55 protein-coding genes (2 of these 55 running past the window's edge) are annotated in these 57,671 nt (G+C 47.4%); all 55 read left to right on the forward strand.

Annotation, left to right across the window (positions count from 1 at the left end; translation table 11 throughout):
* Positions 1-584, forward strand: partial view of a serine hydroxymethyltransferase gene (locus tag ACETK5_RS29740; protein WP_071218864.1) — the 3' end only. The gene continues 667 nt to the left of window position 1, outside the view; the window shows 584 of its 1,251 coding nt (coding positions 668-1,251); its start codon lies off the left edge, out of view; its stop codon occupies positions 582-584.
* A gap of 343 nt (positions 585-927) precedes the next feature.
* The gene (gene upp, locus ACETK5_RS29745; RefSeq protein ID WP_006213103.1) at positions 928-1,557 is read left to right on the forward strand and encodes a uracil phosphoribosyltransferase; all 630 of its coding nucleotides are present in this window, start codon (positions 928-930) and stop codon (positions 1,555-1,557) included.
* A gap of 64 nt (positions 1,558-1,621) precedes the next feature.
* Positions 1,622-2,779: a non-hydrolyzing UDP-N-acetylglucosamine 2-epimerase gene (gene wecB, locus ACETK5_RS29750; RefSeq protein ID WP_100540962.1), complete on the forward strand. Its 1,158-nt coding sequence runs from the start codon at positions 1,622-1,624 to the stop codon at positions 2,777-2,779.
* Between the two features lie 175 nt (positions 2,780-2,954).
* Positions 2,955-3,185 carry an AtpZ/AtpI family protein gene (locus tag ACETK5_RS29755; RefSeq protein WP_076323976.1) on the forward strand — a complete coding sequence of 77 codons (231 nt, stop codon included), beginning with the start codon at positions 2,955-2,957 and terminating at the stop codon, positions 3,183-3,185.
* Positions 3,182-3,559, forward strand: a complete 378-nt coding sequence (locus tag ACETK5_RS29760) for an ATP synthase subunit I (protein WP_100540961.1) — start codon at positions 3,182-3,184, stop codon at positions 3,557-3,559. Before ACETK5_RS29755 ends, ACETK5_RS29760 begins: the two co-directional genes overlap by 4 nt.
* 35 nt (positions 3,560-3,594) lie before the next feature.
* Positions 3,595-4,356: a F0F1 ATP synthase subunit A gene (atpB, locus tag ACETK5_RS29765; protein ID WP_394059495.1), complete on the forward strand. Its 762-nt coding sequence runs from the start codon at positions 3,595-3,597 to the stop codon at positions 4,354-4,356.
* A 105-nt stretch (positions 4,357-4,461) separates the two neighbouring features.
* Positions 4,462-4,674: a F0F1 ATP synthase subunit C gene (gene atpE, locus ACETK5_RS29770; RefSeq protein ID WP_007128780.1), complete on the forward strand. Its 213-nt coding sequence runs from the start codon at positions 4,462-4,464 to the stop codon at positions 4,672-4,674.
* A gap of 95 nt (positions 4,675-4,769) precedes the next feature.
* Positions 4,770-5,258 (forward strand): F0F1 ATP synthase subunit B, encoded by a 489-nt coding sequence (gene atpF / locus ACETK5_RS29775; protein WP_100540959.1) that lies wholly within the window; start codon positions 4,770-4,772, stop codon positions 5,256-5,258.
* Positions 5,255-5,800 (forward strand): F0F1 ATP synthase subunit delta, encoded by a 546-nt coding sequence (locus ACETK5_RS29780; RefSeq protein ID WP_100540958.1) that lies wholly within the window; start codon positions 5,255-5,257, stop codon positions 5,798-5,800. The genes atpF and ACETK5_RS29780 overlap by 4 nt, the downstream gene beginning before the upstream one ends.
* A gap of 18 nt (positions 5,801-5,818) precedes the next feature.
* Positions 5,819-7,333 (forward strand): F0F1 ATP synthase subunit alpha, encoded by a 1,515-nt coding sequence (gene atpA, locus ACETK5_RS29785; protein ID WP_394059497.1) that lies wholly within the window; start codon positions 5,819-5,821, stop codon positions 7,331-7,333.
* A 267-nt stretch (positions 7,334-7,600) separates the two neighbouring features.
* Positions 7,601-8,461: an ATP synthase F1 subunit gamma gene (gene atpG, locus ACETK5_RS29790; protein ID WP_100540956.1), complete on the forward strand. Its 861-nt coding sequence runs from the start codon at positions 7,601-7,603 to the stop codon at positions 8,459-8,461.
* Between the two features lie 118 nt (positions 8,462-8,579).
* Positions 8,580-9,980, forward strand: a complete 1,401-nt coding sequence (gene atpD, locus ACETK5_RS29795; protein WP_100540955.1) for a F0F1 ATP synthase subunit beta — start codon at positions 8,580-8,582, stop codon at positions 9,978-9,980.
* Positions 9,981-10,079: 99 nt separating this feature from the next.
* On the forward strand, positions 10,080-10,484 hold the full coding sequence (locus ACETK5_RS29800; RefSeq protein ID WP_100540954.1) for a F0F1 ATP synthase subunit epsilon: 405 nt from the start codon (positions 10,080-10,082) through the stop codon (positions 10,482-10,484).
* Between the two features lie 365 nt (positions 10,485-10,849).
* Positions 10,850-11,134: a hypothetical protein gene (locus ACETK5_RS29805; protein ID WP_100540953.1), complete on the forward strand. Its 285-nt coding sequence runs from the start codon at positions 10,850-10,852 to the stop codon at positions 11,132-11,134.
* A gap of 333 nt (positions 11,135-11,467) precedes the next feature.
* On the forward strand, positions 11,468-11,722 hold the full coding sequence (locus ACETK5_RS29810; RefSeq protein ID WP_100540952.1) for a DUF1146 family protein: 255 nt from the start codon (positions 11,468-11,470) through the stop codon (positions 11,720-11,722).
* A gap of 498 nt (positions 11,723-12,220) precedes the next feature.
* Positions 12,221-13,567, forward strand: coding sequence for a UDP-N-acetylglucosamine 1-carboxyvinyltransferase (gene murA / locus ACETK5_RS29815; protein WP_326120817.1), 1,347 nt, complete (start codon positions 12,221-12,223; stop codon positions 13,565-13,567).
* 903 nt (positions 13,568-14,470) lie between these two features.
* The gene (gene spoIID, locus ACETK5_RS29820) at positions 14,471-15,463 is read left to right on the forward strand and encodes a stage II sporulation protein D (protein ID WP_207797552.1); all 993 of its coding nucleotides are present in this window, start codon (positions 14,471-14,473) and stop codon (positions 15,461-15,463) included.
* 60 nt (positions 15,464-15,523) lie between these two features.
* Complete coding sequence (locus tag ACETK5_RS29825) at positions 15,524-16,261, forward strand: M23 family metallopeptidase (protein WP_100540950.1); 738 nt, start codon at positions 15,524-15,526, stop codon at positions 16,259-16,261.
* A gap of 262 nt (positions 16,262-16,523) precedes the next feature.
* The gene (spoIIID, locus tag ACETK5_RS29830) at positions 16,524-16,808 is read left to right on the forward strand and encodes a sporulation transcriptional regulator SpoIIID (protein WP_009594246.1); all 285 of its coding nucleotides are present in this window, start codon (positions 16,524-16,526) and stop codon (positions 16,806-16,808) included.
* Positions 16,809-17,004: 196 nt separating this feature from the next.
* Entirely contained in the window at positions 17,005-18,003 is a 999-nt protein-coding gene (gene mreB, locus ACETK5_RS29835; RefSeq protein WP_100541351.1) for a rod shape-determining protein, read from the forward strand.
* Positions 18,004-18,273: 270 nt separating this feature from the next.
* Complete coding sequence (locus tag ACETK5_RS29840; protein ID WP_100540949.1) at positions 18,274-19,155, forward strand: flagellar hook-basal body protein; 882 nt, start codon at positions 18,274-18,276, stop codon at positions 19,153-19,155.
* A 61-nt stretch (positions 19,156-19,216) separates the two neighbouring features.
* Positions 19,217-20,041, forward strand: coding sequence for a flagellar hook-basal body protein (locus tag ACETK5_RS29845; RefSeq protein ID WP_394059501.1), 825 nt, complete (start codon positions 19,217-19,219; stop codon positions 20,039-20,041).
* A 9-nt stretch (positions 20,042-20,050) separates the two neighbouring features.
* Positions 20,051-20,251: a DNA-directed RNA polymerase subunit beta gene (locus ACETK5_RS29850; RefSeq protein WP_009594210.1), complete on the forward strand. Its 201-nt coding sequence runs from the start codon at positions 20,051-20,053 to the stop codon at positions 20,249-20,251.
* Positions 20,252-20,753: 502 nt separating this feature from the next.
* Entirely contained in the window at positions 20,754-21,185 is a 432-nt protein-coding gene (fabZ, locus tag ACETK5_RS29855; protein WP_007133270.1) for a 3-hydroxyacyl-ACP dehydratase FabZ, read from the forward strand.
* A gap of 45 nt (positions 21,186-21,230) precedes the next feature.
* Positions 21,231-22,949, forward strand: a complete 1,719-nt coding sequence (locus ACETK5_RS29860; protein ID WP_394059504.1) for a phospho-sugar mutase — start codon at positions 21,231-21,233, stop codon at positions 22,947-22,949.
* Positions 22,950-23,073: 124 nt separating this feature from the next.
* Positions 23,074-25,092 carry a DUF5693 family protein gene (locus ACETK5_RS29865; protein ID WP_394059506.1) on the forward strand — a complete coding sequence of 673 codons (2,019 nt, stop codon included), beginning with the start codon at positions 23,074-23,076 and terminating at the stop codon, positions 25,090-25,092.
* Positions 25,068-26,312, forward strand: coding sequence for a polysaccharide pyruvyl transferase CsaB (gene csaB, locus ACETK5_RS29870; protein WP_394059548.1), 1,245 nt, complete (start codon positions 25,068-25,070; stop codon positions 26,310-26,312). The genes ACETK5_RS29865 and csaB overlap by 25 nt, the downstream gene beginning before the upstream one ends.
* A gap of 5 nt (positions 26,313-26,317) precedes the next feature.
* A complete protein-coding gene (locus ACETK5_RS29875) occupies positions 26,318-27,076 on the forward strand; it encodes a WecB/TagA/CpsF family glycosyltransferase (protein WP_394059508.1) in 759 nt (252 codons plus the stop codon).
* 113 nt (positions 27,077-27,189) lie between these two features.
* The gene (locus ACETK5_RS29880) at positions 27,190-28,314 is read left to right on the forward strand and encodes a glycosyltransferase family 4 protein (protein WP_071219817.1); all 1,125 of its coding nucleotides are present in this window, start codon (positions 27,190-27,192) and stop codon (positions 28,312-28,314) included.
* 217 nt (positions 28,315-28,531) lie between these two features.
* Positions 28,532-32,170, forward strand: a complete 3,639-nt coding sequence (locus ACETK5_RS29885; protein WP_394059510.1) for an S-layer homology domain-containing protein — start codon at positions 28,532-28,534, stop codon at positions 32,168-32,170.
* 252 nt (positions 32,171-32,422) lie between these two features.
* Positions 32,423-32,767 (forward strand): hypothetical protein, encoded by a 345-nt coding sequence (locus ACETK5_RS29890; RefSeq protein WP_100540942.1) that lies wholly within the window; start codon positions 32,423-32,425, stop codon positions 32,765-32,767.
* 368 nt (positions 32,768-33,135) lie between these two features.
* A complete protein-coding gene (locus tag ACETK5_RS29895) occupies positions 33,136-36,096 on the forward strand; it encodes an Ig-like domain-containing domain (protein ID WP_394059512.1) in 2,961 nt (986 codons plus the stop codon).
* Between the two features lie 78 nt (positions 36,097-36,174).
* Complete coding sequence (locus ACETK5_RS29900; protein WP_100540940.1) at positions 36,175-36,660, forward strand: hypothetical protein; 486 nt, start codon at positions 36,175-36,177, stop codon at positions 36,658-36,660.
* A 187-nt stretch (positions 36,661-36,847) separates the two neighbouring features.
* On the forward strand, positions 36,848-37,135 hold the full coding sequence (locus ACETK5_RS29905; protein WP_100540939.1) for an alpha/beta-type small acid-soluble spore protein: 288 nt from the start codon (positions 36,848-36,850) through the stop codon (positions 37,133-37,135).
* 223 nt (positions 37,136-37,358) lie between these two features.
* On the forward strand, positions 37,359-38,564 hold the full coding sequence (gene metK, locus ACETK5_RS29910) for a methionine adenosyltransferase (protein ID WP_100540938.1): 1,206 nt from the start codon (positions 37,359-37,361) through the stop codon (positions 38,562-38,564).
* Positions 38,565-39,031: 467 nt separating this feature from the next.
* The gene (locus tag ACETK5_RS29915; protein WP_394059551.1) at positions 39,032-41,734 is read left to right on the forward strand and encodes a stalk domain-containing protein; all 2,703 of its coding nucleotides are present in this window, start codon (positions 39,032-39,034) and stop codon (positions 41,732-41,734) included.
* 45 nt (positions 41,735-41,779) lie between these two features.
* The gene (locus tag ACETK5_RS29920; protein WP_009594214.1) at positions 41,780-42,934 is read left to right on the forward strand and encodes a sensor histidine kinase; all 1,155 of its coding nucleotides are present in this window, start codon (positions 41,780-41,782) and stop codon (positions 42,932-42,934) included.
* 4 nt (positions 42,935-42,938) lie between these two features.
* The gene (locus tag ACETK5_RS29925; RefSeq protein ID WP_071219809.1) at positions 42,939-43,661 is read left to right on the forward strand and encodes a response regulator; all 723 of its coding nucleotides are present in this window, start codon (positions 42,939-42,941) and stop codon (positions 43,659-43,661) included.
* Between the two features lie 516 nt (positions 43,662-44,177).
* Entirely contained in the window at positions 44,178-44,597 is a 420-nt protein-coding gene (locus tag ACETK5_RS29930; protein WP_394059515.1) for a hypothetical protein, read from the forward strand.
* Positions 44,598-45,047: 450 nt separating this feature from the next.
* Positions 45,048-46,943 carry a helicase-related protein gene (locus tag ACETK5_RS29935; protein ID WP_394059516.1) on the forward strand — a complete coding sequence of 632 codons (1,896 nt, stop codon included), beginning with the start codon at positions 45,048-45,050 and terminating at the stop codon, positions 46,941-46,943.
* Between the two features lie 305 nt (positions 46,944-47,248).
* On the forward strand, positions 47,249-47,893 hold the full coding sequence (locus ACETK5_RS29940; RefSeq protein ID WP_394059518.1) for a ComF family protein: 645 nt from the start codon (positions 47,249-47,251) through the stop codon (positions 47,891-47,893).
* A gap of 113 nt (positions 47,894-48,006) precedes the next feature.
* Entirely contained in the window at positions 48,007-48,417 is a 411-nt protein-coding gene (locus ACETK5_RS29945) for a TIGR03826 family flagellar region protein (protein ID WP_100540933.1), read from the forward strand.
* Between the two features lie 87 nt (positions 48,418-48,504).
* Entirely contained in the window at positions 48,505-48,801 is a 297-nt protein-coding gene (gene flgM / locus ACETK5_RS29950; protein WP_006213058.1) for a flagellar biosynthesis anti-sigma factor FlgM, read from the forward strand.
* Entirely contained in the window at positions 48,798-49,298 is a 501-nt protein-coding gene (locus ACETK5_RS29955) for a flagellar protein FlgN (RefSeq protein ID WP_100540932.1), read from the forward strand. The genes flgM and ACETK5_RS29955 overlap by 4 nt, the downstream gene beginning before the upstream one ends.
* An 18-nt stretch (positions 49,299-49,316) precedes the next feature.
* Positions 49,317-50,891, forward strand: a complete 1,575-nt coding sequence (gene flgK / locus ACETK5_RS29960) for a flagellar hook-associated protein FlgK (RefSeq protein WP_100540931.1) — start codon at positions 49,317-49,319, stop codon at positions 50,889-50,891.
* A gap of 13 nt (positions 50,892-50,904) precedes the next feature.
* Complete coding sequence (flgL, locus tag ACETK5_RS29965) at positions 50,905-51,798, forward strand: flagellar hook-associated protein FlgL (RefSeq protein ID WP_100540930.1); 894 nt, start codon at positions 50,905-50,907, stop codon at positions 51,796-51,798.
* A 14-nt stretch (positions 51,799-51,812) separates the two neighbouring features.
* Positions 51,813-52,385, forward strand: a complete 573-nt coding sequence (locus tag ACETK5_RS29970) for a DUF6470 family protein (RefSeq protein WP_100540929.1) — start codon at positions 51,813-51,815, stop codon at positions 52,383-52,385.
* A gap of 69 nt (positions 52,386-52,454) precedes the next feature.
* Positions 52,455-52,919 (forward strand): flagellar assembly protein FliW, encoded by a 465-nt coding sequence (gene fliW / locus ACETK5_RS29975; RefSeq protein WP_394059522.1) that lies wholly within the window; start codon positions 52,455-52,457, stop codon positions 52,917-52,919.
* The gene (gene csrA, locus ACETK5_RS29980) at positions 52,897-53,133 is read left to right on the forward strand and encodes a carbon storage regulator CsrA (RefSeq protein WP_100540927.1); all 237 of its coding nucleotides are present in this window, start codon (positions 52,897-52,899) and stop codon (positions 53,131-53,133) included. The genes fliW and csrA overlap by 23 nt, the downstream gene beginning before the upstream one ends.
* A 161-nt stretch (positions 53,134-53,294) precedes the next feature.
* Entirely contained in the window at positions 53,295-54,137 is an 843-nt protein-coding gene (locus ACETK5_RS29985) for a flagellin N-terminal helical domain-containing protein (RefSeq protein ID WP_100540926.1), read from the forward strand.
* Between the two features lie 70 nt (positions 54,138-54,207).
* On the forward strand, positions 54,208-54,555 hold the full coding sequence (locus ACETK5_RS29990; RefSeq protein ID WP_165789776.1) for a flagellar protein FlaG: 348 nt from the start codon (positions 54,208-54,210) through the stop codon (positions 54,553-54,555).
* 14 nt (positions 54,556-54,569) lie between these two features.
* Entirely contained in the window at positions 54,570-56,030 is a 1,461-nt protein-coding gene (gene fliD, locus ACETK5_RS29995) for a flagellar filament capping protein FliD (RefSeq protein WP_100540924.1), read from the forward strand.
* Positions 56,031-56,062: 32 nt separating this feature from the next.
* Positions 56,063-56,449 (forward strand): flagellar export chaperone FliS, encoded by a 387-nt coding sequence (gene fliS / locus ACETK5_RS30000; RefSeq protein WP_243390980.1) that lies wholly within the window; start codon positions 56,063-56,065, stop codon positions 56,447-56,449.
* Positions 56,446-56,769: a hypothetical protein gene (locus ACETK5_RS30005; protein ID WP_100540923.1), complete on the forward strand. Its 324-nt coding sequence runs from the start codon at positions 56,446-56,448 to the stop codon at positions 56,767-56,769. The genes fliS and ACETK5_RS30005 overlap by 4 nt, the downstream gene beginning before the upstream one ends.
* A gap of 28 nt (positions 56,770-56,797) precedes the next feature.
* Positions 56,798-57,671 carry the 5' end (the start) of an IPT/TIG domain-containing protein gene (locus ACETK5_RS30010; RefSeq protein ID WP_394059526.1) on the forward strand. Its footprint extends 2,282 nt past the window's final position, so 874 of the gene's 3,156 nt are visible here — the first part of the coding sequence; it begins with the start codon at positions 56,798-56,800; its stop codon lies beyond the right edge, outside the window.

Raw genomic sequence — 57,671 nt, forward strand, 5'->3', positions numbered from 1 at the left:
CAACGACGCATAAGACGCTTCGCGGACCTCGCGGCGGTATGATTTTGTGCAAAAAAGCTTGGGCGCAAGCGATCGATAAAGCGGTATTCCCCGGCTCCCAAGGCGGCCCGCTCATGCATGTCATTGCTTCCAAAGCCGTTGCGCTTGGCGAAGCATTGGATCCGTCCTTCAAGACGTATGCAGAGAACGTCGTAAAGAACGCGAAAGTGCTGGCTGATACCCTGATCGAGGAAGGTCTGAACATCGTATCCGGCGGAACCGATAACCACCTGATGCTCGTGGATACCCGTAATCTGGACATCACCGGTAAAGACGCTGAGAAAGTTCTGGACTCCATCGGCATTACCGTGAACAAGAATGCCATCCCGTTTGATCCGACCAGCCCGTTCGTCACGAGCGGTATCCGTATCGGTACCCCTGCGGTTACTTCCCGGGGTATGGATGAGCAAGCGATGGTGACCATCGCGAAAATTATAGCCATGACATTGAAGCAGCCGAAAGACGAGGCAACGCTTGAAAAAGCAGGCCGTTTGGTGGCTGAGCTTACAGATCAATATCCTCTCTATGCTGAAATGAAATATTAATCACAGTTTCCTTTGCATAAGAAGCCTATGATAAGAGGACCCCGCCTGATGCAGGTGGGGTCCTTTTAGGAGCTATAAACATTCTGGCCAGATTGCTATGCTCTCATTTTCCCAGTCAGGTTGCTTCCCGGTTAGCATCAATATAGGCGAGAATGGAAAACCTAGGTTCAGGGCAGAAGAAGATCCGGTTCGATTATAAGGTCAAAATCTCATGGAATAAAACATGACCCGTGCAGGTGTCAATTGACTAGAGGGAATGATATAATAGACAGGATTTATGGAGCTCACAAATATTTACGCCCATATTGAAATAACATTTGTACTCAAACCGGAGGGACCAGACATGGGAAAATTGGTGATTTGTGATCACCCGTTGATTCAACACAAACTTACATTTATCCGCGATATGCGGACTAACACAAAAGACTTTCGCGAATTGGTAGACGAAGTCGCGACTTTGATGGCTTATGAAATTACGCGGGAGGTTCCTCTTGAATCGATATCCGTGCAGACGCCGGTAGCTGAAACCCAAGGAAAAGTCATTTCCGGCCGCATGCTCGGCTTGGTACCGATCCTGCGCGCCGGTCTAGGCATGCTGGACGGAGTTGTTAAGCTGCTTCCTGCTGCAAAGGTAGGGCATGTCGGATTGTTCCGTGACCCCGAAACGCTTCAGCCTGTTGAATATTATACGAAGCTTCCAACCGATGTTACGGAACGGGAATTGATCGTCATCGATCCGATGCTCGCGACAGGCGGGTCCGCCATCGCTGCGATCGACGTGCTGAAGAAACGCGGCTGTACCCAGATCAAGATGATGAACCTCGTGGCTGCACCGGAAGGTGTGAAGGCTGTCCATGATGCCCATCCTGACGTGGACATCTATGTTGCTGCTCTCGATGAGGGTCTTAACGACCATGGTTACATCGTACCGGGCCTTGGTGATGCAGGGGATCGGTTGTACGGCACGAAATAGAGCCAAGCCAGTCATTCGTACGTCTTGAATATTTGAAAACAAGCAAAGAGGGGTATTTTCAAACATGTCAAAAGTGAAAGTGATGACTATATTTGGGGTCCGCCCCGAAGCGATCAAGATGGCGCCGCTTATTCTGGAGCTTCAACGTCACCCCGAGCATATTGAATCGGTCGTTTGTGTTACTGCGCAGCATCGGCAAATGCTGGATCAGGTGCTGGATGTATTCAAGATTGTTCCGGACTATGACCTGGATGTCATGAAGGACCGTCAGACGCTCAACGAGATCACCGTCCGCGTTCTGGAGGGTCTTGAGCCTGTTCTGCGTGAAGCCAAGCCGGATATCGTATTGGTGCACGGCGACACGCTGACAACGTTCCTGGCCAGCTATGCAGCCTTTCTGCAGCAGATTCAGGTCGGCCATGTAGAGGCGGGTCTGCGGACATGGAACAAGCTGAATCCTTATCCGGAGGAGATGAACCGTCAGCTGACCGGCGTGCTTGCTGATCTTCACTTTGCGCCGACGAACTGGTCCGCCGAGAATCTCCGCAAGGAGAACAAGCCGGAATCCCGCATTTATGTAACGGGTAATACGGCTACGGACGTGTTCCAGTACACGGTGCGTGAAGGTTATACCCATCCGGTTCTGGATTGGGCTCAGGGCAAACGCTTGATCCTGATGACGGCACATCGCCGCGAATCCCAAGGGGAGCCGCATCGTCAAATATTTGAAGCGGTAAAGCGCATTGCCGATGAATTTGAGGATATCGCCATTGTATATCCTGTGCATCCGAGCCCTGCCGTTAAAGAGCCGGCTCATCGCATTTTGGGAGATCACCCGCGCATCAAGCTGATTGATCCGCTGGATGTCGTGGACATGAACAATATCTACACCCATACGCATTTCATCATTACGGATTCCGGCGGCATGCAAGAGGAAGCTCCGTCGTTCGGTGTGCCGACGCTGGTGCTTCGGGATACGACGGAACGTCCGGAGGGCATTGAGGCCGGTACCCTGGAGCTGGTAGGCACCCAGGAGGAGAACGTGTATGAACGCATTAAGGTTCTGCTGACCGATCAGGAGCTCTACGAAAAGATGAGCAAAGCTGCTAATCCGTATGGCGATGGACAAGCCTCACAGCGAATTGTCAATGCGATTTTGCACCATTTCGGCATCCGAAAAGAGCGTCCTGAAGAATTTCACAGAATGTTCACAAAGGTATAGTTTACCGTATTCTGATGGGCAAGGAGACAGCATACAGTTGAACTGTACGGTTACCGCGGCGTTTTGCGCAATTTAGACTGCTCAAAACGCCGATTTTACACGGTAAATCCATCAAATCGATTCATTGACAAACTCTTGTTATATTCAGTAAAATGAGTTGGGATTAGAGGTTCATATGAAAAATCCGAAAAGTCAAGATAACCCTTGGTTGATAGCGCTATACATTAGCGGGGCTGGCGGTTTGCTAGCCGCTTACATTCTCATCGGTTTTTTTACCGGGCGATGGCTCATGAATCATTTGGACGGGCCCAGAGTGTGGCTTGCCATTGGTACGCTTTCGGGGCTCTTTGTAGGGATTTTGAATATCGCTCTTCTCATTAAAAAGTTTTTGGGGGCGCAGGCGTGAATGATTTGACTTCCATTGTGAACGCTGTATTTAGAGTATCCTTACTCTTATTGTCTGCCTTGTTTCTCGGATGGGCTCTCTATCCGGAATTCCGCCCGGTTTTTATGGGGTTGATCATGGGCATGGCGGCGGGATTGTTTAATGTACGCTTCCTCTCCATGAAAGTGCAGCAGCTGGCGCAATTGGCTGTCGATCCGGAACCGAAAAAGTACAACTTCGGCTTCATTACGAGATTGTGCATCGGGCTTCTGATTGCTATCTTCGCCGTAAAACTCGAGCAGGTATCCTTCGGCGGTGCAATCGCCGGTCTGTTCATACCCCAATTGTTGACCATTCCTGTCAGCATTGTGTTCAGTTTGAGAAACAATCATTGATCAGCGCTAACTTGGAAAGGGGTGAAAACAATTTTATGCATGATTCACCGATTATCAAACTTGGCGGATTGAATATTGATCTTTCAGCGGTATTAATGCTTCTTGTCACCTGTGTGGTGGTGTTCGTATTATGTCGACTGGCTGTACGTAATCTATCTGTCGAAAACCCTTCCAAACTGCAAAACTTCATGGAATGGGTAGTGGAATTTGTGCAAGGCGTCGTAGCGAGTGCGATGGATCTGAAGAAAGGGAAAGCTTACATATCATTGGGGCTTACTCTGATCCTGTTCATCTTTGTAGCGAACTTGCTGGGCCTGCCGTTCTCAATTATCACCGACTTACCGGAGAACTTCGAAGTCTTTGGCCAGCCAATCCTGGTTACGCTCGGACTTGAACATGGCCACTATGCTCACGTATTGTGGTGGAAGTCGCCAACAGCGGACATTTCCGTTACGGCCGGTCTTGCGATCGTTGTGTTCGTGCTCATGAACTACCTGGGCTTGAAGCTGAATCGCAAGCATTACCTGAAGCATTACATCGAACCGTTCCCGATCTTCTTGCCGCTCAATATCATTGAGAACCTGGCAAAACCTATCGCTCTGGCAATCCGGCTTTATGCCAACATTTTTGCCGGTGAGGTACTGATCACGGTGATTCTGAAAACCGGCTATTGGGGCATTCCATTTATGGCCGCATGGCAAGGTTTCAGTATCTTCATTGGTGCATTGCAGGCGTTTATCTTTACGATTTTGACAATGGTATACATCTCGCAAACGACGATTCACGAAGAGCATTGATCAACTCGGACGAATCCGCCGTAACAGCGGTGTTTTTCGAAAGAGATATTTTCTATAGTTTCACCAAATTTCAATTTTGAAACAATTTAAGGAGGATATTTAACAATGGAATTTTTGGCAGCAGCTATTGCAGTAGGTCTGGGCGCCCTTGGCGCAGGTTTGGGTAACGGTATGATCGTAAGCAGAACAGTTGAGTCTATCGCTCGTCAACCAGAAGCACGTGGTCAATTGCAAACAACGATGTTTATCGGTGTTGGTATCGTAGAGGTTATTCCTTTGGCGGCTACTGTTATCGCGTTCTTGATTATGTTCTCTTAATAACAATACAACGGTTTGGCGGGGAGGGCCGATGCCATCCGCGCCTTCGTTTTGTTAGGCACCGCACTTCGTGTTGATGGAAAGGAGTGACCTCAATGACAATTCTATGGGAAAATATGGTAATCACTATTCTTGCGTTTCTTATTCTTTACTTTTTGCTTCAGAAGTTTGCGTTCAGCAAATTGTTCGGCATCATGGAGCAGCGTCGTGAGCTGGTGATGAGCCAGATGAACGAAGCGGCACAGACCCGTCAGCAGGCAACTGCTTATGTAGAAGAGCAGAAGAAGGCACTGGAGCAAGCGCGTCAAGATGCTCACGAAATCATCGAGCGTTCCAGACAAACTAGCAACAAACAAGCAGAGCAAATTATGGAACAAGCTAAGGAAGAGGCGGTTCGCCTGAAATCCGAGGCGGTTCGTGATATCGAGAATGAGAAGAAGAAAGCTGTCGAAGAGCTTCGCAACGAAATCGGCAGTGTATCCGTGAAAATCGCTACCAAGCTGATTGAACGGGAAGTAAAGAATGATAAAGCTCAAGAAGAACTGGTGGATCAATACCTTAAAGAGGTAGGAGGCAGACCATGAGCCAAAATACAGTAGCAGCCAAGCGGTATGCGCGGGCGCTGTTCGAAGTGGCGGCTCAGCAGCAGAAGGGTCTGGAAGTGGAAGAGGAATTGCGCGCTGTTGTGCATGCCATTGAAGGCGATGCCGACATTCAGAAATTCATCTCCACGCCGAATGTTCCCCAGTCCGTGAAGATGAACGTAATCAGCCAGGCGTTGGCAGGGAAGGTATCGCAGCCTGTATTGAACACGATCGAATTGCTTCTCGACAGAGGGCGTGCAGAAATGTTCGCTGAACTGCTGAACAGTTATGTGAAGATACAAGGTGCGAGCTTAGGATTGGCGGACGCCACTGTGTACTCCACCTACCCGCTTAGCGATCAGGAAAAAGAACAGGTAGCTTCGGAATTCGGGCAGTTAGCCCATCAGAAGATCCGAGTGACCAATGTTGTGGACGAGAGTTTGCTCGGCGGCCTGAAAGTCGTCATTGGCGACAAGCTTTATGACGGAAGCCTTGCCGGGAAGCTGGAACGTCTTGAAAAGTCTTTTAATAGACGAGCATAGTAGATAGGGGTGAAAACGTTGAGTATCAGACCTGAAGAAATCAGTACTTTAATCAAAAGTCAAATTGAAGAATATAAATCCGATATCACTGTCTCTGAAGTAGGTACGGTAATTCAAGTAAGTGACGGTATTGCTCGCGTGTACGGCCTGGAGAACGCGATGTCCGGGGAACTTTTGGAGTTCCAGAACGGCGTGTTCGGTCTGGCGCTGAACCTTGAGGAGAGCAATGTCGGTGTCGTTATCCTGGGACCTTACTCCGAAATCAAGGAAGGCGATCAGGTTAAGCGTACAGGACGTATCATGGAGGTTCCTGTAGGTGAAGCTCTGCTTGGACGCGTTGTCAATCCGCTGGGTCAACCGCTTGACGGAAAAGGCCCGATCGAAGCGACAGCCTATCGTCCGGTTGAGAGCAGCGCACCAGGCGTTATCGACCGTAAATCCGTTCATGAGCCTATGCAGACAGGTATTAAAGCGATTGACGCGATGGTACCTATCGGCCGCGGACAGCGCGAGTTGATCATCGGTGACCGCCAAACGGGTAAAACCACCGTTGCGATCGATACGATCCTGAACCAAAAGGGCAGCGGCGTTAAATGTATCTATGTAGCCATTGGCCAAAAGCAATCCACTGTAGCACAGGTTGTTGAAACGCTTCGCCGTCATGGCGCACTGGAGTATACGATTGTTGTTACGGCTTCGGCTTCTGAGCCGGCTCCACTGCAGTACATCGCTCCATACGCAGGCTGCGCAATGGGTGAGTACTTCATGTACAAAGGCGAGCATGCACTCATCATCTATGATGACTTGTCGAAACAAGCGGCAGCATACCGTGAGTTGTCCTTGCTCCTCCGTCGTCCTCCGGGTCGGGAAGCATATCCGGGTGACGTATTCTACCTGCACTCCCGTTTGCTGGAACGTGCAGCGAAGCTCAACGATGAGCTTGGTGGTGGATCATTAACCGCGCTGCCATTTATTGAAACACAGGCTTCTGACGTCTCTGCATACATTCCAACCAACGTAATTTCGATTACGGATGGACAGATCTTCCTGGAGTCTGAGTTGTTCTACTCCGGTCAACGTCCAGCGATTAACGTCGGTATTTCGGTATCCCGTGTCGGTGGTTCCGCGCAGATTAAAGCGATGAAGAAGGTTGCGGGCGGCATGAAGCTGGATCTTGCGCAATATCGTGAGCTCCAGGCGTTCTCCCAGTTCGGATCCGATCTGGACAAATCAACCTTGGCTCGTTTGAACCGTGGTGCAAGATTGATGGAAATCCTGAAACAGGGTGTAAACCAGCCGTTGTCCGTTGAACAACAAGTGGTTAGCTTGTACGCAGCCGTTAAAGGATATATCGATGATATCGAGGTTGCTGACGTGCGTCGTTTCGAGAGCGAGTTCCTCGCGTTTATTGAAAGCAATAAACCGGAAATTCTTCAATCCATTACGGATACGAAGGATCTGACGTCCGACAACGAAAACGCATTGAAAGCGGCAATCGATCAATTTAAGAAGGGCTTTGCCGCTTCGGTTTAAGCTCCTCAGGTAAGTAATAGGAGGGGAGCCGGGGTAAGCCCGGCATCCTCTTTCATCATATGGAATGTAGCTTTGGCTGTGACCAAAGTGGTTTTTACAAAAGGTACGGCTTTGGTCCTAGCCAAAGCTTAGTCTACGCGTACGAAGTTGGCTTTGGCTTCGCCAAAGCTAGGCTTATGCTTACGAAGTAACTTTGGCTCCGCCAAAGTTAGGTGGTTGCTTACGAAGTTAGCTTTGGCTTCGCCAAAGCTTTAAGGTGGTGAAAACATGGCAAGAGGATTACGTGATATTAAGCGGCAGATCAAGAGTGTTCAGAACACGAGGCAGATCACCAAGGCGATGGAAATGGTTGCTGCCGCCAAGCTGAGAAGAGCTCAAGAGAAGGCAACCTCCGCGCTTCCATACTCCGAGAAGCTGAAAGAAGTGGTTGGCAGCATTGCTGCTGGAACCAAGGGAATCAGCCACCCGATGCTGGAGAAGCGTGAAGTGAAGAAAACCGGTTATCTGGTGATCACTTCAGACCGCGGTCTTGCTGGTGCATCAAACTCCAACATTTTGCGAAAAGTATCGAATTTTATCGCAGAACGCCATCAGTCCAAGGACGAGTATTGCCTGTTTGTGATCGGACGTAAAGGTCGGGATTATTTCCGCCGTCGTGGACTTCCGGTTGTTGAGGAGCTCACCGATTTATCCGATAGTCCGACCTATGCAGATATTAAGACCATCGCTAACGCGGCGGTTCATCAATATGAGCTGGGTCAGATTGATGAGTTATACGTGTGTTATAACCAATTCGTGAATGCCTTGACTCAGCTCCAGGAGATCTCCAAGCTTCTGCCGATGGAGAACATTGGTAGCGCCGAGAACCTGACGGGTTATGAGTATGAACCGTCTCCTGAAGGCGTGCTTGAGGTTTTGCTTCCGAAATATGCGGAAACATTGATTTTCAGTGCGATGCTGAATGCGAAGGCAAGTGAGCTGGGTGCGAAGATGACTGCAATGGGAGCTGCAACGAAGAATGCAAGCAAGATGATCAATGAGTTGAACCTTACTTACAACCGTGCTCGTCAGGCTGCCATTACGCAGGAAATTTCCGAGATTGTGGGCGGAGCCAACGCTCAGCAATAATGCACGCTTCGAATTCTTAACTTAGTATTTTAACGGATATGCGGCCATGTCATGAATAGCCGCTTTTACGATCATCGTTCACCGTTAGAGGTGAGCGGGTAGGAGGGAAAACGAATCAATGAAAAAAGGACGCGTTGTCAGCATTACAGGTGCTGTAGTTGACATTGAATTTGAGCGCGGTCATCTTCCCGAGATTTTTAATGCTGTCAAGATTGAAGCAACGCTGGAAGGCGGCCGCTCGGTTGATTTGACTTTGGAAGTATCCAATCATTTGGGTGATAATCTGGTTCGTTGTATCGCAATGTCGTCCACGGACGGTCTCATTCGCGGTATCGAAGCTGTGGATTTGGGCAGACCGATCACGGTTCCTGTAGGTTCCGCTACACTCGGCCGCGTATTTAACGTATTGGGTGAGCCGATCGATAATGCAGGTGCCGTAGTATCCGAAATTAATAACCCGATCCACCGTGAAGCTCCTGCATACGATGAGCTTTCCACACAAGCAGAAATGCTTGAAACGGGTATTAAAGTCATCGACTTGCTTGCTCCATACCAAAAAGGCGGTAAGATCGGTCTCTTTGGTGGTGCCGGCGTAGGTAAAACCGTTGCGATCCAGGAATTGATCAACAACATTGCCCAAGAACACGGTGGTATTTCCGTATTCGCCGGCGTAGGTGAGCGTACTCGTGAAGGTAATGACCTTTACCACGAGATGAGCGATTCCGGTGTTATCAACAAAACCGCAATGGTATTCGGTCAAATGAACGAGCCTCCGGGTGCCCGTCTTCGCGTAGCGTTGACCGGTTTGACGATGGCGGAGTATTTCCGCGATCAAGAAGGCAAAGACGTTCTTCTCTTTATCGATAACATCTTCCGCTTTACTCAAGCGGGTTCCGAAGTATCCGCCCTTCTGGGCCGTATGCCTTCCGCGGTAGGTTACCAGCCAACGCTGGCATCCGAAATGGGACGCTTGCAAGAGCGGATTACCTCTACCAAAAAAGGTTCTGTTACATCCATCCAGGCTATCTATGTACCAGCAGATGACTATACGGATCCGGCTCCGGCTACAACGTTTGCTCACTTGGATGCAACGACGAACCTGGAGCGTAAAATTTCCGAGATGGGTATCTATCCTGCGGTAGATCCGCTGGCATCCAGTTCCCGTATCTTGGCTCCGGAAATCGTTGGTGAAGAGCACTATAATGTTGCTCAAGGCGTTAAGAAAATTTTAGCTCGTTATAACGAGCTTCAAGATATCATTGCGATTCTCGGTATGGATGAGCTGAGCGAGGAAGATAAAGCGATTGTTGGACGTGCCCGTCGTGTTCAACGTTTCCTTTCCCAAGCTTTCCACGTTGCCGAGCAGTTCAACGGCATCCCGGGTAAATATGTACCGGTTAAAGAAACCGTACGCAGCTTTAAAGAGATCTTGGAAGGCAAGCACGACCACCTTCCGGAAGCGGCTTTCCTGTTCGTAGGTACGATTGAAGAGGCAGTTGAAAAAGCAAAAACATTGTAAGCTGACGCTCCGTGATCGGCAGACCGGCACAGTACACTGTGTGAAACTGTGAGGTCTGCTGCGCGAGTTTTCTGCGGAAAACGGTGAGGAGGGATGGAAGTGAGCACCATTTTGTTGGAAATCGTGACGCCGGACCGCCTGGTCTATTCAGAGCAGGTGAACAGTGTTACGGTGCGTGGGGTCGAGGGAGAACTGGGCATTTTGCCTGGTCATATTTCCTTTGTTACGCCGCTTCAGATAGCGCCAGTTTATGTGAAGATCGGCAACCAGAGAACCCCGTTTGCGGTACAAGGCGGTTTCGTCGAAGTCCGCAAAGATAAAATTGTCATCCTGGCGGAAAGCGCAGAGAAAGCGGAAGAAATCGATCTGGAGCGTGCGGAAGCCGCGAAGGAAAGAGCTGAAACTCGCCTCAATGCGAAGGGAAGACAAGATGAAGTTGACCATCGTCGCGCGGAAATGGCTCTGCAAAGAGCGATGAACCGGATTAAAGTGACGCGGAACTAATTGTTTGAACCAAGACAGCTTGCTGCAATCTTGCAGCCAAGCTGTCTTTTTTCGTTTAGAGCATACGGGGATTTCTGCAAAACTGAACCATTTTGCTGCTCAATTGGAAGAAAAACTTCCTATAAATACATAAACATGTTCTGTTTTCCGGTAAATTGTGTTAATTATTATGATTCTTTCATCTCGTTTTAGGGTCAGAATGGTAGAATCTTCTCTCTGTGATAGCTCTCTACATTGAGGTCTACGAAGCATTTTAGCAGGTCGCTACTCTATTAAATGTACGTTTATCGTATATCATCTAACTAGAACTTTAATAGATTCGCAGCATAACATATAGCATCTAAGAGAGAAGGGAGGTCATCCCTATGGCTATTCTACTCCCGGAACAAATCTTCACGCTGGCACCGGATGTCGGTAAATCGTATTACGAGAATCTGGCTGGCGGCGTGAATGCGTCCGTTACCGTTAATAACCTCTCGAATGCGCCTGTATCCTTGGTTATTACCCGTGTGAATGCACCTGTCGTAACTTATCTCATTCCAGCGGAAAACAGTCTTACGCTGTCTGTGGAGCGTTTGTTGGTTGCTGCTCTCCTGTCGGGTGCATTGCCGGTTTTTGGAACGATTCAAATAGTAACCTCGGACTTCTAAAATGAGGGGTTATAACGACCTGAATATGTTCAAAGCTTTACCCGGACCCTAACTTAGGGTCCGGTAATTTTTTGTAATATAATAAGTATAATAGGAGCATGGGAATGAAACTATAACCATTCCTGGCTTTTTATTGGTTCATAATTGTGCTAGGAACGGCAATTTAGACTTCTGCTAATGGCGTATTATTAATCATTTTCGAGCGATGTCGATAAATTTTATTATTTCCGAGGAAATGTCGTATAGAAAGTGCTGGATTCTTAGCCTCCAGCCAAGTATTATAGAAGAGTCGGTCCTGAACAGGACAGGATAATTTATGAAGGAGGAGGGAGTATGAACCAGGATTTATCTAATTCAATCAGTGCCGTCGGTGTTAACGGATTGTTGTCCATTGTCGTTTCGCTGATCTGTATCGCACTGGCTTGGTGGGCATTACAACAAGTAAAGCTGGATTTGGTTGTCCGTCATCCAAAAGGGCCGCAGGGAAAGCTGTTGCATTTGCTGCTGGCGGTGGTGCTTGGACGATTCGTGGCTGAATTCCTAATTGACTATATTACATGGAGTCAAATGATCCGATATATGTTTTAACGCGGGAATGAGCGTCATACATAACACACGGTGCTGCAGCTAGTAATAAAACATTTGTTGCATGATGGTTATGTGCTTGGCGATATTTTACTCGTCTGTTTTAATTGCAGCATGAATGGTTATATCTCTGTTAGGTTGCTTCAGAAGAAGATGTCGAATAAACGCATTTTATTATGTTAACACTTAAAATAAGAATTTGATCGGGCGGACGGTATGACTTCCGGACTATAATGTTCACCCGGTAATTGTTATGCATTGACAAGTGCTGGTCGGTCATGGTACCTTTCGTAGGTCCATACTGCGGATAACAGATGCTTCCTAAGGTGGCATCATGGATTTCTGACACCTGATGTAGACACCGAATCAGATGTCATAAATAGTTCGAAAATCGCTTGTTGAGCGGAAATCACTAATGTTAAGATGAAAGTTAGGGAATTAGCAACAACTAATCACTAACACACGCAATCAGGAAAATTATGGACGCGGAGGGAAACCATGATGAGCAAATTTATCGTCCGCGGTGGCAAAAGACTGACCGGAAGCGTCAAAGTCAGCGGAGCAAAAAATTCAGTTCTTCCGATCATCGCTGCCTCTCTACTAGGGGAAGTTGGGGAAAGTGTTATTATTGATGCGCCTCCTCTTGACGATGTAATTACAATCAGTAAAGTATTGGAGTCGCTTGGTGCAGGCATTACATATCAAGATGAAGTGATACGTGTGAATGCAGAGCACATAACGACATGTGAAGCGCCTTATGAATGGGTGCGGAAGATGCGGGCGTCTTTTCTGGTCATGGGACCTTTATTGGCACGTTGTGGACGAACCCGGATTTCGCTTCCCGGAGGATGTGCTATCGGCACAAGACCCATTGATCAACACCTAAAAGGATTTGAAGCTCTTGGGGCTGAGATTAGCCTCGGACAAGGATATATTGAAGCTAAAAGCAATGGCAGATTGCGTGGGGCGAAGGTCTATTTGGACGTTGCCAGCGTCGGTGCTACTGAAAATATTATGATGGCTGCTACTTTGGCTGAAGGGATTACGGTAATCGAAAATGCGGCGAAAGAGCCGGAAATTGTCGATTTAGCGAATTACCTGAATGCGATGGGTGCCAAAGTTCGCGGTGCGGGCACGGGTGTGATTCGTATCGAGGGCGTTGAGCAGATGCATGGCGTCAAGCATAACGTGATACCTGACCGGATTGAAGCAGGCACCTTTATGGCTGCGGCTGCGATCACGGGTGGGGATGTGTATGTGGAAGGAGCCATTGCAGATCACCTTGGACCGGTTATTTCCAAGATGGAAGAGATGGGGATTACCATTGAACCGGACGAGAATGGGATTCGCGTTATCGCTGACAAACCATTAAAGTCGGTTGATGTGAAAACTTTGCCTTATCCTGGATTCCCAACCGATATGCAGTCTCAAATGATGGCGCTTTTGCTGGTTTCCGAAGGTACAAGTGTTGTTACCGAAACGGTATTTGAAAACCGCTTTATGCATGTAGATGAATTCCAGCTCATGAATGCGGAGATCAAAGTTGAGGGACGTTCTGCTATCGTTACGGGCGGAGCTAAGCTTAAAGGCGCCAAAGTAACGGCAACGGATCTGCGTGCAGGTGCAGCCTTGATATTAGCCGGGCTCGTATCCGAGGGGACTACCGAAGTGGGCGGCGTACAGCATATTGATCGCGGCTATGTTCATTTAGCGGAAAAGCTATCTGGACTGGGCGCGGATATCTGGCGTATTTCAACGGAGGACCAGAGTTCGGAGAAGGCTTCGAAAAAAGCGGCAAGCGAAACAGAAGACGCAAAAGTTTTCAAAGTTCAACCTACCTGGGTGTAAACAGTACGATGAATCATGATGATTCAGGATAGACCACAATAGAATGTAGAGGAAGGGGCTTTGCCGATAAGGGCGAAGCTCCTTTTTTTGTATGTCATCATCATGGCGGCTATCCCTCATTCTCTCAAGTTGAGATTCCGGATGACTAGGAGACTCTTTGCTAGCTTGCTTGCATTCAGCGTCAGCGTTTCTTCATCCATGTGACTATTTCCTTTCTCTTAGAATAGTTCTATCAAATGCCCGTATCTCATAAGTATAAGTAGAGCGTGATGGAGCATGAACAAGAGGCATATACCAGGGGAAAAGGCACAGGAGGGAAATGCAATGAAAGATTCGAAGGTTCGGGTGAATGTGAGTACTGCAGGGAAAAAACGAGCGGTCGATGCAAAAGATGTTCTGAATGAGGGAAATACTCAATCATACCAGGTGCCATCCGAAGGATCGGCCGCTCCCGTATTGAAGTGGGATTTTCCCGGTGAACTTGAGAAGAAAGCCGGATCGACTGAAGAACATAACCATGATTCGAAACCGGATAAAAAGGATATTCAGGAAGGGCCGCGCGGGCACCGCGGCCCGGGGAGAGCGCCGGACGCCTTCGGCGAGTCCGGCCACGGCCCGCGGGCGGCGCATACGCCACCGCCCGAACGCCCTGCTGGCGCGCCTGTGCATGGCGCCGCGCCAGCCCCCGGCGGGCCAGCGGCGATGCCGCAGGGCCCGCATCCCGCGGCCGAGCCGCAGCGCTTCGCGCAAGCGGCAACGGGCCGCGTGCCGCGCGGCGGCCGCACGTTCCGTGTGCGGCCTGCGCGCTGGGGGCGCCGCGGCTTTGCCGCGCGGCGCCCGGCCGCCGGCAGGCGGCGGGTGCGGGTGCACCCCGCCGTCTGGGCGGTGGCGGTGCTGCTGGCCTTGGCGCTCGCGCTGCCTCTGCTGGTGGTTGCCCCCGGCAACAACGCACCAGAGCCGCTGCCGCCCGGGCCGGCCCCGCTGCCTTCCGCCGAGCCGCAGGCGGCGGAAGAGCCCACGGTATCCGTCTATGTAACCAAGACGGACACCGTGGAGGAGCTGCCACTGGAACAATACCTCGTCGGCGTCCTGGCCGCCGAGATGCCGGCCGAGTTCCAGCTGGAGGCGCTCAAGGCCCAGGCCATTGCGGCACGGACCTATATCGTGCAGCGGCTCGCGTCCGGGGACCGCAGCGGCGTGCCGGACGGCAAGGCCGTGGTGACCGACACGGTCAGTCACCAGGCATATATCGCCCAAGACGAACTGACGAAGGAATGGCAGCGGCTGGGGAAGGAAGCCGAGCTGGCGAAGCTTCAGCGGGCGGTAAAGGAAACGGCAGGTTTGGTAATGACGTATGAGGGTAAGCCGATTACGGCTTCTTTTTTCTCCACCAGTAACGGGTATACCGAAAATTCAGAGGATTATTGGAGGAACGAGATTCCCTACCTGCGCAGTGTGGAGAGTCCATGGGATAAACAAATTTCACCAAAGTACAAGACAACGATCACGATGCCCCGTTCGGAGTTCATAGGAAAACTGGCGCTGGCGGATGGAGCTGTACCGGTATCGGCAGGCGGGGATGGGGGGGCCTCTTTTTTGAAAGTACTCTCGTATACCCAAGGCCATCGCATTGAGAGCGTACGGGTCGGCGGCAAGAAGTTTACCGGTCGCGAGGTGAGAGAGAAGCTGGGGCTTCGATCCAGCCAATTCACCCTTCATATGAAAGACGGCGAGATTGAGATAACGACCTACGGCAACGGCCACGGCGTGGGCATGAGCCAATACGGAGCAGAAGGCATGGCCCGCGAAGGATATGAAGCGAAAGAGATTTTGGAGCACTATTATACGAATATTTCTTTTGACAAAACTTCAAATCTTCTCTCTTCAAAAAAATAATAGTGAGATAACGTATAAAAGAGTTGACCCCGGTAACAATGGTTACTGAGGTGATTGCAAATGAATGAACAGAACAAAAATAGTAAACCCCACGAAGAAACTCCTAAAACTGTGCAAGGAGATTCGGCGGTAACGTCATCTTCGTGGAAGAAAGCATTATCCAAACGGTGGGTGTTCCCGGCAGCATACTTAGCAGCAGCGGCAATTATACTAACCCTCGTGTGGGTCTACCAGGACGCCAGCCAAAAAACGCTGGAGCCACAAGGGGAAACAACGGTATCGGAATCGGTTCAAGGCTCTGAGAAGCCTGCTGCAACCGAAGGCAATGACGGAGAGGCTGTAGAAGTGACGGCCAATGCGCAATCGATGATCTGGCCGGTGGCGGACGACGTGGCAGTGAGCATCGTCAAACCTTACTTTGACGAGACGAACCCGGAAACGCATCAAGAGGCGATGGTGCAATATAACGACACCTTTACGCCGAATTTGGGAATCGACTTGGCCGCTGCGGATGACACGATGTTTGAAGTTCGTGCCGCACTGACAGGTAAAGTGACCCGTGTCGAGAATCATCCGGTTAACGGCAACGTTGTGGAAATTACATCGGGTGACACGAAAACCGTGTACCAAAGCTTGAACGAAGTGAAAGTGAAGGAAGGCGCTGAAGTGAAGCAGGGCGATTCCATCGCGACTGCAGGACGCAGTGAGCTTGAGAAGGATCTCGGCAACCACGTGCACTTCGAAGTGTACGAGGGCGGGAAACTGGTCAACCCTGTGAGCGTGCTTCCGCAAAAATAATTTCATTTCTTCGTAGTCATGCGCCCACCGCGCACTTGAAGAGGGCAGGATCTTATGATCCTGTCTTTTTTTATTGCGGGTTTGGACGGCAAGTCCAACCCTTGCTGCGCCTTGTTTTTTGGACATTTTACACATATCCCTCACCGGCATGTCCAGAAAATAAATGGGTCCAAGTAAGCTTGTCAGCCCTTGAAACCGCGAATATCCCGTCACGCTCCTCATATAATGTACCAAACTATCCACACAGTAGGGAGGCGGGAGCGTGCACGATTACATCAAAGAGCGGACCATTAAGATCGGACGCTGTATCGTGGAAACGAGGCATACGGTTCGAACTATAGCCAAAGAATTTGGCGTGTCGAAGAGCACGGTGCATAAGGACTTAACCGAACGTCTGCCGGAGATCAACCCGGACCTGGCGGATCAGGTGAAGCACATTCTCGAATACCACAAATCCATCCGCCATCTGAGAGGCGGGGAAGCTACCAAGATCAAGTACAAAAAAACCGGCAGCAACCGCGAACCGGTGGCCACGGCGAAATCCTGATTTTTTAGGGCTTTGGTCGCTAGATTGACATTGAATCCCTCCCCTAAAGTATGATATGTTAAAAGCTGGTATAGGATCGAAATATGGGACCTGTTTTGCCGAAGATCATCATCGATTGCTAGATTATGTCGAAGAATGGTTCGGTACAGCGAACAGACTCTTTTACCATAAAATAACACTTTGGGGGCTTTTCATGATGTTGAGCAAGGATATTGGAATCGATCTCGGAACGGCGAACGTGCTCATTCACGTAAAGGGGAAGGGGGTAGTGTTAGACGAACCTTCCGTTGTCACTATTGAGACCGACACCAAACGAGTCCTTGCCGTCGGTGAGGAAGCACGGCGCATGGTCGGGCGTACTCCCGGCAACATTACGGCGATCCGCCCGCTGAGGGACGGGGTCATCGCCGACTTCGAAATTACGGAAGCCATGCTGAAGTACTTTATTGATCGCGTGGGCGCGCGCAGTTGGCACAGCCGGCCCCGAATCCTCATCTGTGCACCGACGAACATTACTTCGGTAGAGCAGAAGGCGATCCGGGAAGCGGCTGAGCGCAGCGGCGCAAGGGATGTGTTCCTGGAAGAAGAACCGAAGGCAGCGGCAATTGGCGCAGGGATGGATATTTTCCAACCGAGCGGTAACATGGTTGTGGACATCGGGGGCGGCACCACGGATGTGGCCGTCCTGTCCATGGGCGATGTCGTCACCGCTTCTTCGATTAAAATGGCAGGGGACAAGTTCGACGAAGCGATTACAAAGTACGTGAAGCAAAAATATAAATTACTGATCGGGGAACGGACGGCAGAAGATTTGAAGATGGCGATCGGAACGGTTCGTCCAGGTGGTAGACAAGCTGAGATGGATATTCGCGGACGTGATATGGTATCGGGACTGCCGTTTACCGTAACGGTGTCTTCCGCAGAAGTACAGGAAGCTCTATGGGATCCGGTGTCATCGATCGTACTCGCAGCCAAATCCGTATTGGAGCGGACGCCGCCGGAGCTGTCGGCGGACATTATCGATCGCGGCGTCATCTTGACAGGCGGCGGCGCACTGCTTCATGGTTTGGACGAGCTGTTGACGGACGAGCTGCGGGTGCCGGTGCTTGTTGCGGAGGATCCGATGCACTGTGTGGTTAAGGGAACGGGAATTATGCTGGATAATTTGGACAAGGTCGTAAAGAAAAAGTTCTAACCTTCCGATATAGATGATAGGAACGTGATATTTGATTTTAAATCTGTATCCATACGATGCAGCTACATAAGTCTGCAGTATACAATGGTCAGGCTGAACAGCAGCGAAGAGGACGGAATTGTATTGGAAAAACGGAGTGGTCGCCTTTGATTTCGGATTTCAACATTTTGAGAAGTTCTAACGAGAAATCCGAAAACAACAGCGATTGGAAATACAATCCGTCAGCGAAGCGGCCATTCACAGATCTATTTTGGAAGGGAAGTGCCTTCATTGTTAAGAGGTCTATATACAGCGGCTTCAGGGATGATGACCCAGGAGCAGCGACATAATACGGTGACGCAGAACATTGCTAACGTCAACACGACAGGCTATAAGGCAACGAACAGCGTACAGCGTTCGTTCCCCGAAGTGCTTGTCTCCATGATCGGCGGCAATGATTCGACGAATGCGGGACGGAAGCTGGGCAAGTTCAACACCGGCGTTTACGCTGAGGAGAGTATATCGCTTTATACCGAAGGCGCGCTCCGGGAAACGGGCAAAACAACGGACTTTGCGCTGGTATCCTCTTTTACTGTACAGAATCCGGCAACGGGCCAACCTTATCCGTTTGATGCATCCGGCAGGTACGTGGATGAGAACGGAGAGGTGATTTACCGGCCGGAAGGATTTTTCACCGTTCAGAATGAGAATGGGGATGTTCGGTACACCCGTAACGGCAGCTTCCGGGTTAGCCCCGAAGGCAACCTGTTGAGCGAGAGCGGCTATCAGGTTCTGGATAACAATAACAGACCGATTGTATTGACAGGTCCGGCGAGTGACTTTACAGTGAATGAGCAAGGAGAAATCATGGACGCAGCTGGCAGAGGGACAGGCATCATCCTTGGAGTCAGCATCGTGAGCCAGCCTCATGGACTGATTCGTGAAGGTCATGGCGTATTCCGTATGGCCGATCCGGACGGGGAAGTGCGGTTTATGGCACCCGGTGATAACGGAGTCATCCGTCAGGGATTTATTGAGGGGTCCAACGTGGATCCAACGCAATCGATGGTGGAATTGACCGCTGCGCTGCGCGCGTATGAAACGAACCAAAAAATCGTTCAGTATTACGACAGAACGCTGGAGAAGGCGGTCAATGAGATTGGCCGAGTCTAAGCTGTGTAAGTAAGTAGGCAGCAGCAGCTGTATGAAAATGTGAGCCCACGGGAGGTAAGTGATGAACAACTCGATGATTAGCGCCATGGTGTCGATGAATGCCCTCCAGCAGCGGTTGGATGTCATTGCGGACAATATAGCAAACGCCAATACGGCTGGTTATAAAAAAAAGGAGGCTTCCTTTGAAGATGTGCTGACGCAGGTTCAGCAGCATCACAAGGACTTCGACCGGACGGGCCGTGCGACACCGCTTGGCTATACACTCGGGTATGGCATGAGACTATCCTCCGTTGTGCAGAACATGGAGCAGGGAGCCATGAAGGAAACCGGAAATCCACTCGATCTGATGATTGATGGAGAAGCCATGTTTGCCGTTCAGGGAGATGGCGCGATTGGATATACCCGCGAAGGCGGATTTCATGTATCTCCGGATGCCCGTAATCCAGACAACCTGCTGCTGGTCAATTCACAAGGCTATCCAATACTTGACGTGAACAATAATCCAATCTCGCTTCCGGCCAAAGGGAAAGTTGCCATTAACGAGAAGGGGCAGATTATCGTGGAGACCCCCACGGGTCGTACGGCTCCTTATGCAACTTTGAAGCTGGTCGAGCTTGAGCGTCCGGAGGGCTTGGTCGCTGTCGGCGATAACCTGTTTGTCGTAGGAAACGGCTTGACGGAAGGCGATGTGTTCGATTTGGCACCGGCGGCTCCGGGCGAGCCTCTTAAATCGAAGGTGCTTTCCGGATTTGTGGAACAATCGAATGTCAATTTGACCGATGAAATGACCAAAATGATGGAAGTACAGCGGGCCTACCAGCTGACGGCACGTGCGCTTAGTTCAAGCGATACCATGATGAACCTTGCCAACACAATGCGAGGGTAGGTGGGCATCATGAGTGAATCAAACGCCAAGAAACGTTCCAAGACATCCGGATGGAAAATCGCTGTCCGTATCATGATTCCTGTATTGCTCGTATTGGCATTATTCGGAGGCATGGTCTTCGGATATGTTGTCCTCGGCGATCAGGAGCTCAGTGAAGTGTTTGAATGGGGCACATGGAAGCATGTTTTTGATTTGATTTTCGCACCGTGACGAGAGGTCAGGGTGAACACAATGTCTTGTGATAAGATGCCAAACTCCCTTTAAGGGAGTTTTCTTTTTTTGGGGTTAAACGGTATAATGGGATGGGACTTGCGTATTAACTTTGTCATTTCATGACAATGGACGGATGTATATAAATAACCCCACAAAGTGGAGCCTATGCTGCGATGCTTATTCCAAATACTTTGCGGGGACCCCAAAAAACTTATAAAAGGGCCCTCTCCTCGTACACAAGTGTCCGGTAGGAGAAAGCCCCTTATCTAAAACCTTCACTTCTGCAGCGGTGAAGGATATCCATCATTTTTTCCGCAGATCCTTCTTTTTATGCATAGGATCTGAAATTCGTTAAGAAAACCTCAAGAGAAAGCATGATACAGCCGTAAATAATACCTCCCGCGGCTTGAGAAAGCGGCACAGCGGCAGCAAATGGAATGAACACCCCTTTTCAAACGCTGTGCTTGGCGGGTACGTACATAAGGAGGATTTTAATACTATGTTGAACATCAAACAGATTCAAGAAATTATTCCCCATCGTCCCCCGTTTTTGCTGGTCGATAAGATTGTGGAGATTGAGGACGGCAAACGAGCGGTCGGCATCAAGAACGTGACGATCAATGAACCTTTTTTTGTCGGCCATTTCCCTGAATATGCCGTTATGCCGGGAGTCCTGATTGTAGAAGCTTTGGCGCAAGTCGGTGCTGTCGCGATTCTTAATGTAGAGAGCAACCGGGGAAAGCTCGGCTTTTTGGCGGGCATTGACGGTTTCCGTTTCCGTGGGCAAGTGGTACCGGGAGATACGCTGCGGCTGGAAGTCGAGATCATTCGCTTGAAGGGCATGATTGGAAAAGGGAAAGCAACCGCAACGGTGGATGGACGTGTTGTTGCCGAGGGAGAGATTATGTTTGCTCTCGCGGATAAGGAGTAATGATCAGACTATTCTTGTTTGGATGAGGAAGGGAGACTTTTTTTCATGTCAGAGATGAGTCAGAGAACAATCGATACGGTACAACGTTGGTTGAATGATCCTTATGTAGATGAGGAGACGAAACAGGAACTGCGTTCACTCGAGCACGACACCAAAGAGCTGGAGGAACGGTTTTATCGTGATCTGGAATTTGGAACGGGTGGTCTGCGCGGCGTTATTGGTGCAGGCAGCAACCGGATTAATAAATATACGGTAGGCCGCGCAACGCAAGGCTTTGCACAATATATTCTAGAGGCTCATGGCACCGCAGAGGGGAAGCCTTCTGTCGTTATTGCCCATGATTCCCGGCATTTCTCGCCGGAATTTGCGTTAGAGGCAGCTTTGGTTTTGGCCGGAAACGGGATTGTAGCGAAGCTTTATCCTTCCTTGCGTTCAACGCCGCAATTGTCATTCAGCGTTCGTCACTTGGGTGCTACCGGAGGGATTGTCATCACGGCAAGCCATAATCCGCCGGAATATAACGGTTATAAGGTGTACAACCGTGAAGGCGGCCAGTTGGTACCGGACGAAGCAGAGAATGTAATTGCCCGGATTCAGGAGGTGGATTCCTTCTCCGCGGTCAAGAGGCTGTCTCAGGCTGACGCAGAGGCTCAAGGCCTGCTGGTGTGGCTGGGCGAAGCGGAAGACCAGGCTTTTGCGGATACAGTGGCGAATGTCAGCGTGAATCGGGATCTTATCGCATCCAAGCTTGGCGAGGATATCCAAATCGTATTTACGCCTCTCCATGGGACAGGACAAGAACCCGTAGAGCGCGTGCTTAAGAGCATCGGTTTTAAGCATATTCATGTCGTTCCGGAGCAAGCAGAGCCGGATGGAAACTTCTCCACCGTCAAATCTCCCAATCCGGAGGAGCGGGAAGCTTTCACGCTCGCGATGAAGCTTGGTGAGGAAGTAGGGGCTGACATTTTGATCGGGACGGATCCCGATGCGGATCGCATGGGGGCTGTTGTGAAGAACAGCCAGGGCGAATACGTCGTGCTGACAGGCAATCAATCCGGCGCGATTATGATCCACTATTTGCTGGGTCAATTGAAGGAAGCGGGCAAGCTGCCTAATAACGGTGCTGTCATCAAGACAATCGTCACAAGCGAGATGGGGGCGGCGATTGCCGAGCATTATGGTGCCACCGTGTTGAATACATTGACTGGCTTCAAGTACATTGGCGAGAAAATGACCCAGTTCGAGGAGTCCGGCAGCCATACGTATCTGTTTGGTTATGAGGAGAGCTACGGCTATTTGGCAGGTAATTATGCGCGCGATAAGGATGCCGTGCTGGCCTCGATGCTGATATGTGAAGCCGCCGCCTATTATAAAGGACAAGGCAAGACGCTGTACGATGTGCTCCAAGAGCTGTACGAGCAGTTCGGTTATTTCCTCGAGACGCTGGAGTCCCGGACGCTCAAGGGCAAGGATGGCGTCGCCCAGATTCAAGCCAAGATGTCCGATTGGCGCGACAATCCACCTGGGGAAGTCGGAGGCGTGTCGGTTAAGCGGGTGCTTGATTATGCGGAAGGCCTGGACGGATTGCCAAAGGAAAATGTGTTGAAGTATTTGCTTGAAGACGGATCTTGGTTCTGCCTGAGACCTTCCGGTACCGAACCGAAGATCAAAGTGTATTTTGCCGTACGCGGTGAATCTCTCACCGATGCAAAGGCCAAAATTCAATCGCTCTCGGATCAAGTCATGGCCCGGGTAGACGCTTAAACATAGATACATTTAATGAGAGAAGAGAACGAAGGGAATTTACGATGGTTGCTGCAAGGCTCAACTCAATAGGGCTGTTGCCCTCCATCGTAAATTTCCATAGGTTCGATGAGGAGGTACTTTCGTGGTTCAGAATTGGAAACGCTGGAACACAGCAGCCCGCAAGTGGCTGTGGATTCTGGTTGTTCTTGGCGTTGCAGCGGCCCTGCCGGTAGGTTATGACCGACTGCAAACAGAATCAACATCAAAAACGGTCGAGTTGGTGTTTGATTATCGGGATTTGTTGGATGTCGCGGTGTATCAATCCAAGCCGCAGGATTTTATATCCGAGCAGCTGGATCGTCTGAAAGAAGCCGGCGTGATCAGTATGGCGCTTTATGAAAGCACGCTGGACGAGCTGGCGAAGTCGCGGCGGATATCGGTATATGACGGGCAGCAGGTCGCCGATCTGACAGGCACGACGGTCTCACCGAACGAGAATTTTACGTATGTTGCATTCCTGAACGAGGAGAGCGCAACTTTAATTAAACCCATCATTCAAGAAACCTTCACGAGACTGGGTATTCCGGTAAGATCCTGGCAGTTTGAGCGCGCTGTGGATGGATTGGTGCTGGAAACTCCGCGTTCCAATGCGGTCATTAAACCATTGTCTCCAGACCCGATTACCATTGGCATGCTGCGAGATAAGGGCTTTAACATCGTGCCGCGTCTGTCGGACGTTCTACCGTATGACCAGGCCTATATGGAGAAGCTGATGGCGTACTTCGCGGACAACGGCGTAAAACGAATTCTGTTTGAAGGTGATTCCGCAAGAGGCTTCAACGATGATGCAGACATGAAAAGCTTGGATTCCTTTGGCGAGCTTTTGAACCAACATGGTATCGGCCTCGTGGCGATTGAGAATATCAAGCGTCCGCAAAAAGGATTTACGAAGCTTGCCTATCTAACAGATTACAATGTAACCCGTATTTATTCCTTAAGCGAGCGGGATGCTAATCTGGAACCTGAGGTTATTGGGGAGCGTTTTGCTCTGGCTTCCAAAGACCGTAACATTCGAATGTTCTATTTAAACGCGGAGCCGAGCCGGGATATGACCAAAGCGTCCGTTACCCACCCGCTGGATAATTTGATTGACAGTTTGACAGGTTCCGGTCAGGCCATTAAACAGATCGAGGACAATGGTTTCACCATGGGTCCTGCAGAGCCGTTTAAGGTGACCGACTCTTCCTTGCAGCGTTACTTCAAGCTTGGGGCTGTCGTGGGAGCTGTAGCTCTGATTTCGCTCATGATTTCCTATTACATTCCGTTCCTTACAATTGCCGCTTTCCTGATTGGGCTTTTGGGCAGTGCGGGATTGTATGTCCTGAAGCCGACATTGCTTGAACAGGCCTTGGCTTTATTTGCCGCGATCAGTGCTCCAACGGTTGCCGTCATATTGGCCATCCGCAAAGTCAATGAAACGCAGCAAAGCATACCGGACATGAGTTCTGGCAGAAGAGTGACCCATTCGATCGTATTGCTGATCAAAACCTCGATTCTGTCGCTTGCGGCTGTACCGATTGTTGTCGCGTTATTGAACAATGTGACGTACATGCTCGTTCTGGATCAGTTCCGAGGCGTAAGCTTGCTGGCAGCGGCTCCGATCGGGCTTATTGCGATCTACGTGGTTCTGTACCGCGGTGGATCGACTTATAGCTCAATCCTGAAATTGCTTAAAGCACCGATCTCACTGACATGGGTTATCGCAGCCGGTATTGTGGCTATCGTCGGTTGGTACTATCTTACCCGTACAGGTAATGCAGGTTCTGTGTCTTCGATCGAAATGACATTCCGTACATTCCTGGAAAATACGTTTGGCGTACGTCCGCGCAACAAGGAAATTTTGCTAGCCCATCCGATGATGGTACTCGGCGTGTTCCTGTCATTTAAATACCGTCATGCCGTTTATCTGCTTATTATCGGGGTTATGGGGCAGTTGTCGATGGTCGGAACATTCACGCATATTCACACGCCACTCTATATTTCGGCCATTCGCGTTGTACTGGGTCTTGGACTCGGCCTGATTATTGGATTGATCGCGATATGGGTATGGCAAGTGGCAGAAAGGATCTGGAAACGATGGTCTCCACTTCTAAGACAATAGTCATTTCCGGATATTACGGATTTAAAAATAGCGGTGACGAAGCGGTCCTAAAATCGATTCTGACCGCGTTGGAGCAAGAAGGCAAGACAACGGGGATTGTGATCAATCCCGTTGTTCTTTCCATTGATCCCGAATGGACCTCAGCGGTTTATGGGGTAAAGTCTGTACACCGGATGAAGCTGGGGGAGGTTCGTCAGGCAATCAAGGACAGCGACGGCTTGATCAGCGGCGGAGGAAGCCTGCTGCAGGATGCCACCAGCCCGAAGACGATCCCGTATTACCTGGGCGTTCTCAAGATCGCGCAGTGGCTTGGTAAACCGACCTTTATTTATGCGCAGGGCGTAGGTCCGGTCAACCGTAAGCTGTTTTATCCAATGATTCGCTCGATTTTCCGTAAATGCACCTACATCTCGGTGCGTGACATTCAGTCAGGCGAACTGCTCCAATCGATGGGGATATCAGAGGAAGCCATTCACGTTGTGCCGGATCCGGTGATGGGCTTGCCGCTGCCGGAAGGCGGGGATGTTCATATTGATTCTAACCCGGGATCGGCGCTTGAAGAGAACGATGTTGCATCAGTTTCTTCTATAGAAGATCATCGTGAATCATCCGAAGAACCTTTAGCTGGGTCTTCGTTATCCAAACGCGAGACAGAAGGGGAAGGTTCTCTGCCGGTCATTGGGATTTCGGTTCGATTTTGGCATTCGGAACGCAAAGAGTTGAAAGCTGTTGCGGAAGGTTTAAAGGCATTGGCCGCACAACGTCCGGTACATCTTCTTTTTCTCCCTTTTCATCAGCCGGATGATCTTGAGGCTTCGCAGTTTATTGCTAGTGGCATTGGCGATATTTCCAAAAATGGTTCTAAAGTCAGTTTTTATCGTGATGAGAGGCAGCCGCAGGACATGCTGCGAGAGGTTAGCCGTTGTGATATGATATTGGGCATGCGTCTGCATAGCCTGATCTATGCTGCGAATCAGCGCGTGCCGTTGCTCGGAATTTCCTATGATCCGAAAATCAATCACTTTTTAAAGCGGCTTGGCAGCGAACCTGTAGGAAGCAGTGAATCCCTTGACGCAGATACGTTAAAGGATCAAATGCTGAAGCTGCTGGACGATGCAGCGGCATGGAAGGCGGAGCACGGCGAGCAGATTACCGTATTGAAACAAGAGGCTGCTATGCCTGCACGCCACATTGCCCAATATTTACGCCATAGAGGATGATAAACATGAAACAGACCTATCCATTTCCTACCGTATCGGTGTTCGAGATTCCTTTTTCCAAGCTTAGTATGAAAGATACGGTGAAATTCCTGACAGAGGCTGTTCAGTCAAGGAAGCCCCACCATGTCATAACGGCGAATCCGATCATGGTGATGACGGCCGTCAACCATCCGGAATATAAACAGATGATGCAAAGTGCCGAAATTATCGTTCCGGATGGGACGGGGATCGTCTGGGCTGCCAGTGTGGGCGGCGAACCGCTGGAGGGGCGCGTTACCGGCTTTGAGCTGTTACATGAATTGTTGAAGGTCGGGGAAACCTATAGATGGAAGTTCTTTCTGCTGGGAACCACTGCCGAAGTGATTCAGGAAGCTGCCGAAAGGTTACAAATGCAATATCCGGCTGCGATTATATGCGGCTACCGGGACGGTTTTTTTGGACCTGACGAAGATGCCGACGTGATCGAGCAGATTCGGGCAGCTTCACCGGATATTTTGTTTGTCGCCCGTGGTGCGGACAATCAAGAGCCTTGGATTGCCCAGCATAAACAAGCGCTTCAAGTTCCGGTTGTTATGGGAGTCGGGGGATCTTTCGATATTATCTCCGGCAAACTGAAGCGGGCACCGAAAGTATTCCAAAAGCTGCGTCTCGAGTGGTTTTACCGCCTTCTGAAGGAGCCCACCCGTTACAAAAGAATGCTTGCGCTGCCGAAATTCGTAGTGAAAGTGCTGCGCGAGAAAGAAAACGTAACGAAATCGAGCTAAATGGCTCATTTCTGTGAGGGAAATCCGGGATTTCACCGGAAATTGGTATTGGTTTTTGGACCCGAAGGGAGTATAATTCAACCGGTAGATAATATTGGGGGTCGAATGATTACATGTTAATGATATACATCATCGGGTTTATCGTATCGCTGACGCTCGCCCTGCTCTTAACGCCGCTTGTGAAGAAGTTTGCCGTTAAGATTGGCGCCGTTGACGTTCCAAATGCCCGCAAGGTTCATACCCGGATCATGCCCCGACTCGGGGGACTCGGCATTTATCTGGCTTTTATTCTTGGACTGATTGCAGTTCTTCCTTTTCTTCCGGATAGCCTGTCGCCTCGCGATGCCAACTTTATGAAGGCATTTCTGATCGGCGGTTCCATGATCGTATTGATCGGAGCCTTGGATGATCGTTTTGAACTTTCGGCCAAAGTGAAGTTTTTGGCGCAAATTGCAGCTGCTTGCGTAGTTGTATTCGGATTTAATATTACCGTGGACTTTGTAAATATACCGTTCCAGGACCGATACTCCATGCTGGAGAGCTGGGTATCGATTCCACTGACAATCTTCTGGATTGTCGGCGTAACCAACGCGATTAATCTCATTGACGGACTCGATGGACTTGCAGCTGGTGTATCGGGCATTGCAATCGGCACGATTCTGGTCATGGCCGTCTTGATGGGCAACACCACCGTTGCCTTGCTATGTCTGCTGCTGCTCGGCAGCATTATCGGGTTCCTGTTCTTCAACTTTCATCCGGCCAAGATTTTCATGGGGGATACGGGCTCGTTATTCCTTGGATTCTGTTTGGCGATGCTGTCCCTGCTCGGATTTAAACAGATTGCGATTGTATCCTTCATTACGCCGCTGATTATTATTGGTGTTCCGTTGTCCGATACGTTTTTCGCGATCATCCGTCGTAAAATTCAGAAGAAACCGATCTTCGCTCCGGACAAGGGGCATCTGCATCACTGTCTGCGCGAGCTTGGATTCAGTCACCGTCAGACGGTGTTGATCATTTACGTGATTGCCGCATTTTTCGGCGTACTGGCCGTCATTCAATCTTCGGCTGCCATGTATGAAGCGAACTGGGTCACCTTTGTCGTTATCTGCGTCATGATGTGTTTCATGCAGATCGGTGCTGAAATCATCGGACTGGTCGGCAAGACCAAACGGCCGATTCTGGGTCTAATCAACCGGATGCGAATGAAGGCAAATCCTGAAAGCCGCACCAAATAGAACTTATTCTTTTTCATCATGTGTCCGGATCGGACATGCCAGCCTCTCCCAAAAAGGGTGAGGCTTTTTTGTGATTTTTGCTAAATAATAGGACACTCGCTTCCGATATATGAACTATGCGCTAGAATCAATCTGTCAGTGAAAGCGAGGGGACCCAGTGAACGACGTAACACCCAAAACGGACGCCAACGTCCGAATGACCAAGGAGGCACAACCGTTGAAGAAAAATTTCCGTGCAATAGCAAGCCTGTTATTGGCCTTTGCTATGTTCTTTTCCCTTATTCCGGCATTACCGGCTTCAGCTGCAAATGGAGCCTTGTTTTTTCACTTTTCCAATCTAAGTACGGATCCGAATTCTCCAACGCCGGAGAACCGGAGCTCGATTTCGGTTACGGGTACCTACAACGGCATTAACCCGAATACCATCTCGTATGAAATCAAACGGTTCGATGACACAACAACGGGCGGCACCGGCGTCAAGCCGATCCTTGACGAAGCAGCGAATACGTTCGAGTTCCTGAATGTGCAGTTGAATCAGGGAGTGAACAAAATCATCGTGTCCGGTATGAGCACGCAAGGCCAGCAGATGAGTGCTACGGCCTATGTGAAGTTCTCCGATGTACCGGCTGTTTACGAAGTAGCGCTCAGTGATGGACGCGTTCTGGAAGAGAATGCTTCCAAGCCGGTTGTCGTTACTACGCAGACCATCAGCATTTCCGTCAAAGCGACGAATGGATCCAAGGGTGTTACCGTCAATGGGCAGAGTATGTATGCCGGCGGCGGCGATACGTATTACTCCGCAGGGATCCTGCTGCAGAAGGGTGTCAACGATCTGGTGATCGTCGTGAACTCCGAATCGAAATCCCAGACCATCAATAGACAGGTCGTTTATCATCCGACAGGTTCCATAACTGTCAATCAACTGAAGATTGGCGGCACAAATATCGATGGACAGGCGGTTGTAACCGGTACGGTTAACGGCGTCATCTCCGGTTATGTGATCGTGGATGCTCCTCTGGCTGGTACCCCAGCGGTTCCCCCGATTCTTGAAGTTTCCGTATTTCAGGTAGGATCCACAAATCCGATCACGACCTCGCCGGCAACCGTAGGTGCGGCAAGCTTGCTGGGCAATACCTTGATGTATCCTTTTACAACGACCGGCACTACCAGCATCACTCAGAGTGGGGATTATTTTGTACTCACTAAGGATTCTACCACGGGCTTTGATGTGAAGAATTCTTTTACTTACCGCGATGTCAATGCGCCTACCATCAAGCAGGTGTACCAATTGTACGGCGTAACGGAGAGCGGGGGAACGGTATCGGCTACCTCCCAATCCATTTTCCCAAGTAGTAACAACACCGTCCTGAATGAACTGCCGATCTACTTGATGGTCGAGCAAGTGAACGCAGGCAATGTGGAGATAGAGTCCAGCAAGGGCGGCGGCACGATCGCGCAGAAGTTTACCTACAACGGCCACACGGTTTTCAAAATCACGAACCTGCCGACAGGTCAGCAAAATCTGATCATCAAGGTCAGCAATGGTTCGGGCGTTTCCGATACCAAAGTCATCCCGGTGACGTTCTTGTCTTCTTCTTATATTGATATTTTCAATTTGTACAACAACCAGGTATTTAAGAACAGCTCGGAATTCAACCAAGTGACAGGACGCATTGTCAACTACACAGGGACTACAGGACTTACGATTTCCCTGAACGGTAACACTCGCGATCTGAACGTGAACGGCAACGGGGAATTCAGCTTTACGGATACGACGTTCCTGCAGTTGATTCCAGGTCCGAATACGTTGGTGGTCGCCGACAAGAGCGGGAAAATCTCGACGAAGCTGACCCTGCTTTATTTTAGCGATACCCGTTCGGTTATCAAAAACATGATCCCATTCCCGGTTGGCTCCGCAACGGAATCCGATCCGGACGGATTGTTCAGAGAAACGGCTGAGAATGCTTATAACACATATGAAAAATCTTTGGGTCTTCGCTTTGAAGTGGAATACACGGATGAGATTACGGTGAACATCAGTCATCCTACGCCAACCATCTTTGCAGTATTTACCAAAAATAACCAAGGAACCTGGACTCTTTCGGGTGGTGCCCTGAAGACCCAATTGGATCCCATTAATCCGGCGGAGTACGACCGGTACTTTACCATTGTCAATGGCGCAAACTCCAGCTCGGCTCGCGTGGTGTTCAAAGAGCTCGCACTACCAGAGGTTGGTTTGCAGGCCATCAGCATCGGTTCCCGTTATCAGTCGGTTACAACAACCGATACTATCGAAATCACGCGCGAACGTGCACCTTACCAAGTGCTGTCTCCGAAACTGCCGAACGAAGGCGTGCTGAAACAGAACTTTGTAGAGGTAAGCATCAAGGCTGAAGGAGCTGACTCCATTCTGATTGGCAAAACGCCAATGGTGAAATCTGAAATCAGCGATATTTTCCGCCTTGAAGTCAAGAACCTGAAAAACGGTAAAAACACAATCAAGTTCACGATCGAACAAGGCACCAAAAAGACAAGCGGGCAATTCGTTGTAACTTACACAGATGATGCTACAGAAGGATCTCAGTTTAAAACCAATATTTCGAAGTCAGGCAAAGTGTCCGTATTTAAAGGCGGCGTATCGCTGTCCTTGCCGAAAGGCACCGTACTTCAACAGGCTAAATCAAGTCCTACCGCAGAAGTACCTACGATCAACCTTCTTGGCGAGCATGACATTCTGTTCGGCATTGCCAACCAGATCGATGGACGGACCATTAAAGCCTATAACCGGATCGGTGAAATCGAGAACGGTGTGGAAATGGACGGACGCCTGTCCCTGATTCCAGGGGATAATAACAATGCGTTCCGGTTCACCCCGGCTGCCCATTTCGGATATTCATCACCACTCTACTGGCTGGATGCAGGTTCGCTTAATGCCTACAGCAGCAACATAGAGGACTTTAATGTAAAGGCAGCAGCGCATCCTTACGCGAAAGGCAACGAATTTCATCAACGTTTGATTCCGCAGAACTGGATGGAGCTGTCTCAAAAAGGTACAATTACCCTGAAATATGATTCTGCACTGGTGAACTCGGCTTCGAGCAACTTGGGCATTTGGTGGTATAACCCGTCCCAAGGAACTTGGACCAACATCGGCGGGAAAGTAGACGCCAAGAAGAAAACTGTTACGGCTCCATTCAAGGGGTTTGGTTATTACGCAGTTAAATCCTTACGTTATAGCTACTCTGATGCGATTTCGCATAAGACGGCCCGCAACGATATTGAATTGATGCTGGCCAGAGGATATATGAAGGCGTCCAAGACGGATGCATTCGGCGTGTATGATCCAATGACTCGCGGTGAATTAGCTACTATTATAGTGAAGCTGCTGGATATTCCGTTGGATTACGATACCGATAAGAACAAGCTCACTTTTGATGACATTTATCAGGAAAGTGTAGTCAACAGCATGCAGTGGGATTACCGTTACATCGAGACGGCTGCCAGAAAAGGAATTATTCGTGGCATCGCGCCACGAAGCTTTGCTCCTAATATGGAACTGACTCGCGAAGAAGCGGCCAACATGATCGCACGCGCACTCAACCTGAAGATGGGTGAAATCGAAAAAGACAAAGCAGCTCTTCAGAAACAGTTCGAAGACGTAGGCAATATCAAATCGAATTATTCTTACCCAGCCATTCTTGCCGTAAGCAAAGCCGGTATTCTAACCGGTGTAGCGAACAGCTTGAAAGAAGGAGAGAAAAAACCGACCTACAACTTCAACCCGGATGCGGTGCTTAATCGTGCGGATACGGCAACCGTCGTTAAACGCATGATGAGCAAGCTCAAAATGCTGTAAGAAACATAAATAAGCAAGGACTTGCATGACAAAAGGAACGAGAGCAGATGCCCAATTTCTAATGGCATTGCTCTCGTTTTTTTCATGCGATACCTCGTGGTAGAAGGTTATAAATGGCATAATTAGCAAGATCTTATGGGCGTTATCAGGTCCTCGGAAACCGTTTACCAATATCTATTGTTTTGTAATTTCATGTAGAATACGCTACAATAGCGGAAGCACATACTATTTTTAGAGGGTGAAGATGAATTTATGAAGCCGATATTATCAAAAGCGCAGCTCGACTACATGAAGGCGAAGACCAAGTTCGAGGAAAAAGCCAAAGTGATGGAGAAGAAGATTGAGCTGGCTCGTGCCGCTCATGATGAGATAACTCAGGAAGTCATGGAGGGACTCGTTGTTGAGACAGGCTTTCATGATTCATTTAACGAAATGACAGCGGCTGAGAATGCGTTGATCCAATGGTCACATACTACAATTAAACATGATAAGACATATCGCACGAATAAAACGGAGATCGATCAGATGTACAGCACCCTCCACAGCAACCCGGAGATGCGTGCACGAATTATCCAGCTTGCTATGAAGATTCGCTAGTATTCTACAAAGGCGCCCAGAGGGCGTCTTTTTTTGTTGTCGTAATATGTAAAAGAGTTGTTGTTATAGGATACGAGTTAACTTCTAAAATTTTTTTTAAAAAAACTTTGCAACTACCGCAACTTTTTGGAAAATCAAACGTTTATAATGTAGAGCCCAACGAGGTAACCAAGATTATCCGATGCAAGAAGATTGTCTATTAATTAGAAAAATGTTCTTTACGGTGTTGGGGACTCGTTGTATAATACCTAGGTAGGATTAGGAATCTATTCTAGTTTGTAGTGTTCTCTCGTTAACAAGATTCTGTGATATCGTCACAGACATCATTTATGATTTATGCTCAACTCGAGAAAGGAGGTGCAGGACAAATGAGTGATAAGAGCTACCAAATTAAAGAAAACAATCAAGTGATGATTCAAGGAGGAGAAAAAAAGGTTATGAAGAAAATTTTATCCGTAGCACTGTCTACAGCAATGGCATTCTCCATGTTTGCTTCTGTTGCATTCGGTGACGATGCGCTTAACACACAACAGAAATTTGATGTACTGAAAGAAAAAGGGATCTTCACTGGTTACCCAGATGGAACTGCTGGTCTTGAGAAAGACATGACTCGCGCTGAGTTCACGAAAGTTCTGGTTGGCATCATGGGTCTTGAGCCAATCCAAGGCAAAGCATCTTTCAAAGACAAAAACTACAAAGCTGACAAATGGCCAGCTCCTTATGTAGAGGCAGTATACGCTGCAGGTCTGATGGAAGGTAAAAACACAACAAAAATGATCTTCGACTTTAACGGTAAAATCACCGTTCAAGAAATGGCGAAGGTTCTCGTGACTGCACAAAAACTCGAAATCCCAACAGAAACGAACAACAACGCTTCTGACTGGGCTAAAGGTTATGTGCAAGCAGCAATCAATGCTGGTCTGGTAGACGCTAAAACTAACCCTAAAGCTAACGCTTCCCGTTCCCAACTGGTTGAAGTAGCTTATACAATCTACCTGTCCCAACAAAAACCAAAAGTAGTTTCTTACGACGTTAAAGAAGATGGCAAAGTAGTTGAATTCAAACTTGCTAACAACGAAGTTGTTAAAGTAACTTTGGAAACTGCTTTGAAAGCAAACACAGCTACAGAAGTGAAATTTACACATAACAATTACGAGTACACTGAAAGTGTAACTTGGGTTGTAACTGCAGCTACTAAGATCGAATCTGTATCTGCTTCCAACTACAAAGAAGTTACAGTTAAATTCGACGGTGAAGTTGAAGCTAAAACTGCAGAGAACGAAGATAACTACAAAGTTACTGGTGTGACTTTCGAATCTGCTAAATTGTCCGCAGACAAGCGCAGTGTATCTTTGCTGGTTGCTCAAGAGTCGGCTAACCTTCCAGAGCAAAAAGACGCTAAGTTTGAAATTAATGGCGTTAAAAACTCTGACGGTTCCAAAACTTTTAAAGAAACTGTAACATTAAGAGCGGTTGATACTCAACTTCCAGAAGTAACTGAAGTTGTAGGTCTCGGAACAAAAGCATTCAAAGTAGTGTTCTCCGAGCCGGTTCAATCTACAACTGCTTCTAACATCTCCAACTACAAAATCGACGGTAAGGCAGTATCCGGTTGGGTGAAATTCACTTATCCTAACATTGCCTTCATCACTACTGATCTTGCTGTAGGCGAGCATACTTTGAACGTTCAAGGCGTAACTGACTTTGCTAAATTCAAAGTTAGCCCAACAGATGTTAAGTTCACAGTAGCTGAAGATAAAACAGCTCCAGAAGTGGTATCCGTTAAAACGAAAGATCTGACTAAAGTTGAAGTTGAATTCAACGAGTCCGTGAAATCGGTTGACAAGGCTTACCATACATCCGCTGGCAAAACTGCTGACAAAGTAGAAATTAAAGACAACGTTGTTGTTTTAACTTTCAGCGCTGACAGCAAAAAACTGAGCCTGGGTGAGAACACAATTTACCTTGAAGGCGTAAGAGATTACAGCGACAACTCTGCAAACCGTGAAGCTAAAGTTACACCAGTACTTGATACTGAGCGTCCAACTGTTTCCGATGTAAAAGTAGATGTTGAAAACAACACTACAATCTTCACTTTGGAGTTCTCCGAAGATGTAAACTTGACTGATATCCAAAACCGTGACAACTTCGTCCTGAAAAATTCTAAAGGTGAAGTTGTGACTGAGAAAGGTTTCAATAGCGGTAAACCTGTTACTGTACCAACATTCGAAACCAAAAACGGTAAAACATACAAAAATCGTGTAGTTGTTAAGTCCATTGGTACTCTTGCAGCAGGCAAGTACACTTTGGATGTTGCTAACATTCGCGATACTGCTTCCATCGGAAATACGATGTTGCCACAAACTCTCTCTGTTGATGTAACTAACACATCTGCACTTAAACTTGTGAGAGCTTGGGTTGATTCTACTTCCGACAATGACGATCTGTACATTGATGTTCAATTTAACAGAGCTGTTGCGGTTGATGGAAACGGTTCTGCTTTGGAAATCAACAAATACGGATATGTTACAGGTAATGTTTACAAAGCATTCCCTACTAAAAACGCTCCAACTCCAACATTGAGAAATGCTGAAACAGTTCGTCTGACTATTCCTAAGAAAGACTTCACGAACTGGCAAACTGAATTGGCTAATGCAAACTTGCGCGTAGTTAACGTTGCTGATCTTAACGGTAACTACTTGACAGATCTGCAAGTTGGAATTGGTCAAGGCGTACAAATTCCTGTGAAATCTGTTAAAGCAACTGCACTTGATAAAGTAAAAGTTGAATTTAACGGTAACATTACTTCGGTTGTTTCGAGCGACTTCACTTTCGCTGGTAACATCAAAGGTACTGCAGGTGAGCCTAAGTTTGACAACGGTGTGACTACTGTTGAATTCACTTTGGATAGCAAATTGAATGCAGCAAGTCTGGGTCTCTTGACAACTGTTCCAGAACCTCAAACTTCTGATAACCTTGGTCACAAAATCGAGGCTCTTACAGTTGCTAGCAATAAAGCAATTGAAGATGGTATCGCACCAGAAGCAGTTGAAGCTACTACGGTTACAGGTGCAACTTATGTAGACATTGAATTCAATGAAGAAGTTGCTGTATACTACACTCCAGATGCGTTTAAAGTGTATGTTGACGGCGACTCAGTTACTGTAACAGGTGCTACAAAAGTTAGCGCGAAAGTTGTTCGTGTACAACTTGAAAAACCATACAACCCTACTGTTGGCGGTCAAGTTTCCGTTGCAAAAGGTAAATATATCGTCGATACAAACAATAACGCTGCAGACGCTATTTACAAAGAAATTATCAAGAAGTAATTTATTTGTTCAAAAGAACTGTCCGGAATCATTTCCGGGCAGTTTTTTATTACATACGTTAAAGGAGAAATGAATATCATGAAAAGCTCTTACAAAATGGGACTCGGTGTATTAATTGTAGGAAGCAGTATTCTTGTTGGTTCGTTTCTAAATTTCCAAGTAACCGGCGCCGGCACCACCCCAGGCACCACCGACGATCCAGTCGTCACCAAAAGCTACGTAGACCAACAAATCCAGCAAGCACTAGGGACTACCAACCCAACGAATCCTACGCAGCCATCCCAAGGTGCTGAAGAAGTCAAGAACGTTGCGCTGAAGCCAGGCAAGATTCTGATTGCCGATGCAGGAACGGAGTTCATCGTGCGTTCCGGAAACGCTGTGATCTACACAGAAGTCGCTAGCGGCGTTGCAGATCTGACGGACGGTAAAGACCTGTTAAACGGCGAAACAGCGCCTAAGAACCATCTGCTTTCCTTCCCACGTGAAGGTCGCGGCATCCAGGTGAAAGAAGGACAGACAAGTAATTTGATTGTCATGGTGCGCGGCGGCTACACCATTAAGTAATGATCGGCAACTAGGGTGCGTTAGACATTTGCTGATACCGCTTCATCCTAGAGTGGTCTGGCGAGGACTTTTGCCCGGCTTATTCCTCTTATAATTATTGCCAGTTGTGACAACGTTTTATACGTGTGAGTGCTTTGAAATCGACAAATAATACTTCTGTAAAAACCAATACAGGAGGTGTATGTTCATGGCACGCAGCAGTCGTAACCGTCAAGTGGTACCGGAGAGTCGTGAAATGCTGAAGCAAATGAAATACGAAATTGCAGCAGAGTTTGGATTACCTGTAGGTTATGGTAGCGGTTCCAATGGAGCCGATACGGAATTTGGTTCCGAGTTAGGAACCATCGGAGGTGGGTCTTCCAGCCGTCGTCCTGGATGGGGACATCTAACATCCCGTGAGAACGGATCTGTTGGTGGAGAGATCACTAAACGGTTGGTTCGAAACGCTGAACAAAGTCTCTTCGGTAGACTGTAGTCGTTTTTCAGTTACAAGTGGAACTTATTCTTGATAAAATGATTGAAAAACCCAAGAAAATCCTTGAAAAACAGCTTACTTACTGGATTGACACCTGGTAACAAATAAGTTAATATGCATGTTGAGGATTGTACATTTCAAACCTTTTCCTTTCGGAAAAGGTTCATTTTTTGTGTAGGACCTCTTGATGTATCACATACTATTCATATGGGAGGTTGATCTCATGTCTTTAACAGGGCGACGTTTATTTACATCTGAGTCCGTAACTGAAGGACATCCGGATAAAATCTGTGACCAGATTTCTGATGCGGTACTCGATGCTTTTTTGGCTAACGATCCGAACGCACGCGTAGCTTGTGAAGTTTCCGTGGCGACTGGTCTTGTTTTGGTCATTGGTGAAATTAGCACTAAATCTGAATACGTGGATATTCCATCCATCGTACGCAATACCGTGAAGGAAATCGGGTATACCCGTGCAAAATACGGTTTTGATTCTAATACATGTGCGGTGTTGACATCGCTGAATGAGCAATCTGCCGATATTGCACAGGGGGTAAACGCTGCACTGGAGAATCGTGATCCTTCCCAAGTGGACAAGGAAACTGAGAACATCGGTGCTGGCGACCAAGGTCTGATGTTTGGTTTTGCAACCAACGAGACCCCTGAACTGATGCCTCTTCCGATTGCATTGTCTCACCGTATCGCTCGTCGGTTGTCCGAGGTTCGTAAAGATGGTACGCTGGAATACCTGCGTCCGGACGGTAAAACCCAGGTAACGGTTGAGTATGATGGCAATACGCCAGTTCGCGTGGATACGATCGTAGTATCGACTCAACATGCCGAAGAAGCAACGCTGGAGCAAATCCAGAAGGATATTAAAGAACAAGTTATTCTTCCTGTCGTACCGGCTGAATTGCTGGACGCAGAAACTAAATATTTCATTAACCCTACCGGCCGTTTCGTAATCGGTGGTCCTCAAGGGGACGCTGGTCTGACAGGCCGCAAAATCATCGTGGACACCTATGGCGGCTACGCTCGTCATGGCGGCGGTGCATTTTCCGGTAAGGATCCTACAAAGGTTGACCGTTCCGCTGCTTACGCGGCTCGCTACGTGGCTAAAAACCTGGTTGCTGCAGGACTTGCGGACAAGTGCGAAATTCAATTGGCTTACGCTATTGGTGTCGCTAACCCAGTGTCGATTAGTGTAGATACTTACGGAACAGGTAAAGTGAGCGAAGAGAAGCTGGTTGAGCTTGTGCGTAACAACTTCGACCTGCGTCCGGCTGGAATCATTCGCATGCTGGATCTTCGTCGTCCGATCTACAAGCAAACCGCTGCTTACGGACATTTTGGTCGTACAGATCTCGATCTTCCTTGGGAGCGCGTAGACAAAGCGGAAGCGTTGAAAGAACAAGCTGGCGTAAACTAAGGTAATTTTAAGATATGTTGCAGATATAAAATTTAGGCATGTGCTGATTTAATTTTTCTTGCGAAAAAAAATCGGTGCATGCCTTTTTTCTGTTTCTCTTTCTCTTTCTCTTTCTAATTATGAGTAGAGATTTAACAGAGTTGAACCGGAGAATATGACAAAAATGCAATAATTAGAAAAGCTGATGACCTATCGTCGTTATCGGATTTTTCATTAAATAAATGGTAAAACAGGAATATAACTTATGACAAACTAGTTACTTTTACAAGAAAATATAGTAACATAGGATTGATTTACATAGACTCCTAAAAAATGCCGCTACAAATTGTACAAGACTTGGTGTACGATACGCGAAAGTGTTTTTTTATAACAAATTCGTAACTTTTCCGCAAAAATGAAGTCTATTAATTAGAGACTTTATATGTTCGGCATCCGTGTTGAACGAGAGATGGGAGAGTTACGATTACATGGTTAGTCAGGGGAAAACACTAAAGTCCACAACATCTGGTGTAGGCAAGAAATGGTTAATTATTACATTGGCAGGAGTCATCTGGGTGGGTCCTGTGCTGAGCAGCGGAATACCAGTGATAGGGAATCTATCAACATCCTCGGTAGCTTATGCGGCATCAACATCGGCTAAGAAGCTTGGTGAGGAAATCATTACTTCCGGCGCGGTATTGATGAAGTATCAGTATATCAACAGCACTGGCGCAAAATCGTTGGCGAATGTCATTCGGGTGGATTTGAACAACAAATATGTGAAATTGGACGTCATGACAGGCCAAGGGAATCAATTTACAACGAGACAAAGCACGGGCGGAATGGCGAAGGAGAACGGAGCGGTTGCTGCTATTAACGGTGACTTTTTTAATACCGGCAGCGAAGGGGCTCCAATGGGTGCTCAAGTATCGAACGGTCTGTTGATGTCAACCCCTTCGGAACTGAAAGGCATGTATGCTTTTGGAGTAACAAACGATGGAACGCCAATTCTGGATGAGTTTGCTTTCTCGGGGAGTATTACAGCTGAAAATGGCGCCTCATTCCCGCTCGCGGGTATGAACAAAACATCCTATGCGCCAGAGGGCACCGGATCAACGTATAGCCATGCGAATGCAGCTTATATCTACACAAGCGCATGGAAGGCTGTTGAGCGTCCTAAGAACAGCTCGACAACGCCAACGGAGGTTATGGTAACGGATGGCGTCATAACCGATATTTCAGTAATGGCAGGATTGCCAACAGCGATACCGGAGGGAAGCTACATTTTGCGAACCCATGGGGCTGCGGCAGAGTTCGTGAAACAAAATCTGGCAGTTGGACAGAGGCTGGAAGCCGATTATGCTTTGGTGTCCAAAAAATCAGGTAAAGAACTGGACCCAACTACACTCCAAATGATGATTGGCGGCCATACGATTCTGGTGGATAACGGCAAGGCCACTTCATTCTCTCGAAACGTGAATTCGATTGGAGGAAGCAGGGCACGTACAGCCGTTGGTTACTCTAAAGACGGACGTTACGCTTACCTGATTGCTACGGAGAGCAACGATAACAGCAAAGGCATGACACTGCAGCAGCTTCAGGATTTCATGACGAAGATTGGAGTATGGAAGGGAATGAACCTCGACGGCGGCGGATCAACAACGATGGTCAACCGTCCGTTAGCCGAGATGAATACCCAGCTGACCTTCAACACGGAATACGGGACGACGCAGCGAAGCATCGTAAATGCACTCGGAGTCTTCTCAACAGCACCTCAGGGCAGCTTGAAGGGCTTGAAAGTAAGCGGCAGCAACACGCTTCTGATCGGGCAAATCGGCACGTATGAACTGAAGGGCTACGATACCTACTATAATCCAATGGAAGCTGGTTCGATTAAACCGACTTGGAAGTCCAGCAATGGCAACCTGGCGGTCAACGGACAAAGCATTAAAGCGACGAAGCCGGGCACCTCAACACTGACGGCAGTAAGCGGCAGTACAAAAGCTACGATGCAAGTCAAGGTGCTGGGCGCGGATGATCTTGTTGCTTTGACTACCGGCGTATCAAGTGCACCGCTGCAGGCTGGAACGAGCGTTTCCGTGCCGGTGACGGCCGTAACGGGCAGCGGCCAGAGCCTGGAGGTTCCGAGCAGTGCGCTGAAATGGGAGTTTATCGGATTTAAAGGCAGCGTGAAAGACGGCCGATTGACCGTATCCTCCGTGAACAGCAATACGAAAGTCGGTTATGCCATCGCGCGCTATGACGGCTTTAGCACGGTCGTTATTTTATCGGCAGCGGGCGAGAGCACGTGGGAAAACTTCGAGAATGTGAATTACCCGGTGAAGTTCACGACCAATGTGCCGGCAGTTACCGGGACTGCAGCGATCAAAAATGGCAGCGGAGCAAAAGCATCATCTAAAGTCTTGAACTTGACCTATGATATGACAGGCGGATTAGGGCAAAAAATGTACGCTTACGCCGAGTTGAATGGCACGACAGGTAAAACGATTCCTGCACAGGCTACGGCCATGACGATTGATGTGGAGGGAGATAACAGCCTGAACTGGCTGCGCGCTGAACTCCAAGACAATAACGGGAAAACCGTTTACGTCGACTTGGCAAAAGCGATGGATTGGAGCGGTTGGAAAACACTGAGCATCGATCTCAGCGGATATAACATTGCATTCCCGGCACAGATGAAGCGGCTGTATGTGGTAAACGTGGAAGAAGGCCAGGACGAGCGTGCATTGACAGGAGCTGTATCTTTTGATGATATCCGTTTCACAATGCCGTCTCTATCAGGGAATGAAGGACTTCCAACAGGCAAAGCGGTCATGACCATTGGGCAAAAATCGCTGATGCTGAATGGTTCGAAAGTGGCAATCGATTCGGCGCCAATCTTGAAAAATGGAACGACCTACGTTCCGATTAAGCACGTGCTCGACGCGTTCGGCGGGCAAGCAACCTGGAACCAATCCGCTCAGCGGGTAGGCGTCCTGAGGGGCGGTATGCTCATGGAACTGACGGTCGGCAAGAAAGAATTCATTCTAAACGGTAAGCGCAGTTCGGCGGCTGTAGCACCTATGGTTCAAGGTGGTAGGACTTTGGTCCCTCTTCGTCTCGTTTCCGAGCAATTAGGCCTTAAAGTAAAATGGGACAAGAACACGAAGACCGTTACGATCGAATCATGATATGGTATGATATGTATATGAAACGTTAGAAATGGAGTAGAGTGCGTGGATTATCAAGCCGATGCCATCGACCGTGTCATAAAAAATGCCATCAAAGTGATGGAGGACAGCAAATACCAAATGTTCGAAATATTGGAGGCGTCGCGGCAGGAGCTCGCGTCTCTCAATCATGAACTGCAGCGGACATTAAAAGAAACGACGGAAACCTTAGAGAAGGTAGATCAGCTGGAGCTGAACTACCGCCGTTCCCGGATCCGGCTGACCGAGGTCAGCCGGGATTTTGTCCGGTACAAAGAAGAGGACATCAAGCAGGCGTATGAGAAAGCAACGCAGCTTCAGCTTGACCTCATGATCTACCGGGAGAAGGAAATGTATCTGAAGGCAAGACGAGATGAGCTGCAGAAGCGGGTTCGTAATGTCGAGAACTCCGTGGAGCGTGCAGAATCGATCGGATCTCAGATGGGCGTGGTGTTGGAATACTTGTCCGGAGAGCTGGGGCAGGTATCCCGAATCATCGAATCTGCGAAAAACAGACAGGTCATTGGTCTCAAAATTATTTTGGCGCAAGAAGAGGAACGGAAACGCATTTCCAGAGAGATTCATGATGGACCTGCACAATTGCTGGCGAATCTGGTTCTTAGGACGGAAATTGTAGAAAGAATGCTCGCAAAGCAGGAATTTAAGATGGTGCAGGACGAAATAGTAGATTTGAAGGGCCAGGTTCGATCGAGCTTGGAGGAAATGCGAAAAGTCATTTTTAATCTGCGTCCAATGGCACTCGATGATCTAGGATTAATCCCCACACTGCGTAAATACGTGCATGATTATGAAGAGAAATCAAAAATCCGCACGATCTTCGAGACACGGGGAAAAGAGCATCGTCTCTCTTCTGCGATGGAGGCTGCCATCTACCGGTTGGTGCAGGAAGCACTTTCGAATGCTGCAAAACATGCTTACCCGACTTATGTGCTTGTTGAAATCACGTACCAGGCGCAATTGGTCAAAATCGTTGTACAGGACAATGGCCTGGGATTCAATGTCGATTTGCTGGAGCAGAAAAGCAAGGACCACTTTGGGTTAATTGGCATGCGGGAGAGGGTTGAGCTGCTCGAAGGGAGAATGGAGATCGATTCAGCTGAGAATCAAGGAACCAAGATCGTGATTCATATCCCGACGAACGTAGAAAAGAGAAAGGAGTAATCGGATGGAACATTTGGAAAAAGAGAACACGATTATAAAAGTATTATTAGCGGATGACCACCAGCTATTTAGGGAGGGTCTGAAGCGTATACTGAATATGGAGGACGACATTGACGTAATCGGTGAATGCGGCGATGGAATTCAAGTACTTGAGTTCTGTAATGAAGTGAAGCCGGATATCGTGCTGATGGATATCAACATGCCTACCGAAAATGGCGTTCAAGCAACTGAGAAACTACGTGAAATGTTTCCTGAGATCAAAGTTATCATTCTGTCGATTCATGACGACGAGAGTTATGTGTTTGAAACGCTCCGTAAGGGAGCGAACGGTTACCTCCTGAAGGATATGGAAGCCGAGTCACTGATTAATGCGATTCGTTCGGTACATGAGGGATATGCATTTATCCATCCGAAGGTTACGGGCAAGCTCATTCAACAGCTCCGTCGGATGACTTATGTAAACGAAGCAGGCGCTATGGCTGAGAGCGGTTCGCGTGAGGCTGGAGTCAAGTTCGTGGCAGGCGAGAATAACCCATTGACAAGGCGCGAAGCGGAAGTGCTTAGACTAATGGCTGAAGGCAAGAGCAACAAGATGATAGGGGAGTACCTGTTCATTAGTGAAAAAACTGTAAAAAACCACGTCAGCAGCATTTTGCAGAAGATGGAAGTGGACGACCGTACGCAAGCGGTTATCAACTCGATCAAATATGGCTGGGTGACGTTGTAATCGCCGATCCGAATGCACGGACGCGTCTTACATAGGGAGGGAACTGCCAAGGGCGGTTCCTTTTTGTTATGATGATGGAGTTTATAAGTTTTCAACGAAGCTGAACAACCTTGATAATGATAAGAAGATCTTATTCAGCGGAGGTCAGCCTTCCGTGAAGGTATTTACATAGTTATTCATCCTAAGATATCAGAAAGTGTAAATTTCGAAGTGTAGGTCTTTTTGATATCGCAAAGAAATCTAATTAGAAATGCTGTATGTCTTTCGTGAAAGTACACCGATGATGTCTACTTAATATATCAGGTATGTATAAACTTCGAAGTGGGGCCTTCTTGGTATTGCAATAAGACATATTTCAAAAGGCGATCTGTCTTCTGTGAAGGTACGCCCTGATAGATGTTCTTCTTATGGTATTTGAGCCGTTCCCATTAAGTTCCGTGTGGGCCCTGGTTACATCACTGTCACCGTCCCCTCCTGATCTGCATATATTGTTGATAAGAGAAGGAGGTGAGTCTCATGGTTGCCCAATTGCTGTGGATACTCGCGGTGTACGGGATTGCTGTTGCTCTGATTCATATCGTGCATGCCCGTCATCTTAGAAGAGCCGATGAAGGCACGGGGCGGCGCAGGCATTATGTGCTGATCACGTCCAACCATGAGCGGCAGGTGGAATGGTATTTGAGAGCCCTTTCATGGTATGCCCTGCTGAGCGGGACGCGCGTGCGTGTCACCGTCCTTGATGATCAATCGTACGATGATACATTGAAGATTGTTCAGAGATTGACTCATTTGTCCGGAATTGAACTGGTATATGGGACTTGGAGGTCCGATGATTCGGCATCACGGGAAGTGGATGCCGATCCGAATGAAGAAGAAGTGATACGGATCGATCTAAGAAACCCGATGGAGGCTGTTCGGATTCCATATGTACAGTGATAAACATCTGCTAGTTGTTTTGGTTACCAGGTTCGTATTCATATTGTTAAAGGTGTGAAGCACACTCCTAGCGTATGCGAGGGGTGTGTTTTTTGCATTTCTGGGGAGAAGAGCGGCTTTCCCACATCCAAGCGTGTTTGTTCTTACTTTGTCTATGGCTGAACCTCACTGAACCTCCTACACTCAACTCCGATCTTGGTTCCATGTGATTGAATGTTCCTCGTAGCGGTACGTGTACCCGACCAGGAGAAGTGGGAATAAGGCAGCTAAAAGAAGGGGGTGGCAGATTTCAACATGGGGCATCGTGAGAAGGATCTGTTTCATAATGTAATGGTCTCAGCATAGGAGTTTGGTAGCTGTAGATATGAAATCTTGAAGTAGGCGCTTCTTAATAACGTAACCAGCACTCGGCCTTTTACCAGCTTATATGTCGAAAATGGAGTTGATGTCATGCGGATTGCCATATATGCCATTCGAACATTAGAGAAATGGAAGTGTTGTCTCTCGTTGGATATGCGGGTGGATCTTCAATGGTGGTATGGAATGAAAAGATCGACGGATGAGAAAGCCAGCCCACGCTCATTAGTACTGTTATCAATACAAATTCCACTAGGATGGGCCGTTTATATTCAAGAGAGATTTCGATCCAACCATGACATGGATCAGTGGGGGAAATCGGATTGGCAAAAGTATTTGTACCAGAGCTTAAGTCCTTTTTTACTCCAAGAGCCTGAAGGAAACAGATCGCAATGGAGTGTTTTGTTGACGGAGATTCAGCTGTTGGACGGATCGTATATAAATTCCTTTAGCGAAAAGAGGAACGTGGTAGAGGATGGGGCTTTGTTGATGCAGCAGGCAGAACTGCTGATTCAGTGCATGGCAGGACGAGCCCTGCTTGCCGGCGAGGTCGAGGCATTGTCGGCGGAGGTCTCCGGGGACACCGGGGACTGGCGCTCCGCGGCCCAGCTCGGCGTCCTGCTGGGCCGCCTGCGGTTGGAAGCGGGGCTGGCACAGCCCGCCCCGCGGGGTACGCCCGGCTGGCTGCGCCGCCGGGCCATGGCCCCCCGCTGCCGGCGATGCGGCAGCGAGGTCCGAAGCCGCACGGCATGCGCCGCGTGCGGCTCGGCGGCTTGCGCCTATTGCGAGGCCTGCCTCGCGATGGGGCGCAGCCGCGCCTGTGCCCTGCTGCTGCATGGCGCAGCAGGGTCGGCCGTGCGAGGCACGGCCGGGGGTTCCCCCACCACGGCCTTGGGCCGGTGGGGGCTTAGCGCAGCGCAGAGCGCCGCCGCTGGCGCTGCGCTGCGGTTTTTGGCGGAGCCGCCCGCAGGGGGCTCCGCGGGGCCCGCCCGGTTTCTCATCTGGGCGGTGACCGGTGCCGGAAAGACCGAAATGATCTTTCCGCTGCTGCAGTTTATTCTGGATGCGGGTGGGCGCGTGCTGGTTGCCGCGCCAAGACGGGACGTGGTGCTGGAGCTGGCACCACGTTTATCCAAGGCTTTTCCCGCGGAGAAGGTGGTCACGTTATATGGTGGGAGTCCGGATCGATGGAAGCGGGGGACCATCACATTGGCAACAACGCATCAGCTGCTGCGTTTCAAGAGAGCTTTTGACCTGGTCGTGATCGACGAGATTGATGCATTCCCTTATCATAATGATCCGATGCTGGATTACGCAGCCAAAGGCGCTTGCAAAATAGGAGGTAAGTATATCTACCTGTCAGCCACTCCGCCAACGCCGTTACAGCGTGAGGCAGCTGCAGGCCGATTGCCACATGCCAAAGTCCCCGCACGCTTCCATGGTCATCCGTTACCCGTACCACAAAAGCTGAAAATTTTGACGGTAAACCGCTGTCTACAGGAAAAAAAGCTTCCCCCACTCTTGGTTCGTAGTCTGGGCACATCTCTTTCCCGTGGTGCTCAAGTGTTCCTGTTCGTTTCCCGCATCAAGCATATTGATCCTATTCTGGAGCTGCTTCGCAGGGCCATTTCCAATATGCCGATTGAAGGGACTTCATCTGTCGATCCGGAAAGGGCAAGCAAAGTGATGTCCTTTCGTAACCGTGAGATTCGCTTGCTCGTGACAACGACCATACTCGAGCGCGGGGTAACGGTTCCTAAGAGTGACGTATTCATTTTGGATGCAGACAGTGAGCTTTTTGATGAAGCTGCATTAATTCAAATGGCTGGCCGCGCGGGCCGATCCAAGGATGATCCGGCAGGACGGGTGGTATTTGCTGCACCTCAATGGACTCGGAGCCAAAGCTCGGCAGTTCGGCAAATCAAGGCGATGAACAGAATCGCGCGTAAAGGCGGGTATTTACGGCTCAGTTCAGGAATTGTCCAATGAATAGTGATGACATAACAGTGTTTTGTAGTCTTATTTTCCGGTTGAGTGTTGTTCTTTAATCTACCTCTCTGAGAAAGGAAGGGGCATATTTGATATCTAACGCCTTTAGCCATCTGCTCGGACATATGCATCGTTTGCTTAAACCGATTGACGAAACCTGCCTCACTTGTGGAAAAACAGGTTCATTCACCCGGGAACTTCCGGGAATATGCCATGCCTGTTATCGGAATATCCCATGGATCATGAAACCCAAATGTCTACGATGCGGGCGGGGGATTGGCTGTCCCGACTGTATTCGATCAGGCATGAACGAGCGGTGCTTTATTTTGAATCGGAGTGCGGTTAACTATGATGTGCAGATGAGAGAGTGGTTGGCCCAGTACAAATATAGGGGGAATGAGCGTTATGCTCCACTTTTGATAGAAATGATGCTACGGGCATACGCAATGCTTCATCGGGAAGCGAACATCCATTTACGCAATAAGGGGTCGCACAATTCTAGCAACACACCATGGAGTGTACATGTCGTCACTTCGGTTCCGGTCAGTGAGGAAAGACTTCAGGAAAGGGGGTTCAATCAAGCAGAGGTGCTCGCACAGGGGCTTGCGCATAGAATTAAGGTGCCTTGTGTTCGGCTGCTGGAACGTAACCGTCACACGGATAAACAGAGTTTTAAGAGCCGGATGGACCGGCTGAAGGATATGGATGGTGTTTTTGGTGCGTTGCAGGCTGTACCCGATGTGCTGAGGTCTATAAGTAGGCAGGCCGCAGAGCATACTCGTTCCCAAGTGGAGACATCGCCAATTAAAGGACCATTCCGTATACTTTTGATTGATGATATCTACACAACCGGGAGTACGATTAAGGCTTGTTCTCAGGTTTTGCGGAGATATGAATCCATTGTGGAAATGCACATCGAGATCTATAGTTTAACCTGGGCTCGTTCGTAAATGATTAAAATAGGAAAAATGTGTGGATTCTGTTACCGAATGATAGACGTATGGCCTAAGATAATGTAATCTAGGGGTATCAAAGGTTCTATGTGGCATGGAGGTTGTTGAGCATGAATCTGGGGAATTGCCCTCGGTGCGGCAAGTTATATACGGTGAATATTCGGGAATTGTGTCCTGAATGCATGAAGGTTATTGAGAAAGAATATGAGAAATGCGCAACCTTTCTTCGTGAGCAAAAAGGTGCAACGATTCATGAGGTATCTGAGGCTACGGAAGTATCTGTGCGGCAAATTACGAAGTTCATCAAGGAAGGCCGGATCTCGATTGCGAACGCGCCAAACCTGGCATATCCTTGCGAAGTGTGCGGAACGTTGATTCGCGAGAGCAATATGTGCGAATCTTGTCGAACGCGATTAACGAGGGAGCTAAGGCAGGCGACTGCTGGCGACCAGGAAAATCAGCCTGGGTCCAGAAAAGACAGAGAGACTTATAGTGCAGTCGATAAACTGCGCAAATACTAACTTTTGAACTATTAACAATGTTTCATATCCGGCCGATAAACTTAGTAAAGCTTATCGGTCTTTTATTTTAAGTGAGGTGAATAGGGCGTGAAGATTAACGAATCGGGACGTGTGAACGGCATCAATTCGTATCAACGGAATATTGAATCTCGGGAGATGCAGCATATCGATAAGAAGAAACGCCGCAAGGATGAAGTATCAATCTCCCCGGAGGCGATGGAACTGAGTGCACAGAGTAAAGTACAGGATCCGGAACGCGCGGAGAAAATTCAGCGTTTGAAGGAATCTGTAGCTAATGGTACTTATGAAGTACCAGTCGACCGTTTGGCAGACAAATTACTCCCGTATTTTCAATCCTACAATAAATCAGGTGAGTCCAAGTGAGTGCTAGGTCTATAATCGAATATATGAAGCGTCAGGATGAGCTGCATCAGCAGCTCATAGAGGCAGGGAAAGATAAAAGGCAAGCCATTTTGGATAATGATGTGGAACGTCTTACAGCGGTCATGACCAAGGAGAACCGCCTGCTGAAGCAGGTGGCGGAAACGGAAGCGCTGCGTCAAGGTGCCGCAGATGATTTTTTGCGTGAGAAGGGCATCCGCTCCCAGCTTCAGCTGACGGTTACTGAAATGACTCGTCTTGTATTTAACCCTGAGGAAAAAACAGAACTGCAGGATGTGCAGCAGCAATTAATGGACAGGCTCATAGAACTCAAAGAGCTGAATGCGATTAACCGGGAGCTAATTGAGCAATCCCTAGCGTTCATTGATTACAGTTTGAATTTGTTAGTCAGTCGTCCGGAGGATGATTTGCTCTATCAGCATCCGAAACATCAGAATCCGGCGGGCAAAGGCCGAAGCATGTTTGATACCAGGGCATAAGCAGAAAGGAAAATGTAGATGAGATCCACATTTCATTTGCTCGAAATCGGAAAGAGGGGCTTGATCGCCCAGCAAGCTGCGCTTAATACAGCTGGTCATAACGTTACGAACGCCAATACGCCGGGGTATTCTCGTCAGACTACCCGCCTGGTTGCATCGAATCCGATTGCTTTTCCAGGAATGCAGCGATCCCAGGCTGCAGGTCAGCTTGGGATGGGCGTAGAAGCGGAGAGCATTCAGCGGGTACGGGACTTTTTATTGGATATCGAATACCGCAATCAGAACACGAATTTGTCGACATGGAGCGTTCAGCAAGAGACGCTTTCTAATATTGAGGGGATTTTTAACGAGCCTTCGGACAGCAGCTTGAGCGCAAGTATTGCGGAATTCTGGACAGCTTGGCAGACGCTGAGCAAGAATCCAAGCGACACCGACTTGTCCGCCCGAATGGCGGTTCAGCAGAAAGCAATCGCATTGACGGAGACGTTTAACCATATCTACTCCCAATTGGATACCCTCAGCAGTAACCTGACTTCTCGCATCGACACTAAGGTAGCGGAAGCTAACAACTATATTGAGCAAGTAGCGGAGTTGACTCAGAGTATTAAGCGGATCGAAGGGCTTGGCGATAACGCAAACGATTTGCGCGATAAGCGGGATTTACTCGTTGATCAGTTATCATTGCTAGGGAACGTAAATGTAACGGAGACCGGTGACGTTTATCAAGTGACGTTTGGCAATCAGGTCGTGGTTGATGATATGGCGTTTACGCCAATTACGAATGCGATTGCCGGCGCATTGACCGGCGGGGAGATCGCCGGTTATGTGACCTCTCGTGATGTGCATGTTCAAGGATATATCGCCCAGTTAAACATTATGGCGAACACACTGGCTACAGGCAAAGTGGAAGTGACCCTGCCGGCTGGAACGATTCTTCCGCCAGGCGTGAACATTCCGAATGCCGTTATGGATGCAAATAATCCTCGCAAGCTTGCTCAGGATGTGAAGCATACGGTTGATGGCCTCAACGGATTACATAAGCTGGGTTATACCCTCAATGAGCCGGCCACCACCGGTGGCGACTTCTTTGTATCTGCTAACGGCGGGCCAATTACCGCTGGGAATATGAGACTAAGCCAGACGATCCAATCCGATCTGAAGAACATCGGGGCTTCCCTGCGGACAGAAATGAAGACTGATCCGACGAATGGTACGACCTCCGAGGTGGTTCTGAAAGGGAACGGCGGCATGGCGCTTCTGATTGCGCAACTGTCAGAACGTACGTTTAACTTCAATCCGAATAACAACAGTGGTTCAGTAACGGACATCACGAACTTTGAAGGATACCTGCAGTCTGTTATTTCCAAATTGGGTACGGACAGCAGCAATGCCAATAAGATGGTGGAGAACGGCACGTTGTTGGTTGAGCATGCAGATACACTCCGTCTATCGATTAGCAGTGTATCACTTGATGAAGAAATGTCGGATCTGATCCGCTTCCAACATGCTTATAGCGCATCCTCACGTGTGGTCACTACCATTGATGAGATGTTGGACAAATTAATCAATGGTACCGGCATCGTCGGAAGATAGGGAGGTATAAATCATGCGCATTACTCAATCTATGATGACTAGCTCCATGATGAGCGGCCTGCAAGGCAACTATCGCAGACTGGATAAATACCAGGAACAAATGATGACCCAGCGCCGGATTAATCGTCCTTCCGACGATCCGGTGGGTGTAGCCAGTGCGCTCCAATACCGTGGCCAAATCACTGCAACAACGCAGTTTGAGCAAAATGCGGAGGATGCAGACTCGTGGCTTAAGTATGGCGATACGGTTCTAACCGAGACAACACAGATTATACAGCGGTTGGCTGATCTTGCGGTCCAAGGTGGGACTGATACCGTGCCAGCTGATGCCCGTAAAAATATTGCTGAGGAAGTCGAAGAATTATATGAACAGCTTGTTTCACTCGGTAACTCTCAATTTAAAGGGAAGTATATTTTTAATGGGGATCGAATCGACCAAAAACCATTTCCAGATGATCCGTCACAAACAGCCTATACTTTGGACCAAGGTGAGGTTAAGTATCAGGTTGGTGCAGGGATAACCGTATCTGTAAACACGCTAGGGGAGCAAGTATTTGGTGCTTATGGTGATCCATCGGGTATATATGCAGTGGTAGATAATTTCAAAAAGGCGCTGTTAGCAAACGATACTACAGAAATTCAGAAGGCTATACCGTCCCTCCAGAATAATTTGGAAACTGTTATTACAGCCCAATCAGAGATAGGTGGTAAACAAAATCGATTGGAATTCACATTAAGTAGACTTGGAGATCTGAATATAAATTATATGGATCTTCAATCTAAAGTGGAGGATGCAGACATTTCGAAAGTAATCATTGATCTAAAAACCTCTGAAAGTATATATCAAGCTTCCTTGGATACGATGGCACGTATAATACGACCAAGTCTTCTTGATTTTTTAAGATGAGACGGGGGGTATAAATGCAGTTTCCTCAGATTCAAATCCAACAAGGGTATTCAAAGTTGGGTCTTCAAACGACAAGAGGTCAGCAAAGCATAGAACAACCAAGACCTTCATTAAATATGAGTCAGAAGCATGTTTCAATCGAGATTGAAAGTGTGAAGGGGAAACTCGAGATTGACTCTCGTAAAGCCTGGTCTGCTTTAGGTAAAGCGAGATTCGAGGAGGTTACAGATCGAATTGCACAAGCCTCCTTACAGATTTCTATGCAAAACATAGCCGAGATAGCACAAAATGGAGACCGGATGATGGCTATCCATGAAAATGGCAATGTATTTTCTGATCTTGCTCGACAGAATGCATTTAAAGAACGGCCAATTGAGATTGCTGGAGAGCCGGGGTATGATAACGTTGATATTACCTATACACCTGGACAAATCCAAATGCATTACATTCCAGGGGGAGTGACATTCCAACCAGAAGTTCATAGACCGGTTATTGATTATTATCCTGGTAAGGTTAATCCATATTTAATTAGTCAGAATTTTATATTTTTGTCAGTTTCAGGGCAGCAACTTGACGCAGTTGTGTAGCGATTCATAGCTATAATGAACTTTAAGTTCATTATAGCTATTGCTATTTTTGAACTAGGAGGTAATAAAATGATCGTAAATACAAAAAGATTTGGTCAAGTAAAGCTAATAGATTATGAGAAACAAATCATAACTTTTACAAGACCGATATTAGGCTTCTCTAACTTATCAAGGTATGTACTATTCCAAGAAGAATCAGGACCGTTTGAATATCTTCAATCTATAGAAGACGAAGATTTGACATTTGTTATAGTAGATCCATTTTTATTTTTCTCGGATTATGAATTTCAACTTGATTCTCATTGGATTGATGTTCTAGGGATTGGAAACGAAAAGGATGTTAGTATTAGAGTTATTGTTACGGTAAGATCTGCAAACGATATAACATGTAACCTTAAGGCTCCGCTATTAATGAACGAACAAAATAAACTGGCAGCACAGGTCGTTTTAGATAATGGGAGATATTCCACTCGACACTCACTAGCAGTTGAGGTGAAAGGAGAGAGTGAACATGTTGATCCTATCGAGAAGTAAAGGACAGAAAATTATTATTAACGATAATATTGTTCTTTCTGTAATCGAAGTTAGCGGTGATCAGGTTAGAATAGGCTTAGAAGCGCCGTCTAATGTTATGATATACAGAGAAGAAATCTATGATGCGATACAACGCCAAAACAAAGAGGCCATAGAAATTAATGATGATGTTCATTCAATTCTACAAAAGATTACATCACCGCTGAAAAAATAATAATAAAAATTTCAGTTTGCTATAAACAAATATAGTATCATGCCGATAACTATAATATGGGTCGAAAGGCATGGCAGTGACGGCCGCATGCTATGTCTCGATCACAAATAGGGTGAAGCAAGGATGCTAATCACCAACACATTCCAAGGAGGAATTATATCATGCGTATTAACCACAATATCAGTTCTTACAACACTCAGCGTCAGTTGACTTTCAACAATAATAGTTCTGCTAAGAACTTGGAAAAGCTCTCTTCCGGTTACCGTATTAACCGTGCTGCTGATGATGCTGCTGGATTGGCAATCTCCGAAAAAATGCGTAACCAAGTTCGTGGTTTAGAGCAAGCAAGCCGCAACGCACTGGATGGTATTTCTATGATCCAAGTGGCAGAAGGTGCACTTAATGAAACTCATTCCATGTTGCAACGTATGGGTGAACTGTATACCCAAGCAGCAAATGAAACATTGACTACTTCGGATGCTAAGAAAATCCAGGATGAGATTGGGCAATTGACTGAACAAATCGATAGTATTGCTACTCAAACTAAGTTCAATGGTAGAGAATTGTTGACGACAGCTGTTGATGCTAAAGATCTGGAGTTCCAGGTCGGAGCTAACGAAGGTGACACTATAACTCTTACTCTGAAATCTGCGCAGGTTGCTGACCTAACAATTAAAGATTTGAAAGATCTTACAACGATCACTGACGCAGATACATTGAATGATGAAGTAAAAGTGAACTTGACTAAAGTTCAAAAGACTATCGATGAAGTTTCTGAAATTCGTTCAGGTCTTGGTGCTGTTCAGAACCGTCTGGAGCATACGGTTAACAATTTGGGTACAACAGCCGAGAACCTTCAAGCAGCAGAATCTCGTATCCGTGATGTAGATATGGCTAAAGAGATGAGTGATTTCACTAAGAACAACATCCTTACTCAAGCTGCGACTGCGATGTTGGCACAGGCTAACCAACAGCCACAAGGTATCTTGCAACTGCTTAGATAATTTTAGTCGTATGAGGCCGGCCGGATAATCCGGCCGGTTTTTCTATATTTATCCTAAGGAGAGCTGAATGATGAAAGTAGGTAATGACGTTTCTGTACTTCCTTTCATTCAGGATCGAGTACCAGTGCCAGCAGGAGTAGAATCGGTAGCGTTGCTTACACCTATACATCAAGATCGTACCCGGATTCATATGAGTGAAAAGGGATTTGAGGAGTTAATAACAAAAGCCAATAAGGTATTAAAGGATAACAATACTGAATTGAAAGTCTCTTTTCATGAAGGGACAAACCAAATGATGATTAAGGTTATCAATTCAGATACTCATGAGATACTTAAAGAGATTCCACCTGAAAAGTTAGTGGATTTAGTTTACAATCTCTGTGAACTTGCGGGCATTTTTACTGACTATAAGATATAGGGGGTGCATTAGAGATGACAATCAGGATAAGTGGAATGGCATCAGGTATGGACATCGATAAAATCGTAACGGATTTAATGAGAGCTGAAAAATTGCCTGCACAAAAACTGTATCAAAAGAAACAATCTTTGATTTGGTCAAGAGATGAGTATCGCAATGTAAATAAAACACTATCTCAGTTAATGAATTCTGCAGATAAATTGAGATTTTCGACTAATTTTTCCAAATTAAGTGCATCATCAAGTAATGAGTCAGTTGTGAGTGCTACTGTTCAATCCGGGGCAAAAGCAGCGTCTTATAGTGTTCAAGTTAATAAACTTGCTACATCTGCAACATTGATCGGCGATGAATTGCCAGTTGGTACGAAATTTGATGAAACCATTCTAGCCAATGGAACCATAACGATCTCAAATGGAACTACTGACAAGGATATTCAATTAGGATCGAAGACAATAAAATCGGTTCTAAATGAGATTAACAATTCAGGGTTGGGCGTCCGTGCAAGCTATGATACTAAGAACAATAGGATAACACTAGTATCGGAGACTATGGGGGAAAAATCAGAGATCGAGTTGACAGGTGATACAGCTGCATTAGGCTTTGCTAGTGGAGTTGTAAATAAAGGGAATAATGCAGAAGTTCTCGTTAATGGACAATCTATATCGATTTCAAATAACAACTTGGAACTAGATGGGGTTTCACTTTCACTCAAGGGAATATCTTCAAGCCCAGTTGTTGTCAATGTGTCAAAAGATATCTCTGCTGTTAAGAATACGATAATGGACTTTGTGAACCTTTATAATGATACTATAGATAAACTTCGTAGTAAGACATCGGAAACATTGTTTAGGGACTACAAGCCATTAACAGATGAAGAGAAATCAGGAATGACCGAAAAGCAAATCGAACTATGGGAGTCAAAAGCCAAAAGTGGTTTGTTGAGAAATGATAGCATTATTGAAGAGACAATTTATTCGCTTAGAAATGCTTTGGCGCAAGGGCTTGAATCTACCGGTTCATTTAAATCACTAAGCGATATAGGCATTGATTTTAAATCTTTTTTGGATGGCGGGGTTACCGAGCTTGGTAAATTGAAGATAGATGAATCTAAATTAGAACAAGCGATTATTGATCACCCTGAAGAGATAGTTAATTTATTTACACAAGTACCTACTGCAGATAAATCGAATCCTAAAGAGCGTTTCGCTCAAACTGGTTTTGCAGACCGGATATATCAGACGCTACAAACCCAAAGTTCCAAGATTTCTAAAAAAATTGGTAACGGAACTAATAGTGAAGCCGTTGATAATAGTTATTATGGTAATCTGTTAAAGGATCTAAATTCAAAAATTTTATCGATGGATGATAGGCTTGAGAGAATAGAAACACGCTATTATAAGCAGTTCACAGCAATGGAAAAGGCAATTCAACAGCTAAACAGCCAAGGTTCGTGGTTATCTCAACAACTGGGATAATTGATTAAGCTTATATATTGAGGAGAATAACAATGATCAAGCAGAATTATCAACTTCAATATCAGAAAGTAAAGGTGGAAACTGCAAGTCCAGGTGAGCTTACTCTTATTTTATATGAGGAATTGTATCGTAGATTAAACCTATCTAAACATCAATTTGTAAATAACGATCTCGATCAATGCAGAGAGAATTTACATCGTTCTCGAGCAATTATCTTGGAACTCATGGTTACCCTCAATATGGAGTATGATTTATCTAATCAATTATACCGGTTATACGATTACTATCTGAGAAGAGTGAATGACTTTATAGTAGGTAGAGAAATAGAAGTCATTGATGAAGTAATTGAGTTTTCAAAGGGCATGGTCAGTACTTGGAAACAGGCTTTACAGATAGTTAAAAGTGAGACAGCCCAATGAGGGAGAAAACTGCGTTTGAAATTTTAAGAAATTTGAAAGAGTTGTACGAGAAACATATCAACGGTTTTACTGTAAGTTCTTATATGGATGACATGGAACAGATAGAGATGCTTTTTCAAAAGCTAACTCATCTGGATATTTCGGATGAAATCCATAATTCAGAAGAATGGAAGGCTCTTTGCTCTCAGGTATATGAAATGAATATCAAGTTAACTGACATAGTTTCTCGAAAAAAGATAGCGATGAATCGTTCGAAAAATGTAGATTATACTTCTTCTAGATATAACTATGATGCTTTTTATATCGATCAAAAAGGATGAAATATTTTAAATGATTAGGAGGGCTTATATGAATCATAAGCGCTGGTTCATCAGTTTGCTTGTTATGATTATTTTTGTAACTGGGATTGCTGTTCAACCATTACAAACATATGCAGCTGATAATTACGTAACAGTAACAAAAACGGTATCTCCTACAAAGATACTGGAAGGGGAAGAAGTTGAAGTAAAACTGGATATTACGGGAACTCCCCCAGTTAATGTGGTGTTGCCTAATGACGTTGTACTTATCATTGATAGATCGGGTAGTATGGGGACAGAAAAAATGGAGCACGCCAAGAGTGCTGCAAAAGGATTTATCGATTTGATGGATTTCACTAAACATCGAGTAGGAATAGTTGATTACAGTGATTCATCAAATCAGTTTGATTTAACTGCTGACCCCGCCGCAGCCAAGAGTTACATCTCTACTATTAATGCCAGAGGAGGTACAGCTACAGGCGATGCAATTGTTAAGGCTAAGGAGATATTGCAAAACCATCGTGAAGGTGCGCAACCAGTAATTGTCCTTCTTACTGATGGGGATGCTACAATCCCATCGTCCAATCCGTATCAATATGCATTAGATAAAGCCAATGAAGCAAAAGAAGCAGGAATTGTTTTCTATACCATTGCCCTACTTGGAGCTAATGATAATCCAGATACGAGTGGACCTAATAAGCTCCTAATGGACATGGCTACAACTTCACACCATCATCATTTTGTCCTGGGCTCCGTGGGCTTATCTGAAATATATGCAGCTATCGTAAGGGAAATTGGACTTGCTAGTGCATATGATGTTGTTGTTAAGGATACGATTTCAAGTAATTTTGAAATTGTCCCAGACTCCTATAATCATAACATACCTCGGCCAACTATTGAGGGTAACACTTTAACTTGGAGAT

The organism is Paenibacillus ilasis, assembly GCF_043195395.1.
Classification (GTDB): Bacteria; Bacillota; Bacilli; order Paenibacillales; family Paenibacillaceae; genus Paenibacillus_AQ; species Paenibacillus_AQ lautus.

Excerpts from the sequence above, each read along its gene's own strand:
- upp (WP_006213103.1), top strand. The coding sequence starts at position 928 with ATGGGAAAATTGGTGATTTGTGATCACCCGTTGATTCAACACAAACTT.
- wecB (WP_100540962.1), top strand. The coding sequence starts at position 1,622 with ATGTCAAAAGTGAAAGTGATGACTATATTTGGGGTCCGCCCCGAAGCG.
- ACETK5_RS29755 (WP_076323976.1), top strand. The coding sequence starts at position 2,955 with ATGAAAAATCCGAAAAGTCAAGATAACCCTTGGTTGATAGCGCTATAC.
- atpB (WP_394059495.1), top strand. The coding sequence starts at position 3,595 with ATGCATGATTCACCGATTATCAAACTTGGCGGATTGAATATTGATCTT.
- atpE (WP_007128780.1), top strand. The coding sequence starts at position 4,462 with ATGGAATTTTTGGCAGCAGCTATTGCAGTAGGTCTGGGCGCCCTTGGC.
- atpF (WP_100540959.1), top strand. The coding sequence starts at position 4,770 with ATGACAATTCTATGGGAAAATATGGTAATCACTATTCTTGCGTTTCTT.
- ACETK5_RS29780 (WP_100540958.1), top strand. The coding sequence starts at position 5,255 with ATGAGCCAAAATACAGTAGCAGCCAAGCGGTATGCGCGGGCGCTGTTC.
- atpG (WP_100540956.1), top strand. The coding sequence starts at position 7,601 with ATGGCAAGAGGATTACGTGATATTAAGCGGCAGATCAAGAGTGTTCAG.
- atpD (WP_100540955.1), top strand. The coding sequence starts at position 8,580 with ATGAAAAAAGGACGCGTTGTCAGCATTACAGGTGCTGTAGTTGACATT.
- ACETK5_RS29805 (WP_100540953.1), top strand. The coding sequence starts at position 10,850 with ATGGCTATTCTACTCCCGGAACAAATCTTCACGCTGGCACCGGATGTC.
- ACETK5_RS29810 (WP_100540952.1), top strand. The coding sequence starts at position 11,468 with ATGAACCAGGATTTATCTAATTCAATCAGTGCCGTCGGTGTTAACGGA.
- murA (WP_326120817.1), top strand. The coding sequence starts at position 12,221 with ATGAGCAAATTTATCGTCCGCGGTGGCAAAAGACTGACCGGAAGCGTC.
- ACETK5_RS29825 (WP_100540950.1), top strand. The coding sequence starts at position 15,524 with ATGAATGAACAGAACAAAAATAGTAAACCCCACGAAGAAACTCCTAAA.
- mreB (WP_100541351.1), top strand. The coding sequence starts at position 17,005 with ATGTTGAGCAAGGATATTGGAATCGATCTCGGAACGGCGAACGTGCTC.
- ACETK5_RS29845 (WP_394059501.1), top strand. The coding sequence starts at position 19,217 with ATGAACAACTCGATGATTAGCGCCATGGTGTCGATGAATGCCCTCCAG.
- ACETK5_RS29850 (WP_009594210.1), top strand. The coding sequence starts at position 20,051 with ATGAGTGAATCAAACGCCAAGAAACGTTCCAAGACATCCGGATGGAAA.
- fabZ (WP_007133270.1), top strand. The coding sequence starts at position 20,754 with ATGTTGAACATCAAACAGATTCAAGAAATTATTCCCCATCGTCCCCCG.
- ACETK5_RS29860 (WP_394059504.1), top strand. The coding sequence starts at position 21,231 with ATGTCAGAGATGAGTCAGAGAACAATCGATACGGTACAACGTTGGTTG.
- csaB (WP_394059548.1), top strand. The coding sequence starts at position 25,068 with ATGGTCTCCACTTCTAAGACAATAGTCATTTCCGGATATTACGGATTT.
- ACETK5_RS29875 (WP_394059508.1), top strand. The coding sequence starts at position 26,318 with ATGAAACAGACCTATCCATTTCCTACCGTATCGGTGTTCGAGATTCCT.
- ACETK5_RS29880 (WP_071219817.1), top strand. The coding sequence starts at position 27,190 with ATGTTAATGATATACATCATCGGGTTTATCGTATCGCTGACGCTCGCC.
- ACETK5_RS29890 (WP_100540942.1), top strand. The coding sequence starts at position 32,423 with ATGAAGCCGATATTATCAAAAGCGCAGCTCGACTACATGAAGGCGAAG.
- ACETK5_RS29895 (WP_394059512.1), top strand. The coding sequence starts at position 33,136 with ATGAGTGATAAGAGCTACCAAATTAAAGAAAACAATCAAGTGATGATT.
- ACETK5_RS29900 (WP_100540940.1), top strand. The coding sequence starts at position 36,175 with ATGAAAAGCTCTTACAAAATGGGACTCGGTGTATTAATTGTAGGAAGC.
- ACETK5_RS29905 (WP_100540939.1), top strand. The coding sequence starts at position 36,848 with ATGGCACGCAGCAGTCGTAACCGTCAAGTGGTACCGGAGAGTCGTGAA.
- metK (WP_100540938.1), top strand. The coding sequence starts at position 37,359 with ATGTCTTTAACAGGGCGACGTTTATTTACATCTGAGTCCGTAACTGAA.
- ACETK5_RS29915 (WP_394059551.1), top strand. The coding sequence starts at position 39,032 with ATGGTTAGTCAGGGGAAAACACTAAAGTCCACAACATCTGGTGTAGGC.
- ACETK5_RS29925 (WP_071219809.1), top strand. The coding sequence starts at position 42,939 with ATGGAACATTTGGAAAAAGAGAACACGATTATAAAAGTATTATTAGCG.
- ACETK5_RS29930 (WP_394059515.1), top strand. The coding sequence starts at position 44,178 with ATGGTTGCCCAATTGCTGTGGATACTCGCGGTGTACGGGATTGCTGTT.
- ACETK5_RS29935 (WP_394059516.1), top strand. The coding sequence starts at position 45,048 with ATGCGGATTGCCATATATGCCATTCGAACATTAGAGAAATGGAAGTGT.
- ACETK5_RS29940 (WP_394059518.1), top strand. The coding sequence starts at position 47,249 with ATGAACGAGCGGTGCTTTATTTTGAATCGGAGTGCGGTTAACTATGAT.
- ACETK5_RS29945 (WP_100540933.1), top strand. The coding sequence starts at position 48,007 with ATGAATCTGGGGAATTGCCCTCGGTGCGGCAAGTTATATACGGTGAAT.
- flgK (WP_100540931.1), top strand. The coding sequence starts at position 49,317 with ATGAGATCCACATTTCATTTGCTCGAAATCGGAAAGAGGGGCTTGATC.
- flgL (WP_100540930.1), top strand. The coding sequence starts at position 50,905 with ATGCGCATTACTCAATCTATGATGACTAGCTCCATGATGAGCGGCCTG.
- ACETK5_RS29970 (WP_100540929.1), top strand. The coding sequence starts at position 51,813 with ATGCAGTTTCCTCAGATTCAAATCCAACAAGGGTATTCAAAGTTGGGT.
- fliW (WP_394059522.1), top strand. The coding sequence starts at position 52,455 with ATGATCGTAAATACAAAAAGATTTGGTCAAGTAAAGCTAATAGATTAT.
- csrA (WP_100540927.1), top strand. The coding sequence starts at position 52,897 with ATGTTGATCCTATCGAGAAGTAAAGGACAGAAAATTATTATTAACGAT.
- ACETK5_RS29985 (WP_100540926.1), top strand. The coding sequence starts at position 53,295 with ATGCGTATTAACCACAATATCAGTTCTTACAACACTCAGCGTCAGTTG.
- ACETK5_RS29990 (WP_165789776.1), top strand. The coding sequence starts at position 54,208 with ATGAAAGTAGGTAATGACGTTTCTGTACTTCCTTTCATTCAGGATCGA.
- fliD (WP_100540924.1), top strand. The coding sequence starts at position 54,570 with ATGACAATCAGGATAAGTGGAATGGCATCAGGTATGGACATCGATAAA.
- fliS (WP_243390980.1), top strand. The coding sequence starts at position 56,063 with ATGATCAAGCAGAATTATCAACTTCAATATCAGAAAGTAAAGGTGGAA.
- ACETK5_RS30005 (WP_100540923.1), top strand. The coding sequence starts at position 56,446 with ATGAGGGAGAAAACTGCGTTTGAAATTTTAAGAAATTTGAAAGAGTTG.